The organism is Kitasatospora sp. NPDC008050, from assembly GCF_042957465.1.
In the GTDB taxonomy this organism is placed as follows: Bacteria; Actinomycetota; Actinomycetes; order Streptomycetales; family Streptomycetaceae; genus Kitasatospora.
Window position 1 is genome coordinate 146860 of sequence record NZ_JBIBIJ010000003.1, and the last position, 56376, is coordinate 203235.

Below are 56376 nucleotides of genomic sequence, written 5' to 3' on the forward strand. Positions count from 1 at the left end.
CGGCCCCCGGCCTACCCCGGTCGGCGCGCCGCGCGCCTCCCGGCCCCGCCCCCCCCCCCCCCCCCCCCCCGCTGCTCATCTGCGCCAGGGAGCAACTCGCTTACGGGACACGGTCAAAGACATCCGGTTGCCACCCTTGTGCGGCGGTGGTCCAGTCCTTACCCTTTCGAAGCGCACCGAGGAACACGAACCGTCGCTGATCAGCGCCACCGGTCCCGTCATCACCGCAAGAAGCGGCCAGCGGCCGCCAGTTCAGGTGCAACCCGCCCTCGCCGTGCCACCCGTGCCGCCAGTCGCACCACTGCCCCTGTGATGTCCCCTGTGGTGTTCCCTGTGGCGACTTCGCCACGCCCGGATGGCAACGCGAACCCACATCCGTCGGAGGTACCCGCGTGACGATCCACCGACTCCGCGCGCTCGCCGCTGTGGCCGCGCTCACCCCCGCACTGCTCACGGCCGCAGCATCCACCGGCACCCCGGCCGCAGCCGCAGCAGCGGGCGCGGGCGCGGGCGCCACAAGAGCCTTCCCGCACCACAGCCACTACCTGCACGACGACCAGACATGGGGCGGTTACGCCGTCACGGGCGGCACCTACACCTCGGCCAGCAGCAGTTGGACCGTCCCGGCACTCGACTGCGCGGCCACCCCGGACAGCTCGGTATCACCATGGATCGGGATCGACGGCTTCAACTCCCAGACCGTCGAGCAGATCGGCTTCGACCAGGACTGCACCAATGGCGTCGCCGGCTACTACCCGTGGGTCGAGATGTACCCGGCGGACTCGATCTACTTCACCAAGACCGTCAAGGCCGGGGACCAGATCACCGCCGCCGTCTCGGTGAGCGGCACCTCGTTCACACTCACCGAGTCCGACGCGACGCAGCACTGGACCAAGACCTACCACGAGTCCGGCTCGTACCAGCTCTCCTCCGCCGAGGCGATAGTCGAGGACCTCGGCGACGGCATCGGCCCCGTCGCCGACTTCGGATCCATCTCGTTCACCGACGTGGCCTTCAACGGCTCCCCGCTGGAGAGCGCCGGTACCCTCAACTCCACCGACCTGTCCCGGGGAAACACCCAGTTGACCGACAACTCCCGGCCCAGTGGCGGTGGTTACACCATCAACTGGCTGCAGTCCTGACCGCGGGCCGCCCCGGCCGAGCGCGTGCCGAAGCCGCGGGCGGACCGTCTGCCGACTGATCCGAGTCGAGCCACCCACCTGCCACACCACGGGAATCAGACTGGTCCAGCGGACTCCAGGAGTGGGAGAATCTCCCCATGACTGAGCGAAAGCCCACAGGGCTTGATTTCGAGTCTTGGATCGACCGGCAGATCCGCGAGGCGGAGACGCGCGGCGAGTTCGCCGAGCTGCCCGGCCTGGGCAGGCCGCTGGCCGGCCTGAACGTGCCCTACGACGAGGCGTGGTGGATCAAGCAGAAGGTGGTCCACGAGGGCCACGGGGCGATCCTCGATCCAACGCTCGCACTTCGCAAGGAGATCGAGGACACCCTGGCCGAGGCGGCCAACGCCCCGGATGAGTGGCGCGTGCGCGAACTCCTGGAGCCGCTGAACGAGAGGATCGCCGCCAATCTGCGCATGCCACCACCGGGCCCGCCGCTCGGTCGCTCGCTGATCGACATCGACGAGGTCGTGTCCCAGTGGCGGCAGGCCCACGGCAGGGACGGCAACCGGTCGCCGGGCACCGCAGGGGCGGGCTCCCGGACCGGAGACGGTGAGGACGCTGCCACGCCCCGTACCACCGCGCCCCCGTCGGGTGGCAGCCGGTGGCGCCTGCGGATCCCCCGTCTGCGGCGCCACGACTGACGCGCCAAGGACCGGGATCGGCTCCCCGCGACCCTCCCCCGCCCACGGCAGCGCTGGTGGGTGCGGGCCTCAGGACGCGGCGCTCTCCCGGAACCGGTGGAGGAGCTCGCGCGCCGGAGCACTCGCGGGATCGAACGTCTGGCGGGCCAGGTTCGCAGTGACGGCCTGGCCGTAGAACCACGCCGCGTGGCACTGGAAGCAGAAAGCGATCTCGAACAGTATCTGCCCGGAGAAGACCTGGCCCGGCCCGGTGTGGGCGCGGATCGCGAAGCCCGGCGAGAAGCACCGCATCTTGCTGCTCACGGGAAGGCCCGTGACGAGCGCGAGAACCTCCTGCGCATCATCCCAGAGCCCGACCGTCTCGCCGGGGACGGTGTCCGTCCACTGGTACCAGCCGTGTGGATCGGTGATGCGGACGGCTTCGACGAGCTCGACCAGGTCGGCGGTGGTGGGAAGCAGCATCCCACCAGTCTTTCGCAACCGGCCGCGTGACGACCAACCGGCCACGGAATCCGCAGGGCCCGTCGCCGGACAGCGATCAGCTCGCCTGGTGACGCGCTACGCCGCTTCACGCCGTGCGTCAGGCCTCGTCCACCCCGGACAGCGCCTCGGTGATCAAACGGGTGGCGAAGTCGTGGTCGCCGCCGGTGATCCGGTTGATGTGCTCCGCGAGCAGGACGGTCGTGGCCTCCAGCGGATTCATCTCGGCCTCGGTCCAGCGTCCGTACTGCGCGCGCCACAGATTGGGGCTCAGGCCGGTACCGGCGGCGACGAGCAGGCCGACCATGGTGGGGATGACCTCGGGACGGAAGGTTTTGGGCATCATGCGCATCGTGGCCACCAGGGTGGGCACCACGTGGTCGATGACGTCCTCTTCATGGTCCTCGCAGGCCCTGCGCAGCCAGCTCATGAACATGAAGATGAGCGTGCACGCACCGTCCAGCAGATCATCGAACCCCGCAGGGCCCATGGACGCGGCGAACTGATCGATCATCCGCCGGTGTTCCGGGTCCGTCTCGGCCTTGCCGTTGTAGAGGGCCTTGAGGCGGGAGTCGATCACCAGGAGCGCCGCGTCCACGTCACCGACGGGAGCGAATTCGGGGTCACAAGGCGATGGCGATGACACAGGGCTCCTCCTCACACGGCCACAGCGGGTAGCGCGACCTGTTCGTAGCGTAGACCGCCAATCGGGCGAGATCCGGCGAATCATGAAGAAGCACCCCTGTGCACCGAGCACACCCGTCAAGCCCTCCCCCACGCCGCCGAATCGGCCCGCACGGGCGAAGCGACAGGCAGGAGGCCCTGCTCCTGAGAACGCCGACCACGGCTCCGCACGGCAGCGCACCGTCCAGAAACGCGAGCCGCCGCCCGGCGACCCGCCACCGGAGAGAAGCCAGGCAGCAGCCTCACAACCCGCATTGCGCCCCTACGCCCCCACGCGCGAACTGTCAGACACGGCCTGGCCCGCGGGATCAGTCCGCCGGATCCACCAGTCGGTACCCGTCCGTCAGCAGACCGGCCCGTTTGACGGTGCGGATGACCGGGGCGAGCTCGGCCTGCTGGATGGCGGGCAGCGAACCGAGCCGGCCGGTGAGGAACTCGTAGAGCTCCTCGGTGTCGCGGCAGAGCACCACGGCCACCAGGTTCGCCGAACCGGTCACCGCGGCGGCGAACGGGACTCCCGGATGGGCGGCGAGCGCGGCGCCTGCGGCGGCCAGGTCGGCGGGGGCCACGGTGGCCCACAGGGTGGCCTGGGTGGGGTAGCCGAGCAGCGCCGGGTCGATCTCGATGTCGAAGAAGAGCGCGCCGACGTCCTGCAGGTGCTCCGTGCGGCGACGGGCGGTGGACTCGGACAGGCCGGTGGCGCGGGCCAGCTCGGGGCAGCCCGTCCGGCCGTCGCGGGCCAGCTCGGCGAGGAGCACGAGGTCCGCCTCGTCCAGCTGGACCGGTTCGGTGCCCGGGTGCACCGGGCGTTCCAGCGCGGCCACCTGCTCGGCGGTCAGCCGGTTCACCCCCAGCCGGCGTGACGGGCCGCCGAAGACCTTCAGCACGGTGTGCGCGGTCACCCCGGTGACCCGCTGGGTGCCCGGCAGCTTGTGCAGCAGCAGCGAGTCGCGGTCCTCCCGGCTGCGCGCCCGGGTCACGCAGTTGACCTCGGTGCCATCGGAGTTGACGGTGACCCGGGAGATGTCGGGACAGCGGGCCAGCGCGTCGGCGACCGCCACGGCGGCGTCCGGTGTGCACTGCACCCGCAGCCAGGACTCCAGCAGCCCGAGCCGGCGGCCGTCCAGCAGCCCGACCACCCGCAGCAGCCCGGCGGTACGCAGCCTGCGGTAGCGGCGGATCGCCGTCTGGTCCGAGACGCCCAGGACGGCCGCGATCTTGCTGAAGGCGGCCCGCCCGTCGAGCAGCAGGGCCTGGATCACCTGGTGGTCGAGGTCGTCGAGCATCAGGCTCTGGGTGGTTTCCATCATCACCCTGTCAGTCTATGTTGGAATCCGGCACGAAGGTAGGCGTGGTTGGAAGTATCGCCCGCTGTGGTGCGACCGTCAGAGCGACACGAATGCGAAACCGAACGGAGAACTCCGATGCGCAAATGGCTGCCGCTGACCGCGGTGTGCCTGGGCACGTTCATGCTGCTGGTGGACGTCACCATCGTGACCGTCGCCCTGCCGGACATGGCCAGGAGCCTGCACACCTCCTTCGCCGACCTGCAGTGGGTGATGGACATCTACGCCCTGGCCCTGGCGGCCCTGCTGCTGAGCGCCGGTTCACTGGCCGACCTGGCCGGGCGGCGCAGGATCTACCTGGCGGGCCTGATGCTCTTCGCCGCGGCCTCGCTGGCCTGCGGCCTGGCGACCGGTCCGGCCGTGCTGATCGCCTTCCGCGGTCTGCAGGGCGTCGGCGGCGCCGCGATGTCCGCCACCACGATGGCGCTGCTGAGCAGCTCGTACCAGGGCAAGGACCGAGGCATCGCGTTCGGCGTCTGGGGCGCGGTGAGCGGCGCCGCGGCCGCGGCCGGCCCGGTGCTGGGCGGGCTGCTCACCCAGCACCTGGACTGGCACTGGATCTTCTACGTCAACCTGCCGGTCAGCGCGCTGGCGGTGCTGATGACCCGGCGCTTCGTCAGCGAGTCCCGCAACCCGCACGCCAAGGGCGTCGACCTGCCGGGCATGGCCACCTTCACGCTGGCGGCCGGCGCCGTCACCTACGCGCTGATCCGGGTGGGCGACAACGGCTGGACCTCCACCACCACACTGGGGCTCTTCGCGCTCGGCGCGCTCGCGCTGGCGGCGTTCGTGGCGGTCGAGCGGCGCAGCAGCCGTCCGATGCTGGACCTGGCGCTCTTTGGGCGCGCGTCCTTCGTCGGGATCATGCTCGGCGGCCTGCTGCTCTCCGGGGCGGCCTTCTCCTACGTGGTCTACGCCTCGCTCTGGCTGCAGTCGGTGCGCGGCATGGGCCCGGTGGCGGCCGGTCTCGCCTTCCTGCCGATGAGCATCGCGGCGTTCCTGGTCTCCGCCGCGGCCGGCCGATGGCTCTTCGGGGCCTCGCCCCGGTGGGCCATCGGGATCGGCATGCTGGTGACCAGTGCGGGTGCCATGCTGCAGGCCATGGTCGGCGCGGGCTCGACCTGGACGGCCCTGCTGCCCGGCCTGGCGCTGACCGGCGTCGGGGCGGGCCTGGCGGGGCCGTTGCTGGCGACCACCGCGATGGCCTCGGTGCCGGCGGAGCGCAGCGGGATGGCGGCCGGCGCCGCCAACACCTCGCGCCAGTTGGGCAACGCGCTGGGGATCGCGGTGCTGGGCGCCGTCTTCCAGGACAAGGTGCTGTCGGCGCTGCGGGCCTCGGCCGGCGCGGTGAGCGACCCCAGGGCCACCGCGGACGCGCTCATCGGCGGCCGGGCGGCCACGGTGATCGCCCGGACGGCTCCCGAGCACCGGGTGGCGGTGTCGCAGCTGGTGCACGAGGTGTTCGCCGCCGGGCTGCGGCAGACCTTCCTGGTGGCCGGGGCGATGGGTCTGGTGGGCGGCGCGATCGTGCTGCTGCTGGTCCGCCGGCCGCCGGCCCCGGCTCGGGCCGGCGGCGCGGGGAAGGGTGCACCCCAGGAGGCCCGCCCTTCGGTCGAGCCGGTGACTCAGGAGGCCACGAGCGGATAGTGCACCTCGTGGCGGAAGTCGGGGTTGCCCTGCAGGGCGGCCACACTCCACCTCACCGGGGCACCCGGTGCTCGACCGCGTCATCGCCGGTGTCGAGGAGGTCGGTGACGAGCCGGCGCGCGTAGGCCGCGTCGAGGCCGGTCGGGCGGAAGAGGATGCGGTACATCAGGGGGGCGACGACGCGGTCCATGGTCGTCTCGACGTCGGGGATGTACTCCTCGCGGTCGCGGGCTCGGGCTCGGGCTCGGGCTCGGGCGAGGACAAGGTCGATCTGTCCGGCCGCGTAGGCCGAGCACTGGCCGGCGTTGCCGCCGTCCGGGTCGCCGAGCAGGGCGTCGCGGATGTAGGCGCGGCCGGAGGGAGAGGCCATCTCGTCGAGGAACTGTTCGGCCCAGGCGGTCAGGTCGGACCGCAGATCGCCGTGGTCCTCCGGCTCCGTATCGGGCCGCAGACGCTCCACCGCGACGTCGGACAGCAGTTCCTGCAGGTCGCCCCAACGGCGGTAGATCGTCGAGGGGGTGACTCCGGCGCGCTGGGCGACCAACGGCACCGTCAGCGTGTCGCGTCCCACCTCGGCCAGGAGTTCACGGACAGCCGCCTGCACCGATGTCTGGACCCGGGCGCTGCGCCCGCCGGGGCGCACCATCTGCTTGCGACTCATACCAACCACCTTAAAGCACAATCCTTGCGTTTAAGGAGTGTCCGGAGCGTTCGTCCAGGAGTCGGACACGAGCCGAACAGCGCGTGGGCCGGACCGGCGGGCTGACCACCCCGGCCCACGCACCACGCTCACACCACCGGCGCGAGCACTCGGGCGGGCTGCGTCTGTTCGTAGGCGTGACCGACCCGCAGGAGCGCGCGCTCGCCGAGCGGTCGGCCGAGCAGCTGCAGGCCGATCGGCATGCCCGCCGTGTCGTGGCCGACCGGGACGGACAGGGCGGGCACCCCGACGATGTTGGCGGGGGCGCAGAGGCGCACGAGAGCGTCGGAGACGGTTTCGACCGTGCCGTCGGACCAGGTGACCGTCTCCTGGTCGGCCGCTGCCGCCGTCATCGGGACGGTCGGGGCGGCGATCACGTCGACCGTGTCCAGGACGCGCGCCCACTGCTCCCGCATCAGGGTCCGTGCGCGCTGGGCGCGCACGTGGTCCACGGCACTCATCAGCTCGCCGGCCTCCAGCAGGACGCGGACGTCCGCCTGGTACAGCTCGGGCACCGTGCGCAGGGTGCGCTCGTGGTAGGCGGTGGCCTCCGGGACCAGCAGTCCCCACAGGGTGGGCAGGACGTAGCGGGCCATCGGGATGTCGACCTCGACGAGCCGTGCGCCGAGGGCCTCCAGCTGCCCGATGGCGTGCCGGACGGCGGCCTCGACTTCCGCGTCGAGGTGGTCGACGTAGTAGTTCCGCGGCACGCCGATCCGCAGTCCCGTCAGGTCCGTGCCCGGGCCCGGCCGGTAGTCCACGGCGGGAGTCGTCAGCGAGGCGGGGTCGCGCGGGTCGTGTCCGGCGAGGGCGGTGAGCACCAGCGCCGCGTCCTCGACGGTCCGGGTGATCGGGCCGACATGGTCCAGCGCCCAGGACAGCGATGTGACGCCGTGGCGTGGGACGAGACCGTAGGTCGGCTTGAGGCCGACGACCCCGTTGAGCGCGGCGGGCACGCGGATCGATCCGCCGGTGTCGGTGCCCAGGGAGAAGGTCGCCGTGCCCGAGGCGACGGCGACGGCGGATCCGCCGCTCGAACCGCCGGCGACCCGGCCGCGGTCCCAGGCGTTCCTGGTCTGCGGGGTCGTCAGGCCGTAGGCGAACTCGTGGGTGTGGGTCTTGCCGAGCAGGATCGCGCCGGCGGCCGTCAGGCGCGCGGCGACCGTGCTGTCCTCCTGCGCGCGGTGGTCGGTACGCACGCGGGAGCTGGCCGTGGTGGCCCAGCCGGCGACGTCGATCAGGTCCTTGAGTCCCATCGGGATGCCGTGCAGGGGCCCCTGGTAACGACCGTGTGCCACGTCGTGCTCGGCTGCGAGCGCCGCCCGGCGTGCCTGCTCCGCGTCGATGGCGACGTAGGCATCGAGGCGCGGCTCCACCTGCTCGATGCGCGCGAGGACCGAGTCCACCAGCTCGACGGGCGACAGTTGCCGGCTCCGGATCGCGTCCGCGGCGGCGGCGAGGGAGAGCTCATACGGCTGCATCGCGCGTCTCCCCTCCGGCGCGGTAGGCGCTGGCAGGCGGGGTTTCGCCGAAGTCCAGCTCCCGCAGGATCGTGACGATCGCGTGGATGTGGTTGGCGGTGGCCGCGACCGCGGCATGCCGGTCGGCGGGCAGCGGCAGCCCGGCGCGGGCGGCCCAGCGGGCGGCCTCCGGTGGCGTGAGTTCGGCGTCGGAGATGGGCGCCGACACGGAGGTTGACACGGCTGTTGACACGGACGTTGACACGGCTGTTGACGGGGACGTTGACATGGACGCCCTTCCCGATCGCGGTGGGAGCAGCGGAGCACTCCCACACCAAAAGCTAACGGTTTGCTTTAGCCGACAGTAGGCCCTGCGGCACTTTTAAAGCAAACACATTGCGTTTACCGCGAAGGAACGACCTCGCCGCCCTCCTCAGCCGGGCCCGCGAATGACCGCAGAGACAGGTCTCAGCCGTCCAGCAGGGCGCAGACGAAGTCCTCCTCGACGGCGCGCAGGTGCTCCAGCAGGTTCGGGTTGACCTTCTGGTTCACCTGTGAGGTGACGGAGAGGGTGAGGCTGCGGCGGCCGTCCGGGGTGCCGGCGCCGAGCTGGGTGTAGCCCGCGGTGTTGCCCGTGTGCCCGTAGACCACGCCGCACCGGGTGGTGTACTCGAAGATCGCCAGCCCGGCGCGGTTGGCTCCCGGGCCGGCCGGCTCGGAGGCGCCCGCGACGAAGGCCCGCTGCTGCTGCCGGGTCGCCTCGCTGATCAGCGGGCCGCCCGCGTACCCGGCCGCGAACGTGCTGAAGTCCTTGGGCGTGGACACCAGCCCGCCCGATGCCCAGGCGCCCGACGCGCCGAACAGCGTGCTGACGTCCTGCGGCGGTTCGTTCGCTCGGACGGCGTAGCCGTGCAGGTAGGGGTCGGGCAGCTGGTAGCCGGAGGGGAGGCTGGTCCCGGTGAGCCCCAGCGGCTGGTAGACCTGAGTGGCCAGCAGGTCCTCGTAGCGCTGACCGGTCGCGGCCTCGGCCATCAGGGCGACGGCGATGTTGTCGGAGTTGGAGTAGTGGTACCGGGAGCCGGGGGTGAACTCCAGGCCCTCGTCGGCGACGTAGTCGAGCAGGTGCCGGGAGTCGAACAACCGGTGCGGGTCGGCGAGGATCTCCTCGACGAACTCGGGTGACGCGCTGTAGTCCGGCAGCCCACTGGTGTGGTTGAGCAGCTGGCGCAGCGTCACCGCGCCCCAAGCGGCCGGCAGCGAGGGCAGGCGGCCGGCGATGGTGTCGTCCAGCCCGAGCAGCCCGCAGTCGACCAGCCGGAGCGCAACCGCACCGCTGAACGCCTTGGCGGCGCTGGCGAGGCGCATGTGGTCGGTGGGCCGGGGCGGATCATCGGTGCCGACCTCGGCCACCCCGGCCCGGTACACCCGTACACGGTCGCCGTCACGGAGCACCGCGATGGCTCCGGGCGGGCCGTCCGGTCGGTCGACCAGCTCCTGCAGCCGCGCCCGCAGCGCCGCGTCGCCGTCCTCACCGTGCCCCGCCGCAGCGGGGGCCGCGGCCACCAGCACCAGCGAGGCGGTGAGCAGGGCGGTGACCGCCCGCCCGTGGCGGCGGGGCAGCGGGGAACGACGGGAGCGAACGGACACGGCGGGGCCTCCGAGGCGCGACTCGGCGACGGGGACGGCCGCCGCTCTGGCCGCAAGGAATCACCCGTCGGCGCCCCTGGGAAACATCCGGACACCCACCGTGACCCGGCTAGCGCAGCACGGTGCCCTCGTTTCACCTTCCCTGCCCGGGGCCGACTCGCCTCGGACCACCACTGGCATCAGCTGGGGCGAGGTGCGCCGGCCGTGCCACGTGGACCTTCGCGCCCTCGCGGCGGGCCGGTCGCTGTCTCCTTCCCAACTGCCTTGCGTGGCAAGTGATCACCGGGCGCGTCGGCTGCGTTCCACCGGGGCACGACAGGGCGGCTCCTTGGCCCAACAGCTCGATTAAGTTCAGCTAATATGCTGGCTGTCGCCCGGTCGGCACGCTGTGTCGGTCAACGTTCATCCCGAGGGCTGGGGAGGGGTTCTTCATGGTCAGGACACTCCAGGAGCGGCTGAACGCGCTGTTCGAAACAGTCCACCCGCCCGGCCGCGGCCCGTACAGCAACCACGAAGTGGCCGACATGCTGCGCGAACGCGGGGGCGTCTCCCCCTCCCACGTCTATCTGTGGCAGCTGCGCACCGGGCGGCGGGACAACCCCACCAGGCGGCACCTCGAAGCGCTCGCGGGGTTCTTCGGCGTCCCGGTGGCCTACTTCTTCGACGACAGCACGGCCGACAGGGTCACGGCCGAGCTGGCTTTCGTCAGCGAGTTGCGCACCAGCGGAGTGCAGCGTGTCGCCATGCGGGTGGCGGGGCTGTCGCCGCAGAGCATGGAGCAGGTACTCGCCACGGTCGAGCAACTGCGGGTACAGGAAGGGCTCCCGGTCGGCTCAGCCGACGAAGGAACGGACCGGAACCCGTGAGGGGCAGCCTCCAGAGCAACTGCCGACGCTTCGTGCGAGGCCTGGACCTGCCGCCGGTCAGCAGCGTGAGAGAGCTCTTCCCGGTCGTCGAAACCCTGTCCGGGTACCCGATCCAGGTCCTCCCCATTGCCGAGGACATCGCACAGGGCTTGTGCGGCCTCTGGATCCGGTCGAAGAGCAACGACTACATCTTCGTCCACCCGGACACCAGCCGCGCCCACCAGGACCACATCATCGCGCACGAGCTCGGGCATATTCTCCGCAATCACCAGGGCCTGCCCATCCTCCCCGCGGCCCAGCCGGTCGCCGACCGGCTGGTCCCCGACCTCGACCCGAGGGTGGTCAAGATGATGCTGGGCCGCACGAGTTACGAACACGACGACGAGGAGGAGGCGGAGTTGATCGGCACCTACCTGCAGCGCCACGCACACCGCCCGGGCCCGCGCCTTCAGGGCGACGACCCCGTGGCGGAAACGCTGCTGCGCGGAAGGCGGTGACACGGATCCCCATGCAGCAGCTCCTGCACCCGATCTGTCTGACCCTGGCCGTCGTCGGCTTCCTCATCCTGGTCTCGCCACCGCGACAGCTGGGCCAGGACAGGGCTCTGGCCGCCCTTGCCGGCGTGTACGGCCTCTCCGCCCTCTCCTTTCTCGTCTCCCTCGATCCGGTCTGGAGACTTCTGGGCGAGGCGACCGGCAACCCGGCCGTCGGAATCCTGGCCTCCTTCGGCATTGTCACGGCTCTGATGACCTTGCAGCTTGTCGTCCTGGCCAACTGGGTCCTGCCACAGGAAAGGGCCCGCAGGACGGTCCGGCTCTGCCTCACGGCCGGGGCAGCGGTCATCGCCGCGCTGGTGACGCTGTTCTTCCTGCTGCCCGTCACCGGCACGGTCGCCCCTCAGGCTTTCACGGCCAAGTACATCCACAGCGGCATCTACCAGGCGTTCCTGACCCTCTACATCGGTGCCTACGCCATCGCGGAGGGCGTCGTCGCGGTCGTCTGCCGGCGGAGAGCCGGCGGCACGGGCGAGCCATGGATCGCGCGTGGTCTGCGCGTCGTGGGAGCGGGGGCACTGCTGACCTTCGGCTACAGCGCGGTCCGGCTCGTGGACGTCTCGGCCGCGGTCTTCGGCCTCACCCACGCGTCGGCACAGGCGGAGAACCTCGCATGGCTCTGCGCCGACGGCGGCACCACGCTCCAACTCACGGGATTCTTCATTCCCACGCTGGCCGTGCATGCCGTCCCAAGGGCCCGAGCCTGGGTGAGCGCCTATCGCAACTACCAGCGCCTCGGGCCGTTGTGGCACGGAGTGCACGAGGCCCTGCCCACCATCGCGCTCCAGACCAACCGGAACGCCGCTGCGGGCCGCCCACCCCTCTGGGGTACCAGCTGGCACCTGTACCGACGCACCGTGGAGATCCGGGACGGCCAGTGGGCCCTGCGCCACCACCTGGACCAATCCGTGCGCAGCACGGCCGAGACGCGGTACACGACCGCCGGGCTCCAGGGCGCCGAGTTGGCCGCCGCGGTGACCGCCGACCAGCTCCGCGAGGCGCTGAGCGCCTACCACCGCGACGAATCACCACACGCCCCGACCGCCTACGCCGACGCGGGCACCCGCGACGATGTCCGCACGCCGGACGACGACGTCCGCGCGCTGCTGCGCATCGCCGCCCACTTCACGACCGTCTCTCCGCACGAGGATGCCGCACACGAGGATGCCGCTTCACGGACTTGATCCCGCCGCTCCACCTGCCGACAAGCCCGGCACCCTGGAGCAGGAGGGGTATCCAGCCGCGAACCGGCGACCACGCACCTGGACGGTCGAGGCGGCGGCCTGGGCGAACCACCAGAAGAACACCAGCGAAAAGAGCACTGACGCACCATGACCGCAGAACTCGACGTCACCACCGCGACCTACGGGCCCGACGCCAAGGCGATCGACATCTATCGCCCCACGCAGGCAGCCCCGGCACCCGTCGTGCTGCTCTGGCACGGCGTCGGTCCCGATGAGAGGGACGTGCTGGCCCCCCTGGCCGAGGCAGCGGCCCAGCGGGGTCTGCTCGTCTACGTTCCCGACTGGCGCCCCGACGCCGAGGACGGCGGCCGGGGCCAGCTCCTCGAATCCCTCCGGTTCGTCCGCGAGCACGCCGCTTCGCACGGCGGGGACACCGACCGGACGGTGCTGGCCGGCTGGTCGGCCGGGGCCTCGGCGGCGATCAGCCTCGCCCTGGCCTCCGAAGCCGTGGACGGTTGGCGCCCGAGCGCCGCTGTCGGCATCGCGGGCCGCTATGACCGGCCGTCCCGGATCACCGGCACCATCGCGACGTCCGCACTGTCCGGCCCCGCTCTCCCGCCCCGTCCCGTCTGGCTCGTGCACGGCATCTCGGACGCGATCGTGAGCAGCAGCTACTCAGTGGAATTCCACGACGCCCTGCGGGAGCACGGGTGGACGGCGCACCTCGAAACACCCGCCTCCGACCACGCGGGCGTGATCATGACCGAGTACGACCCGCAGCACAACCGCTGCCGCCCGGCCCAGGCAGAACACGCCCGCCGCGCGGGGCTGACCACCGCCGACATCCTCGCCACAGCCGCGTCGATCGCGATCCGCCAGTGACCACCGACAGGCATTGAGGCACCGCTGCCGCTACCTCCCGAGGCGCTGCCCACCGGCGTGCCGGTGGCCTGATGCCCGGGTCAGGAGTTACCTGACCCGGGCATCAGGCCGACCGCAGCCAGACGGCCGCGTCCGGGGGCAGGAGGTGATCCGTCAATTCGACGCTGCTGAGCAGTACTTGGCGATGCGCGGGCAGTGCCACGGGCTCCTTGCCCAGGTTCGCGACGCAGGCGAACCCGGGTGCCCGGGTGAAGGCGAGGACCTCGGGTCCGCTCGGCAGCCAGGCCATCGTGCCGTCGCCGAGGCCGGGTTCGCTGTGCCGCAGCCGCAGGGCTCTGCGGTAGAGGGTCAGCATCGAGGACGGGTCGGCGGCCTGCTGCTCGACGGTCAGCTCCGACCACGAGTTGGGCTGCGGCAGCCACGGCTCGGCGACGACGGTACCAGCCGTACCGCCCACCGCGCCCTGGCTGTTCGCGCTGAAGCCGAACGGCGGCGCCGCGCCCGTCCAGGGCAGTGGCACCCGGCATCCGTCGCGGCCCGGATCGGCGCCGCCGGTGCGGTGGAACATCGGGTCCTCGATCACGGCGGCGGGCAGGTCCTCGACCTCCGGCAGGCCCAACTCCTCGCCCTGGTAGAGGTAGACGGATCCGGGCAGCGCCAGGCTGAGCAGCGCCGCCGCCCGCGCGCGGCGTCGTCCCAGCTCCAGGTCGGTGGGAATGCCGCGCGCCTTGGCGGCGAAGTCGAAGCCGGTCTCCGCCCGTCCGTAGCGGGTCACGGTCCGGGTGACGTCGTGGTTGGCCAGGACCCAGGTGGCGGGCGCGCCGACGGGGGCGTGTGCGGCCAGCGTCGTGGCGATCGCCTCGCGCAGCCGCCCTGCGTCCCAGGGGCAGGTCAGGAAGCCGAAGTTGAAGGCGGTGTGCAGCTCGTCCGGGCGCAGGTAGCGGGCGAACCGCGCGGGGTCGGGCAGCCAGACCTCGCCGATCAGCGCGCGCGGCCGGGCGTACGACTCGGCGACCTTGCGCCAGTCCCGGTAGACGTCGTGGATCTCGTCCCGATCGAAGTAGGGGTGCGGCTGCCGGCCCTCCATCAGGTCGGGCAACGCGGGATCCTTCATCACCTCGGCGGCGGAGTCGACCCGCACCCCGGCCGCGCCGCGGTCGAACCAGAAGCGCAGGACGTCCTCGTGCTCCCGACGCACCTCGGGGTGCTGCCAGTTGAGGTCGGGCTGTCCCGCCGCGAAGCGGTGCAGGTACCACTGGCCGTCGGGGATCCTGGTCCAGGCCGCGCCGCCGAACTGGGACTTCCAGTTGTTGGGCGGCAGTTCGCCGGCCGGGCCCCGCCCCGGGCGGAACCAGAAGCGCTCCCGCTCCGGCGAGCCGGGGCCGGCGTCGAGCGCCTGGCGAAACCACGGGTGCTGGTCGGAGACGTGGTTGGGAACGATGTCGACGATGGTGCGGATGCCGTGGGCCAGGGCCTCCGCGATCAGCTGTTCGGCCTCCTGGAGCCGGCCGAAGGCCGGGTGGATCGCGCGGTAGTCGGCCACGTCGTAGCCGCCGTCAGCCATCGGGGAGGCATACCAGGGGCTGAACCAGATGGCGTCGATTCCGAGTTCGACCAGGTACGGCAGCCGGGAGCGGACCCCCGCCAGATCGCCCACGCCGTCGCCGTTCGCGTCGGCGAAGCTGCGCACGTAGACCTGGTAGATCGCGGCGCCTCGCCACCACTCGTCGGGTCGGTGCACGGTAGGAGTCTCCTTCGGGTCACGAGTTCAATTCACGGGTCCGGTTCACGAGTTCGGTTCACGAGTTCGGGCCGGGCGCCCCTAGGGCCGAGCGCCCCTAGCCCTTGAGGCTGCCCGCGGTCAGGCCGGACATGACGGAGCGCTGGAAGACCAGGAAGAACAGCACGGTGGGGACCGCCGAGATGGCCGCGGCCGCGATCAGCACGTTCTCCGGAACGCCCAACGAGAGCGAGTAGATCCCGGCGTTGAGCGTCTGCTTCGTGGGGTCGGGCTCGACCAGCAGCGGCCAGAGGAAGTCCTTCCACACGTTGACGAGCGCGAAGATGGACACCACGCCGATGATCGGCCGCGACATCGGCAGCACGATGGCGATCAGCGTGCGCAGCGGTCCGGCGCCGTCGATGGCAGCCGAGTCGAGCAGCTCCTTCGGGACCGAGTCGAAGAAGCGCTTGAGCAGGTAGATGTTGAAGGCATTGGCCACTGAGGGGAGCCAGATCGCCCAGGGCGAGTTCAGCAGGTTCTGGTGCAGCAGCGGGAGGTCCAGCACGGTGAGGTACTGCGGGACGACCAGCACCATGGCCGGGATCATCAGGGTGGCCAGCATCAGGCCGAGGATCGCGTTGCCCAGCACCGGTCGCAGTTTGGAGAGCGAGTAGGCGGCCGCGACGTCCAGCACGATCTGGAAGGCGAGCGCCCCGAAGGCGTACCAGACTGTGTTGAGCAGCAGTTGGGCGATGTTGAGCCGGTCCCAGGCGTCGCGGTAGTTGCCGGCCACCACCTGGTGCGGGTAGAAGGTGGGCGGCGTCCGGATCGCCTCGGTGGTGCCCTTCAGTCCATCGGTCACCAGCAGGTAGATCGGCCCGATGAAGACCACGGTGAAGAGCAGCACCACCAGCAGGAGCACCACCCGGTAGCGGGTGCGGTTCAGCTGGGCGGTGTTGACGAGCGTGCGGGCCTCGCTCATGGCTCCAGCCTCCGGTTGAGTCGCACGTACACCGCCGAGAAGCCGGCCAGCACCAGCAGCAGGAGCAGTCCGAGGGCGCACGCGGCGCCGTAGTTGGAGAAGTTGAAGGCGTACTGGTAGATGAGGTAGACCACGGTGGTGGTCGAACCGTCCACGCCCTGGCCGCCGTTGGTGAGCACGAACGGCTCGACGAAGACCTGCATGGTGGCGACGATCTGCAGCATCAGCATCAGCGAGAGGATCGACCTGGTCTGCGGGACCGTCACGTGCCACACCCGGCGCAGCAGTCCGGCTCCGTCCAGCTCGGCCGCCTCGTACAGCTCGCCCGGGATGCTCTGCAGGGCGGCCAGGTAGATCAGCGTGGCGCTGCCCATGTTCATCCAGGTGGAGGCGAGGACCACCGCGAGCATCGCCACGTCCGGGGACTGCAGCCAGCCGGAGGTGGGCAGTTGCAGCAGTTCCAGCACCCGGTTGAAGAGCCCGTACTCGGGGTTGTACAGGTACTTGAAGAGCAGCAGCGCGGAGACCGGTGGCAGCATCACCGGCAGGTACACCAGAACCCTCAAGTAGCCGCGGGCATGCCGTAGTTCGTTCATCACCACGGCGACGACGAACGGCAGCGCGAAGCCGAGCAGCAGGGCCAGCCCGGTGAACTCGGCGGTGTTGCGCCAGGCCGGCCAGAAGCTGGGGTCATTCATCACCTGCTTCAGGTTGTGCAGGCCGACCCAACTGGTCCTGCCCGCCTTCGCCTTCTGGAAGCTCATGATCACTTCCCGGACCATGGGGTACCAGGAGAAGCAGGCGAAGCAGAGCGCCGCTGGGATCAGGAAGCCGTGCGCGGTCAGATTGCGCCGCACCGATCTGGCGAAGGCACCGGCTCCCCGCGCCGCCCGGATGGGCGGCGTGTCGGTGCCGGAGGACGCGCTCAGGGCCGCCATCTGGGAACTCCTAGGGTTGCGTCTCGGCTCACTGGGCGTTCGCGAGGACCTCGTCGACCTGGGCGGCGGCCGTGTCGAGCAGCTTGCGCGGGTCGGCCTTCGGATCGGTCAGCACGGAGGCCATGGCCGTGTCGAGGATCTTGTAGATGGCCTGGGCGTTGGCCGGCTCGGTGACACCGGGGACGTCGGCATCGACGAAGCGCGCGAAGGCCTGCACCGGCATGGTGGCGTCGGCCGCCTTGAGTTGGGCGTCCTTGGCTGCCGTCGCCCCCTGGAAGAGCTGCGGCTCCGGCAGGCCGACCGCCTGACCCGATGCCTTGGCGCGGGCGTAGTCGTACTGCTGGCCCTGGCCCTCGGTCAGCCAGAGGTAGCTGAGCAGTTGGATGCCGGCGGTGATCTGCGCGGGGGTGTCCTTACTGTTGAACATGTAGTCGTCGCCGCCTGCCAGGCTGCCCGCGCCGGGGCCGTTCCGGCCGGGGATCGGGCCCATCCCGAAGTCCTCGTAGTGCGCGCCCAGACTCTGCACCATGTAGGTGATGTCGTCGGGGGCGGCGATGTACATCCCCAGCTTGCCCGCCGCCATCTGCTTCTGCAGGTCCCCCCACTTGTAGAGCTGGGTGGTCCCCATGACGTTGTCGTCGAACCGCAGTTTGTGCAGGTTCTGCAGCACCGCGAGGCCCTGGGCGTCGGCGAAGGCCGCCTTCGTGCCGTCGGCGCTCAGCATCGTGCCGCCCTGTGCGTCCATCTCGGCGGTGAAGTGCCAGCCGCCGTTGTTGCCCGCGCTGTAGTCGCCGTAGCCGGCGATGCCGTTGCCCAGGGCGGCGATCCGCTTCGCGTCCGCCTCGACGTCGGCCCAGCTCTGCGGCGGCTGGTCGGGGTCGAGGCCGGCCTGCTGGAACAGCTTCCGGTTGATGATCATGCCCATGGTGTAGTTGGTGCGTGGCAGGGCGTACGTCTTCCCGTCGCTCTTCAGCGAGTCCCACACCGAGGGCAGGATGTCGTCCTTGACCGGCAGGTTCGCCGCGGTGACGTAGGAGGTGATGTCGGCTGCCCGGCCTGCGTCCAACACCTGCTGCTTGTCGGTGAAGTACGTGTAGAAGACGTTGGGTTCGGTGCCTCCCTTGAGCGCGGCGGTGAACAGCTCGGGCGTCTCGCAGGGGAAGGTGTCGATGCTCTTCACCGTGATGTTCGGGTGGAGCTTCTCGAAGGCGGCGATGTCGTCCGCCCACTGCTGACGTTGCGTCGGGCGGCTGGTCGGCGGCGCGCAGTCGATGGAGACGGTGACCTTCCCACCGACCGCGGCAGGGTTCGAGGACGAGGAGCTGGAGCACGCGGCCGCGGTCAGTGAGAGCGCGGTGGCGATCAGCAGCACTGCGGATCTACGCATGGGCAGCAGGCCCCCTTCGAGGCGGAGTCGGGTGGGCGGTGGCGGACCCACACTTAAGCACCGGCCGACAGGGCTGCACAAGATATCGATAGGAATCCGCAAGAACTCAACTGTGCATCGCCCCACCGCGACTGCGACATGACACGAGGGCCGGACCCGTCCTGGGTCCGACCCTCGTGTCAGGCGCCCGCGCGCCCCGCGGTGCGGCTACGCCCTGGGCGCCGACCCGGTCGAGCCGCGCACCACCAGCTCGGGCTCGAAGAGCAGTTCGTCGTGCGTGACCCCGGCCCCGGCCAGCTCGCCGACCAGCAGCCCCACCGCCGCGCGCCCCATCGCCTCGATGGGCTGACGGATCGTGGTCAGCGGCGGATCGGTGCAGGTCATGAAGGAGGAGTCGTCGTAGCCGACGATCGACACGTCCTGCGGCACTGCCATACCGCGGCGGCGGGCGGCCCGCACCGCACCGAGGGCCAGCGGGTCGGAGGCGCAGACGATGCCGGTGACGCCGCGCCCCAGCAACCGTGCCGCAGCCGCCTGGCCGCCCTCCAGCGAGAAGAGAGCGTGCTCGACGTGCTCCTCCCCCAGCTCCAGGCCGGCGCGGGCGAGCACCTGCTCGGCCGCCGCCAGCTTGCGCCGGGAGGGCATGTGGTCGGGCGGTCCGAGCACCAGCCCGATCCGCCGGTGGCCCAGCGAGACCAGGTGGCCCACCGCCTGCTCGACCGCCACCGCGTCGTCGCAACTGACCTGCGGGAAGCCGAGCTCCGGGATCGCGGCGTTCATCAGCACGGTCGGCACACCGCGCTGGAAGAGCAGTTCGTAGTGCTCGTGCGGCGACTCGGCCTGCGCATAGAGCCCGCCGAAGAAGACCACGCCCGAGACCTGCTGCTGGAGCAGCAGCTCGACGTAGTCCGCCTCGGAGACACCGCCCGCGGTCTGTGTGCAGAGCACCGGGGTGAAGCCTCGCTGCGCCAGTGCGCCGCTGACCACCTCGGCGAAGGCGGGGAAGATCGGGTTCTGCAGCTCCGGCAGCACCAGCCCGACCAACCGTGAACGCTCACCGCGCAGTTGGGTCGGGCGCTCGTAGCCGAGCACGTCCAGGGCGGTGAGCACCGCGCCACGGGTCTGCTCGGAGACTCCGGGTTTCCCGTTGAGCACCCGGCTGACCGTCGCCTCGCTCACCCCCACCTTCTTGGCCACCTCGGCAAGTCGTCGTGTCATGGCCAACAGGGTAGAGCATCCACTGCAACTGGCTTGCTTGGATTTGCAAAAATCCGGCAGCGCTTGCCGCAACTGCGGAACGGCCGCCGAGCCACAGCCCCCGCGTGCGGCGACGGCGGGTCACGCTTCAGATCTTGCATGATTACGTAAGAATCAAACAGAGATGCATTTAGATATTGCATCACCGTATCGGAGCCGTTACGGTTCCCCTCGCGTCGGCACCCCGTCCGCCCCGCCCGACCGAGCCCGCGGACCACCCCGCCGCTCCGCCGCGCACGGATCCTGCGAGGCACTCCCCCGGCTCGCCCGTCGGCTCTCCACCACCCCGCCATCCCGCACCCGCCATCCCCGCACTCCGCCCCGACGGCGGCGCCGACCGTATGAACTGGCATGCCCATGTTGAAGGGAGCAAGAGGTGTACCAACCTGTCCGAGCCCTCAGACGAGCGCTCGCCCTGCCGGTCGTCACCACGCTGCTGGCCGCCGGCATCCTCACGCTGGCGAACCAGCCGGCCACCGCCGCCAGTGCTACCGCCACCGCCGCTACCGCCACCGCCGGTGCCGCCACTGCCACCGCCGCTGCGACCGCCACCGGCGGCACCGGCGCCGGTCTGCCGTACGTCGAGGTGCAGGCGGAGAACTCCGCCACCAACGGGACGGTCATCGGCCCGAGTTACACCCAAGGACAGCTGGCCGACGAGGCGTCGGGGCGCAAAGCCGTGACACTGCAAGGCACCGGACAGTACGTCACGTTCACCACGCCGGTGGCAACCAACTCGATCGACTTCCGGTACAGCATCCCGGACACCGCGAACGGGTCGGTCTACACCGCGCCGCTCTCGCTCTACGTCAACGGCACCAAGCAGAGCGACTTCACCCTGACCAACGCGTACAGCTGGTACTACGGCAGCTACCCGTTCACCAACACCCCCGGCAGCAACCCGCACCACTTCTTCGACGAGGCGCACCGCCTGCTGCCGACCAGCTATCCGGCCGGCACCACCTTCACGCTCCAGGTCGACTCCGAGGACACCTCCTCCTCGTACACGGTCGACTTCGCCGACTTCGAGCAGGTCGGCCCGGCCGCGTCGCAGCCGGCCGGCTCGGTCTCGGTGACCAGCGAGGGCGCGGACGCGACCGGCGTCAACGACGCGACCGGCGCGTTCAACGCCGCGATCAGCGCGGCCGGCCCCGGCGGCACGGTGTGGATCCCGCCGGGCACCTTCAACGTCCCCGGCCACATCGGCGTCAACAACGTGACCATCGCCGGCGCCGGCATGTGGTACTCGACCGTCACCGGCGCGGCCCCCGGCTTCTACGGCAACTCCGCGCCCTCGCCGAGCAGCAACGTGCACCTGCAGAACTTCGCCATCGTCGGCAACGTCCAGGAGCGCGACGACAGCGCCCAGGTCAACGGCATCGGCGGCGCGCTGAGCAACTCGACCGTGTCGGACATCTGGATCGAGCACGAGAAGGTCGGCGCCTGGATGGACGGCCCGATGGACAAGCTGACCTTCAGCGGCATGCGCATCCGCGACACCACCGCGGACGGCATCAACTTCCACGGCGGCGTCACCAACTCGACCGTCACCAACAGCGACATCCGCAACACCGGTGACGACGGCATCGCCACCTGGGCGGACTCCAGCCTCGGTGCCGACGCCAACGACACGATCTCCGACAACACGGTGCAGTTGCAGATGCTCGCCAACGGCATCGCGATCTACGGCGGCCACGACAACACCGTCACCGGCAACCTGGTCCAGGACACGGGCATCACCCAGGGCGGCGGGATCCAGGTCGGGCAGCGCTTCACCTCCACCCCGGTCGGCACCACCACCATCTCCGGCAACACCCTGATCCGGGACGGCAGCCTCGACCCGAACTGGCAGTTCGGCGTCGGCGCACTCTGGTTCGACGGCAGCCAAGGCGCGATCACCGGCCCGATCAACGTGAGCAACACGCTGATCGAGCAGAGCCCCTACGAGGCGGTGCAGTGGGTCGAGGGCACCGTCAGCGGCGTCTCGCTCAACAACGTGACCATCGCCGGCACCGGCACCTTCGCACTGCAGGAGCAGACCGGCGGCACGGCGAGCTTCAGCAATGTCACCGCGACCGGTGTCGGGGCGCCCACCCCCGTGTACAACTGCGAGGGCGGCAACTTCACGGTCACCGACGGCGGCGGCAACTCCGGGATCAGCGGCACCCCGCTCTGCGGGCCGTGGCCTGCCCCGGTCTACCCGCCCTACCCGCCCACCGGTGTGACGGCCACCCCGAGCGCGCTCAACTTCGGCTCGGCGGTGACCGGTTCGACCAGTGCCGCGCAAACCGTGACGGTCAGCAACCCGACCGGCTCAGCCGCCTCCGTCTCCTCGGTCTCCACCAGTGGCGACTTCGCCCAGAGCAACACCTGCGGCTCCAGCATCGCGGCCAACGGCTCCTGCACGGTGAGCGTGAGCTTCACACCGACCGCAACGGGAACCCGCAGCGGCAGCCTGACCGTTGACGCGGGCGGCGTCACCAACACGGTCAGCCTCTCCGGCACCGGCACCGCTCCCGGTCCGGTACTGAACGCGGCTCCGGCGAGCCTGTCCTTCGCCGGCACGGTGGTCGGCTCCGCGGCCGCCGCACAGACGGTGACGGTGACCAACTCGGGCACCGCCACGGCGACCGTCTCCAACATCTCGGTGGCCGGCGACTTCAGCCAGACCAACACCTGCGCAACCCTCGCGGTCGGCGCCTCCTGCACGGTGAGCGTCACCTTCGCGCCCACCGCGGGCGGCTCCCGCACCGGTAGCCTGACCATCGCCGGCAACGCCAACAACAGCCCGACCACCGTCGCGCTGAGCGGCACCGGCATCGACAGCACCACCGACATCGCGGCCGGTCGGCCGGCCTCCGCCAGCTCGGCCAACAGCCCCTACGTCGCCGCGAACCTCACCGACCCGGACCCGTCGACCTACTGGGAGAGCCAGAACGGATCGTTCCCGCAGTGGGCCCAGGTCGACCTCGGCCAGAACTACGGCATCGGCAAGGTCGTCCTGAAGCTGCCGCCGTCCACGGCCTGGGGGGCGCGCACCCAGAGCCTGTCGCTGCTGGGCTCGACGGACGGCTCGACCTTCTCGACCATCGTGGGCCCGGCCGGGTACACCTTCGACCCGAACGCGAACAACAACACGGTGACCCTCACCTTCAACGCCACCACCGCCCGGTACGTGCGGGTGAACATCACCGCGAACACCGGTTGGGCCGCCGGCCAGCTGTCGGACTTCGAGGTCTTCCCCAGCGGTGGCGGTGGGTCCGGCTCGGCGACCCTGACGGCCAACCCGAGCACGCTGACCTTCGGCGGCCAGACGCTCGGCACCACCAGCGGCGCCCAGACCGTCACCGTCACCAACACCGGTGGCGCGACCGCGGCCGTCTCCGGCGTCGCCACCACGGGCGACTTCACGCAGACCGACACCTGCGGGACCTCGATCGCGCCGGGCGCCTCCTGCACGGTCGGCGTGACCTTCGCCCCGACCGCCACCGGCACCCGCACGGGCAGCCTGACGGTCAGTGGCAGCGCCGGGAACAGCCCGCTCACCGTTGCCCTCACCGGCACCGGGAACCCGTCCTCGACCACCAACCTGGCGCTGGGTGCCACCATGACCGCCAGCGGATACACCCAGACCTACGTACCGTCCAACGCCAACGACGGGAACAGCAACAGCTACTGGGAGAGCACCGACAACGCCTTCCCGCAGTGGCTGCAGGCCGACCTGGGCACCGCCCAGCCCCTCGGCTCGATCACCCTGCAACTCCCGCCGTCCACCGCCTGGGCCACCCGCACCCAGACCCTGAGCGTGCAGGGCTCCACGGACGGCAGCACCTGGACCACCCTGGTCGGCTCCGCGGACCACACCTTCGACCCGGCCACCGGAAACACCGTCAGCATCCCCCTCCCCTCCGGAACCAACGACCGCTACCTGCGGCTGAACTTCACCGCGAACACCGGCTGGCCGGCCGGGCAGGTCTCCGAGTTCCAGATCTTCGACTGAGAGCCTGCGCCACCCGGACGCCGCACAGCTGACGGGCGGCGGGGCCCGGACGGCTGACGGGCCGGACGGCTGGTTGGCCGTCCAGCCGGCGGGGGCCGCCGCACCACGCGGCGGCCCCCGTCCGGTGTTCTCGTGTCCGCCGGTGGATGGTGATCACCTCCGCCGGCGGGGCGGTCAGCCGGCCTGACCGTTGACACCTGTGCCGGCGAACGCCTGCTGCAGGCGCGGGATCAGGTCGGCCAGATCCTGGTCCCAACACGTGGTGTCATGGCCGCCGTCACACCCTCCCCAGCCGGCGCCACCGCCGTAGTCCACGAAGTGCGGGGTCTGACCCGCGCTCGTCAGGGCGGCGGCGAAGTGCTGGGACGAGCTCTCCAGCCACCACTCCCTGACATCCCCTGACGGTCCGTTGCCGTTGCCGGTGTAGATGGAGACGCCCATACCCGCGAACGCCGAAGCATGCTCGGTGGGGTCAGCGGCGTTCCACAGGGAGTCGTTGAACGGCGGGGTGATCGACAAGGGGTACGGCGAGCCGAACAGCGCGTCGCTGCTGACCGCGGGCTGGTAGGGGTCGTTCGTCGGGTGGCAGGCGCTCCAGGCGGAGACACCGGGAAGGATGCCGCTCGACAGGACGGGAAGGGCCCCTTTCGCGTCGATGAGTGAGGCGACGACGACCTCGCGCAGAACCATCTCGTTCTCCGACAGGTCGTTGTCGCCCGACAGGCTCGCCACCTGACCGAACAGGTCAGGGTGGAGCTGCGCGAGGTGCAGGGCACCGAAACCGCCCATGGAGATGCCGGCGATGGCGCGGTGCTGCCGGTCCGCGACGGTGCGCAGGTTCGCGTCGACGAACGGGATCACCTGATCGATTTCGAAGTTCTCCCAGTTCTGGGCACCGGCCGCGGTGCTCTGGTCGCGCCAGTTGGAGTACCAGCCGCGGGCGCCCCCGTCAGGTATGACGGTGATCATCCCTGAGGTGTTCTTCAGCGCGTTGAACTGGGGAAAGGAGGAACTGTTGAAGTAGTCGCAGGGGTCACCCGGGGAGCCGTGCAGCAGATACAGCACCGGGTAGCGCTTGCCCGGGTTGCTGTAGTAGTCGGCGGGCAGGACGATCCGGACGTGGTGCCCGACGCTGCCGGGGTCGTTGGCCGCCTGGGGTGTGGTCACAGTGATCGTGAAGTCGGTAGCGGTGGCGGCGGGAATGTACGGGCTGTTCAGCGATGGATCGCTCGGGGTGACTTGGGTCAGCCCGAAGCCGTCCGAAAGCACGGGCGGAGTGCTGGGGTCGGCTGAGGCGGCACTGCCGGCGAAGGCCGCGAGCAGCAGGCTCGCCAGGGCGGGCAGCAGCAGGCGGCGGATCGAATGACGTGGCGTCACAGGCGCGTTCCCTCTCTCGATGAAGCCCGACTGAACCTGCGGATCTCGCCGGGCGGGGCGGGCTCGGTGAGCCCCGCAGCAGAGCAGAATATCGGTGCCGGGCCACCGGGTCGGTAGCGAGGAGATTAGCCGCGTACAGACAACTTGGCTAGGAGAATTCTGGACTCTTCGCTCTCCCCTGTGGACCTGGAGGGTGTTGTCAACTTTCCTGGCGGTGCGCTTGTCTGATGGCATGTCATGGAGTGCTGTTCGGGGCAGCGCCCGACGGCGGAGAGGTCGACCGGCGGTGCATCACGTGCTGGGGCTCGTCAGCGTCCTATGCTCGGGGGCATGACCGTTCAGCGGATGGACAACGTCGCCATCGTCGTCGAGGACCTGGATGCCGCCGTCGCGTTCTTCACCGAACTCGGCCTGGAGCTGGAGGGTACGGGCCAGGTCGAGGGCCTGTGGGTGGACCGCATCGTGGGGCTCGACGGTGTCCGGTCCGAACTCGCGATGATGCGGACCCCGGACGGCCACAGCAAGCTGGAGCTGACGAAGTACCACTCCCCCGCGGCGGTCGGCGCCGAGCCGCGGAACCCGCCGCCCAACACGCTGGGCCTGCACCGCGTCATGTTCGCGGTCGACGACATCGACGACACCTGCGCCCGCCTGCGCGCCCACGGCGGCGAACTCCTCGGCGAGGTGACGCAGTTCGAGAGCGCCTTCCGGCTCTGCTACCTGCGCGGCCCCGCAGGCGTCATCGTGGCGCTGGCCGAGCAGATCGGCTGACGCCGGCCTGCCGCAGGCGTCCCGGCGGGCGGGAGCGCTGCGCCGCCGACCGGCAACGCCTGCTCGCTACCGGCGGCTTCCGCCCGGACCGGATCCGCTCGGCCCCCGGCCCGATGTGCGTGCTCCAGGCGAGCTGGGAGCCGCGAGCGCGGCCCGAACCGACAGCCCGACCTGAGAGCCGGGCGGGGACGTTCGTCGTCCTCCGCAACCGAAGGGAGCCGACGGTGGGCAAGCCCGTCATCGTAGGCGTGGACTCGTCACAGGCCAGCAGGGACGCGCTCGACTGGGCGGCCCGGGAGGCTTCACTGCGCGGCGGACCGCTGAGCATCCGCCACATCTGGAGCGAGGAGACCGCGAGGTCGCTCGACGGCCGCGAATCACCGCCGAGCAGGGAAACGGGCGAGGAGCTGCTCAACGAGGTGCTCGCCCGGACCATGCGGCAGTACCCCGACATGGAGGTCGCGATCGAACTGTCGGACGGACGGCTGCGCGACGCGATGACCGAGGCGGCGCACAGCGCGGACCTGCTGGTGTTGGGGGCGCGCGGGTCGGGCGGGTTCCCCGGGCTGCTGGTGGGATCCACCAGTCTCTTCGTCACGGCACGCGCCACGTGTCCGGTGGTGGTGGTCCGGCCGGCCGGCACCGGGCCCGGCCGGGGCGGAGTGGTCGCGGGCATCCACGGCGACGACGGGGACGCGGACGTGCTGGCCTTCGCCTTCGACTTCGCCCAGCGGCACAACCTGCCACTGCTCGCCGTCCACGCCTGGTCCTACCCGCTGATCTCGATGCCCGGGCACGCCACCCCTCCGGTCTTCGAGGAGAGCCTCATCGCCGCGGAGCGGGACCGGCTGGTCACCGGGCTGCTGGCCGGCTGGCGCGAGCGGTTCCCGCAGGTCGATGTCACCGGGACAGCGGTGCGGGCCCACCCGGCCGGGGAGTTGGTCGCGCGCTCGCGCGAGCACCAGCTGGTCGTGGTGGGTCGCCACCACGAGCCGCACGGCCCGCTCGGCCGTCTGGGCTCGACAGGCCAGGCCACCATCCTCCACGCGACCTGCCCGGTCGCCGTCGTGCCCACCTGATCCGCGGCGTCCGGTGATCCGCGGCATCCGGTGATCCGCGGCGTCCGGCACCAGGCCGGTCCGTCTGTCGTCCCCCTGGCCGCAGGTGGTCCGCGGGGCGAGGGGCGGATCGTGCGCGAGCACGCCCGGCTGCGCTGACCGGACCGGCCGGCCGGCCGGTCGGCCCTCGTGTTCTCCAGGCCGGTCCGCACTGCTGTCCTCAGGGTGTCGTGGGGAGCAGGACGGTGACGGTCAGCCCGCCGCCGGAGCGGGCGGTCGCGGTGACGTGGCCGTGGTGGGCGTGGGTGACGGCGTCGACGATGGACAGGCCCAGGCCGGCTCCGTCAGGGGTGGGCGCCCTCGTGGCGAGACGGGTGTGGTCGCCACGGTGGAAGGGTTCCAAGAGCTGGTCCACGGTGGCGGGGTCGAGTGGTGCTCCGTCGTTGGTGACGGCCAGTTCGGCCCAGGTGCCGGGGTGCGGGGCGTGGGCGGGGTGGTGGACGGTGCGGGTGGTCACCTGGAGCAGACCGGCATCCTCGTTGTACTTGACCGCGTTCTCCAGCAGGTTGGTGACCGCGATGCCGAGCAGCGTGAGATTGCCGCGCAAGGGTGCGGGCTGCAGGTCGGTGACCAGGTGCAGGGCGCGGGCCCGGGCGGGCCCGGCGGTGTGGTCGAGGGCCTCGGCCGTGATGTCCGCGAGGTCGTCGTCCTCGGGGTCGGTGAGGCGCTGTTCGGAGCGGGCCAGGATGAGCAGGGCCTCGATGAGGTGCTGGGCGCGTTCGGTGGCCTGGGTGACGTCGCGCGCCATGGTGCGCCACTGCTCCTGGGTGGGGGCGGGTTTGGCGAGGGTGACCTCGGCGGCCGCACGGCTGACGCTCAGCGGGGTGCGCAGTTCGTGGCTGGCGTTGGCGACGAAGCGGCGCTGGGCCGCGAAGGCGGTGTCGAGGCGTTCCAGCATCGCGTCGAAGGTGTCGCCGAGTTCCTTGAGTTCGTCGCGCGGGCCGGCGAGGTTCAGCCGCTCGTGCAGGGTGGCCTGGCCGGCTCGGCGGGCCGCGGCGGTGATGGCGGCGATGGGGCGCAGCAGACGCCCGGCGACCCACCAGCCGAGGAAGGCGGAGACGGCGACCACGACGAGAAGCAGCAGGAACGCGTCGCGCAGCAGGTGGGAGGCGGCGGAGTCGCGGATCTGGTCGCTGAGGCCGATGAAGTGGTCGTGGTCGGGGTCGAGGCGCCCGGGGACCTGGTCGGCCGGCAGCGGGCGGAAGATCGCGTGGTAGAAGGCGAAGGTGAGGGCGAGCAGAAGTGCGGTGCCACCGACGGTGAACAGGGCGGCGTAGGTGAGGGTGAGGCGGGTACGGATGGTCAGCGGCGGCAGCCCGAGCCAGGCGGGGCGCGCGGGCAGGCGGCGGGTCACGGGGTGATCCGGTAGCCGGCGCCGACGACGGTCTCCACCAGCTCGGGCTGCCCGAGCTTGCGGCGCAGCCGGTTGACGGTGACGCGGACGGTGTTGGTGAACGGGTCGGCGTGCTCGTCCCAGGCCCGCTCCAGGAGTTGCTCCTGGCTGAGGACGGCTCCGTCGGCGGTGAGCAGCACCTGGAGGAGGGTGAACTCCTTGGTGGTCAGGGGGATGGGGTTCCCGGCGCGGTGGACGGTGCGGCGCAGGGTGTCCATGGTGAGGTCGCCGTGGGTGAGCAGGGCGGTGTGGGAGCGGCCGCGGCGGGCCAGGGCCCTGATGCGCAGGACGAGTTCGGCGAACGCGAAGGGCTTGCCGAGGTAGTCGTCGGCGCCCAGGCTGAGGCCGTCCACGCGGTCGCCGATGTCGGACAGGGCGGTGAGCATGAGGATCATCGGTGCGTCGGCGCGGCCGGACAGGCGCCGGCAGACCTCGTCGCCGTGGATGCCGGGCAGGTCACGGTCCAGGACGAGGACGTCGTAGGAGGCGTTGACGTCGATCTTGTACAGGGCGTCGTCGCCGTCGTGGCTGACGTCCACGGCCATGCCCTGGTCGCGCAGGCCTTCGGCGATGCGCGCGGCCAGGCGTTGTTCGTCCTCGACGATAAGGATCCGCATGGGGTCATCCTCTCGCGCAGGTGGGCGTGCGGGTGGCAGCCGCGGTGAGCAGGTCGGCCAGGCCGGGGGTGTGCCAGGTGGCGCCGCGCGGGTCGACGGTCAGTGCCTGGTACCCGGTGTCGTGGGCGAGGCCGGTCAGCCAGGCGTGGGCGGCGGCCGGGCCGCGCGGGCCGCTGGTCATGGCGAGGGCGGCGGTGGCGTAGCCGTCGGCGAGCGTGAGCTCGGGGCCGGTCACGGTGACCTGGGCGAGGCCGGTGGCGGGGCGTGCGGTGCGCGGGTCGAAGACGTGGGCGCCCCGTTCGGCGGTGCCGGAGGTGGCCACCGCGCCGTCGCGCAGGTGGAGCACGGTCAGGAGGGTGCCCGGGTGGTGCGGGTCGGTGATGCCGACCCGCCAGGGAGCGGGGTCGTGGCCACCGTGCAGGCGCACGTCGCCGCCGGCATTCAGGATGTGCCGTGGCAGGCCGTGTGCGAGGGCCAGCGCGGAGGCCCGCTCGGTGGCCCAGCCCTTCACCGCCCCGCACGGGTCGAAGTGCGGTGGGTCGCCGACCGCCCAGGCGTCGAACGCGCCGTCGCTCTCCAGCCTGAACCGCTCGCACAGGTCGAGCACTTCGCGGATCCGCTCGCCGTCGGGATGGCCGGCGAGGTCGGCCAGCGGCAGGTGTCCGTCGCGGATGCGGCTGATCGGGCTGTCCGGCCGGAACGGCGAGAAGACCTGGTCAACCTGGCGGAGATGGGCGAACACCGCCGTGGCCGCGGCCTGGAAGCGGGCGGGGTCGGTGGCGTCGGGGGCGGCGAGCGAGACGACGGTGCCCATGACGCGGTCGGTGGCGGAGCGCATCACGGTCACCCGTGGGCCGCGTCGAGGGCGGCTTGGAGCGACTGCGCGTATCCGTCGGAGGTGTAGGTCGCTCCCGAGACGACGTCGATGTCGGCGCTCTGCGCCGCCAGGGCTTCGGACTTCAGCTGGGGCAGGGCGTAGGAGTCGATCTGCGAGCTGTGTCCGCCGGTGGTCTGCTGCAGCACGGTGACGCCGGTGAGCCTGCCGGCGGTCAGGTCGGCCTGGACCTGGACGGGACCGTAGCGGGTGTCGACCACGCTGCCGGTGAAACGCCCGCTCGGCGAGGCCGCGGTGGAGCCCGGCGCCGGGCTGCTCGTGCCGCCGGACGACGGCGCGGCACCGGACGGCGCGGCACCGGTGGGCGCGCCGGGGTTCGCCGGGCCGGCCGCCGAGGACGGCACGCCCGGGTGGCGCGAGGTCGCGGCGAGCGCGCTGTGCGGGGCGCCGGCCGACTCGGCCTTGGCCCCGATGACCAGGGCGAGGCCGGCACAGGTGGCGAACAGCGCCGTCGTGGTCTTGGACATCGGTCCTCCGCTCCTGGGCACGGCCTAGAACTCGAACGCTTCGCTGTGGATCCGCCGCGCGGGAACTCCCAGGCGGCGCAGGTCCCGCCGGGCCGCCTGCGCCATCCCGGCCGGCCCGCACACGTAGACGTCCCGGTGGGAGACGTCGGGCACCGTCTCGCGCAGCCGTGCCGCGGACAGCGGGTCATCCTGGGGGCCGCCGCGCGGTCCGACCAGCGGGTGGAGCCCGAAGCCGCGCCGGCGGGCGATGTCCTCCAGCTCCCGGTAGAGGACGAGGTCCTGCGCGCGCGAGACGCGGTAGAGCAGGACGACGTCGGCGCCACTGCCGGGCAGGCTCTCGTAGAGTGCGCGGATCGGGGTGATTCCGGCGCCACCGGCGATCAGCAGCACCCTGCGGGCACGGTCGCGGCGCTGCTCGGTGAAGGCGCCGTAGGGGCCTTCGAACCAGACCCGGGTGCCGGGGCGCAGGCGGCCCAGGGCGGCGCTGGAGTCGCCGAGGTCCTTCACGGTGATCCGCCACCGGCCCCGCTCAGGGGCGGCGGACAGCGAGTAGGGGTGAGACTGCCACCACAAGCCTCGGGCCAGGAAGCGCCAGCGCAGGAACTGGCCGGCCTGGGCGCCCAGTTCGTCCAGGCCGCGTCCGGTGAGGTGGACCGACACGACGCCGGGCCCTTCGGTGACCACGTGGGCCACCCGCACCTGGTGGCGCAGGGAGCGGCGCAGCGGCAGCACGACCCGGAAGAGGAGCACGGCCGCGGCCACCGCGATGTGGGCGCCGGACCAGAGCAGCCGGTTGCGCGGGGAGGCGGAGAAGTCCGCGCCGACGGAGAACTCGTGGGCGAAGGCGAGTGCGATGGCCGCGTAGACGAGCAGGTGGACGTGGTACCAGGTCTCGTAGGGCAGTTTGCGGCGCACCGCGCGGGCCGAAACGACCCCCACCAGGACGAGGAGAGCCAGGGCGGCGGCGGCCAGCAGCACGTCCGGGTAGTCGAACACGACGGTGGCCGTCTCGGAGAGCGGGTTGGTGCCGGACTGCCAGGCGTAGCCGAGGACGATCAGCAGCGCGTGGGCGGACGCCAGGGCGACGCTGTACTCGCCCAGCGCCCGGTGGTAGCGCGACACCACGTCGGAGCCGACCCGGTTCTCCAGCCAGGGGATGCGCGCCATCAGCGCGACCAGGACCAGCAGCAGGTAGGCGGCCAGCAGGCCGGACAGCCGCCCGGCAGCGGTCACGTAGTCGGCGGGGCCGTGCAGCGAGCCGGGAATGGTGTTCTGCCACCAGAGCGCCAGGACGGCCGGCACACCGGCCCAGATGACCAGCAGCAGCGCCCGGGACCAGAAGTGGCCGGCGGGCGGCAGCAGTGCGGGCTGTTGCGGGGGCGGTCCGGCCCGGTGGCGGGCCTGCCGTGCGGAGTGCGCGCTCACGGTGGACACCGGCGGCTCCCATCGGTCTGCGGGATCTTGCAGCACCACTGTCGCGGGCACCGCATAACACGCCGGTAACAGCCGTGGGCACGCACGTGCCCACGGGCCGCGGCAGGCGGAGAGCCGACGGGACCGAGCGGGTGTCGATTCCGGCCGCGCGCCGGCCGCGCCCTGCGGGTGCACGCGCACAGTGATGGCCGGTCCCTCCGAGGGCTCCCCCTGCGCTCGGGTGGTGGGGAGCCCCCTTGGGGTCAGGACCCGTGAATCATGGTGCGGTGTCGGTCACGAGGCGTTGAGCGCGGTGTCGTCGATGACGAAGCCGGTCTGCAGGGACGCGTTCTCGGTGCCGGTGAACTTCAGGGTGACGGTCTGCCCGGCGTAGTCCGTGCAGGAGGCGTTCGGGTAGTAGTAGTACGTCACCACCGTCGGTGGAGTGGCTGAGTTCCACGTCGACCTCGCTGCCGGAGGTGACGCCCAGCCAGGAGACCACGTGGTGGTGGATGAGCAGGGTGGGGTTGCCGAAAGAGGCGGCGGTGCGGGGTGGTTGTCCCCGCACCGCCGGGCGGCTACTGCTGTTCCCCGCAGTCCCGCAGGGAGATGGACCACAGGCCGCGGCCGTGGGTGGCCGCGTAGAGGCGCCCGTCCGGGCCGAGTTCGAGCTGGTCCACCGCGACGGCCGGCAGTTCGCCGACGCGCTGCCAGGTGGTGCGGCCGGGGCCGCGGTAGAGCACGCCGAGGTCGGTGGCCAGGGCCAGGCCGCCGGCCTTGGTGACGACCAGGGAGTCAGCGGGGGCGTCCGGCAGGTTGGCGGAGATGTCGCTCCAGTGGGCTCCGGCGTCCTTGGACTCGAAGACGTGCCCGACACCCGCTCCTGGTCCTGACGTCCACTGGCGGGAGAAGCCGTTGACGGTGAGGTAGACGTGGTCGGCATCGGCCGGGTCGATGGCCAGGCCGGAGAGGTAGCGGTTGGGTACGGTCGCGTCGACCGGCAGGTTCAGCTGCTGCCAGCCGGTGCCGTCCGCGTTGCCGACGGCGATGCCGCGAGCGAAGCCCTGGCTGTCGCACGGTCCGCACCAGGCCGCGTAGACCTTGCCGCCGGAAGCGGCGACCGCGGTGGCGACGTGCCCGGCGCCGAGGTCGAAGGCGCTGGTCCAGGCGGTGGAGCTGCGGATGGCGTAGCCCTGGTTCTGGACCCAGACGTGTCGGCCGCCGGCGATCCAGAGACTACCGTTGTGCTGGTCGGCGGCGAGTGGGGCGACGAAGCGTGCGCCGGCGCCGGCGAGGGCGTTGTCGGGCGGGGCGACCGGGAAGGTGGTCGCCTTGCCCGGGTCGGTGAGGTAACTGCCGTCGTTGACCGCGCAGTTCTGGGTGACGTTGATCGCCAGGTAGACGTACTCCTGGGCGATGTCGCAGCCGTTGGCCGGGTCGGTCAGCGTGTCGCCGCCGTCACCGCCGAAGTTGGATCCCATGACCGTGTCGCGGCCGCGCAGCATCGACTGGCCGTTGTCCTGCAGGCCGCCGGTGACCGATACACCACCGTAGCCGAGGTCCTTTCCGACGCCGACCGAGTAGTACTGCAGGGTGTCGATGGTGCCGTCGTTGAGCGAAGCCCAGTCGGTGCCGTGGCCCGAGGCGTCCACCGAGCCGTTCAGCGGGCGGCGGTAGACGCCGCCGTCGTTGCCGGCGAAGAGGTAGGGCTTGCCGCGGTAGCTGCCGACCGCCAGCGCGTGCTGGTCGGGGTGCGTGGTCTGCGGGCAGCTGCCGCTCTGCTTGGTCGGATCGATGCTCCAGCAGGGGAAGTTGAAGTTCCAGTACGGTCCGACGGTGTTCCAGTTCGACCCGCCGTCGCTGGTCTCGAACACCTCCTCCAGGCCCGCGTAGACGTGCTCGGGGTTGGTCGGGTCGACCTGGAGCGACTGGTCGTACCAGGACTGCAGGCCCGGCAGGTCCCCGGGCGTGGTGAGCGCGGAGCCGGCCGCGGCGAGCTTCTTGTCGTCCGCGATCCTGGTCCAGGGCCCCGTCGGGGAACCGGACTTGGAGACGAAGATGCCGTCCAGCGAGCTGTCCGGGTTGTTCGCCTGGAGGGCGGGCGACTGGTCGATGGCGTAGTAGCGCGATCCGTCGGCCGAGCGGGCGAACGTCACCTCGCCGACGTCCGCGGCATCCGCGGGGAGGTCACCGAGAGAGTCGAGCCGCTGCCAACTGCCGTCCGCTGTCTTGCTGTAGAAGCCGTTGTAGGTGTCGCCGCTGCGCCAGCCCACGGCCAGGACCACCTTGGTGGGGTCCTGGGGGTCGATCGCGACGTCGTTGGTGATGTTCTTGTAAGGGGCGCTCGGGTCGTTGGCGAGCGCCCCGCCCGGCAGGTAGGCGGGGTTGGGGGCGTACTCCAGGGTCCACGGACCGTGCAGGTCCGTCGTGGAGTGGCTCCACACGCCCTTGCTGGTGGCGGCCCAGACCTTGTCACCACCGAAGCGCAGTTCGTGGATGGTGGTGCTGTCCAGTTCGCCGCCGCCGACCCGGCTGCGCGCACTGAAGCTGCCCTGTGCGGGGTGGTCGAGTACGTAGACACCGCTGCCGAGGTAGGCGTCCGAGCTGGTGGTCGCCTCACCGGTGCCGAGCCAGAGCCGGCCCCGGGCGTCCAGCGCCAGGGCGCCGGTGGCCTGGGTGGGCAGCTGGTCGCTGATCGGCTGCCACTGGCCACCGCCGACCGAGGAACGCCAGACTCCGCCGCCGGCACTGCCGGCGTAGACGTGGCCGGAGTCATCGGCTGTCACAGCCGCCATCCGGCCGGTGACATTGCCCATCCCCGCACTGGAGTTGGAGGAGACGTCACGGTAGCGGGGGTCGTCGGAGTTGTAGGGCAGGCCAGTGAGGTGCCTCCAGTCGCCACCGGTGTCCGGCAGTGCCTGCAGCGCGTTCCAGGCGGCCCCGAAGGCGCCGGGTGCGACGGTGCCGGGAGATGTGCGGGCCTCGGCACGCTGGTCCGCCCCCTCCTGGATCTCGTCGGCCTCACCGTCGTCGCCGCCCTTGCCACTGTCCAGTGGCCTGATGGTGGAGCCTGGTTGCGGATGCACCAGTGGGGGATGTAGCGGGGTGGCGCCGGCCGGTGAGCCGACCAGTCCCAGCGTGGCGGCGACGGCGCAGATCGTGAGCCATCGCCTGGTGCGCAGTGGTGCCGACAACAGAACCTCCCAGTCGTCATTGACCGTTCCCGGCACCGCGGCACAGGGGAGTTCCTGCCCGGCGGCACCGGCGAGGGCGACTCGATCACGGCGAGGGCGGGGTCGGCGACCGGTCGGCGAAACTTTGACCGATTCGTTGTTCAGGACCTGCCACAGCGGTCGGGCCGGGCCCGGGTGGTGGCGGTCATGGGTCCAGGGGGGTGGGGGTGCCGGCCTCGGACTGTTCGCGGGCGTAGAGGTGGACCAGCAGCGGGACCTCGTAGAGCGCGGTGTGGGCGCAGACCTCGCCGAGGGGGCAGCCGAGCACGCCCAGTTCGATCAGGGATTCCAGGACCCGCAGGGAGGCCTGTTCGCCGCAGCCGAGCGCGGACATCGCCTCGGCCAGGGTGAACAGCGGTACGGGCAGGCGTCCGAGGCGGCGCAGGGCGGCCCGGGCCGCTTCGGGCAGGCCGCTCCACCAGCCGGCCAGCCGGGCCCGGACGGCGAGGTCGCCGGCGGCCAGCTCGTCGAGCAGGGCGGGGCTGCCGTCGAGGCGGGCGGCGTACTCGGTCAGCGAGAGCTGGCGCAGCACGGCGAGCTTGCTGCCGCTGACCCGGATCGCGAGCGGGAGCAGGCCGAGCGAGGTGGCGATCCGTTCGGCGACGCCCCGGTCGGCTGCGACCCGGGCCGGGCCGGCGATCCGGCCGAGCAGTTCGACGGCCTCGCCGAGGGCGTACGGGCCCAGTTCGAGGCGGTGCACCGGGCCCAGGCCGACCAGCCGGGAGCGGCTGGTGACCAGGACCGCGCTCGCGCCGGCACCGGGCAGCAGGTGACGGATGCTGCCCTCGTCGGGAGCGTCGTCCAGCAGCAGGAGCAGTCGCCGGGAGGCCAGCCAGGAGCGCCAGAGCGCGGCGGCCTCCTCCTCGTCCTCGGGCACCGCGCCGGACAGGCCGGTGATCCGGCACAGTTCGGCCAGCACCGAGCACGGGTGGCGCGGTGCGCCGTCCTCGCGGGTCATCTTGACGATCAGTCGTCCGTCGGGGAACTCGTGCGGCAGGCGGTGCGCGACGTGGACGGCCAGGGTGGTCTTGCCGGCGCCGACCGTGCCGCTCAGCACGGCCGTGCGGGCCGGGCCGGTGAGCGCCGCGACCAGCTCCTGGGTCAGGTCACGGCGGCCGGTGAAGTCCGGCAGGTCGGCCGGCAGCACCGTGCGCGGGACGGCCGGGCGCGGGGCGGCGCCCTCGGGGGCGGGACGGCGCGGACCCGGGTCGGCGCGGCCGTCCAGCATCGAGCGGTACAGCGTCTCCAGCGCGGGGCCGACCTGGAGGCCCAACTGCCGGGCGAGCAGCTGTCGCAGGTCGTCGTAGACGCCGAGTGCCTCGCTCTGTCGCCCGGAGCGGTACAGCGCCGTCATCTGGGCCGCGCAGAGCCGCTCGCGCATCGGGTGGGCGGCGAGGACCTCGCTCAGGCCCTCGGCCACCGCCGGCGCCCGGCCGAGCTCCAACTCGGCCTCGGCCCAGTCCTCGTAGACGGCCAGTCGGCGGGCGGCCCGGCGGTGCGCCTCGGACCGGACCAGCTCGCAGTGGCCGAGGTCGGCCAGCAGCGGGCCGGTCCACAGGTCCAGCGCCTCGCGCAACAGCCGTGCGGCGTGGGCGCCGGCGCCGAGCCGGGCGGCCCGGCGGCCGGCCCGGGCCAACTCGTCGAAGCGCAGCAGGTCGGACTCGTGGGCGGTCGTCCGCAGCACGTACCCGGTGCCGTGGTGCACCAGCCGGTCGGGGCCCGCCGCCGCGCCGAGCAGCTTGCGCAGCGCGCTGACGTACGCCTGGAGGTTCTTGCGGGCCGAGCGCGGCGGCTCGTCGCCCCACACCGCCTCGGTCAACAGGTCGGTGGAGACGGTGGTGTTGGGGTGGCAGAGCAGCACGCCGAGCACCAGGCGCTGCTTGATCGGGCCGAGCGGGAGCGGCCGGCCTGCGACCTCCACCGACAGCTCGCCCAGGACGCGGAACCGGACGGCGGCGGGGTCCATCGCATGGCTGTGGGAAGGCAGCGTGTGCATCATCTCGGCGTGGTCCAGCATCACATCTCCCTTCGGGGGTCGGGTACGGCGGCGCGGCCGGCCCTGGGTCGGGGCCGGCGCGCGGGAGGAGAGGGAGTGCGGGAGGAGAGGGAGCGGAGGAGAGGGAGCAGGCGGGCGGGCCCGGATCAGGGCCAGCGCGGCTCGGGGTCGGGCCGGCCCGGGACGGGGGTCGCCGGGCGGTGGGGCGAGGGCGTCGGGGCGATGGGAGGGGCTTCGGCCAGCACCTGGCGGGCGCGGCGCAGGTGGACCCGGTGGCGCTGGTCCCGCAGCAGGCTGCCGGCGAGCGCGCCCAGGGCCAGGCCGGCGGTGGCGGTGGTCGCGAGCAGCAGCAGGTCGGACCGGGCGGGCTCCGGGCGGGACGGCCGCGGGCTCAGTGTCCCCATGCGGTGTCCAGTGGCTTGGGCGTGTGAGGAACGCCGCCGGTGCTGTCCGCGCCGGTGACGGCCCCGGTGGTGACGACTCTGCCGGCAGCGGCTCTGGTGGCGGTGGCCCCGCTGGCGGCCCCGGTGGCGGCCTCGGCCGCGGCGGGCAGGGCGAGGGTCAGGACACACGCGGTGATCACCACGGACAGGACGCGGGCTCGCTGCATTTGATTCTCCTTGGTTCCACAGCGCGGAATCGACCAGGTGAACCCTGGGATTTCCTCGGCTCTGGAAGCCTGCCGCCGGGCCCGGGGGCAGGCCAAGGGGCGGTGGCGTGCAGCAAGTTGCATGCAGCAAGGCACCCGCTGCTCAAACCGGACGAATCGTGGATATGTGCGGGCAGAGCCGCCACGGCCGCGGCCCACCGAGCCTCGGCAGCGGGCGGCGGGCGGCGGGCGGCGGGCGGCTGGCCCAGCGGGCGGCGGGGCTCACCGGGCGGAGGAGTCAGCGGGCCGCCGCCTCCACCGCGTCGGCGGCCACCGCCTCGCTCTTCGCCTGCCGCAGCCGCTCGCCGAGCACGCCGACCGACCGGTGCACCGCCGGTCCGTCGACCGCCGCCCGCAGCGCGTCCCAACCATCGTGCGGGTCAAGCTCGTTGGGTCCGCCGGCGGCCGGCAGCCGGACGGCCACCCCGGCCCGCAGGCAGGCTTCGGCGAGCACGTGCTGTTCGCCGCCGGCCGGCGCCACCACCAGCGGCCGGTCGCCGAGCAGGGCCGCCAGCACACCGGCTGAGGAAGCATTGCTCAGTACGCTCAAGGATCGCTGGACCAGCGGGGCCATCCAGGGCTTGCGGACCACCACGATGTCCGTGCCGGGCTCCTGCTGGGCCGCACCGGACCGGCCGAGTTCCACCACCGCCTGGTACGGACCCTGCCGGAAGATCGAGTTGAGTCGCGGCCAGAGGCTCCGGCCGCCGAAGCTGCGGCCCAGGTGGACGTAGACCACCGGCTTGCCGACCCGGTCGGTATGCGCGTCGAGCTGCGCCAACTCCTGCTCCGGAGGCGGTGGTTCCCACCAGCACGGGCCGATCTGCCGGATTCCCGAGGGCAGTTCGGCCCCCTCCTCCTCCAACAGCGGGTCACCGCGCAGGAGCAGCGCGGAGCCGGCCAGGGCCCGGTGGGCCGAGCGGTCGTCGAGCGGGGCCAGGCCGCAGGCCGCGCGGGCCTGTTGGTACTGCGCCACGGTCTCGCGCAGCCGCCACTCGCGCTGGACCACCGGCGCCTCCTCCTGCCGTCCCTCGCGCCGGTACGGCCAGAGGTGGGCGGCCAGGCCCAGCACGACCACCGGCAGGTCCAGCAACTCGGCAGCCAGCAGTGCGCCGTGGCAGAGCATCGAGGTGACCAGGACGTCCGGCCGGCTCTCCCGGGCGGCGTGGAGTACCGCCTGGCACTGCGGGTGGCTGTGCAGGAACCAGCGCCGCACCCGGAAGCTGCGCGGGTCGGCCAGGTCGGCCACGGCGAGCGGGTCGAGCTCGGCAGGGGTCGGGGTCTCCAGGTCGGGAGCCGCGTCGAGCATCCGCACGGTGTGGCCGCGGCGGCGCAGCTCCAGGCCGACGGCGATCGCGGGGTAGCGGAAGCCGGGGTCGGCGAGGGGACAGAGCAGGACGTTCACCTGCCCTCCCGTGGATCGGCGCCGTGGGCGGGCGGGAGGTCCCCGACGGCCTGCCGCGACGGCAGCGGCAGGCCGAGCTGCTCGCCGAGGAAGGCCAGCACGTCCGCGTAGAGCGCCGCCGCGCCGCCCACCCCCCGGGTGCCGTGGCCGACGCCGCGTTCGACCCGCAGCAGCACCGGCCGCGCCGCGCTGCTCGCGTGCTGGAGCGCGGCGCACATCTTGCGCGCGTGCAGCGGGTCGACCCGGGTGTCCCCGTCGGCGACGCCGAGCAGCACCGCCGGGTAGCGCACGCCCTCGCGGACGTGGTGGTAGGGCGAGTAACCGAGCAGCCATTCGAGTTCCTCGGGCTGCTCCGCGCTGCCGTACTCCTCGCGCCAGCTCGGGCCCATGCCGGAGCGCTCGTAGCGGACCATGTCGAGCAGCGGCGAGACGCAGGCCACCGCCGCGTACTTCTCGGGGCTGCGGGTGAGTGCCGCGCCGACCGTCAGCCCGCCGTTGGAGCTGCCGAGCAGGCCGAGCAGGGCGGGTTCGGTCCAGCCGTCGGCGAGCAGCCGGTCGGCGGCGGCTTCGAGGTCGTCGAAGGTGGTGGGCTTGTGCTCACGCCGGCCGGCCCGGTGCCACTCCTCGCCCTCCTCGCCACCGCCGCGCAGGCAGCTGAAGACGTAGACGCCACCGGCCTCGGCCCAGGCCAGCGCCTGTGGGGCGAAGCCGGGGACGATGGAGGCACCGAAGCCGCCGTAGCCGCTGAGGATGGTGGGGCGCGGCCGGTCGGGGCGGCCGGTGGGCGAGATGACGAACATCCGCACCGGCGTGCCGTCCTTGCCCTGGTAGACGACCTGGGTGGTCTTCACGCCGGAGTCGGGCAGCGCGGCGCGGCGGTCCCACGGCTCGGTGCGGCCGGTGCGCCCGTCGTAGTGCAGGATCCGCGACGGGGTGACGAAGTCGCCGTAGCGGAACCAGGCTTCGTGCCCGGGCCCGGGACGGACCTTGAGCGGTCCGACCGTGCCGGCGCCGGGCAGCGCGAGCTCGCCGAGCGGCTCGCCGGTGGCCAGGTCGTGCACGGTGATCTCGCTCAGCGCGTGCCGGGTGCGGGTCACCAGGGCGAGCGGGCGGGGCAGTTCGGGGCCGGTCAGGGCGGCGAAGTCCTCGACCACGGCCTGCGGGTCCTCGGCGATGAGCGGCACGCGCTCGGCGGGGCGGCCGGCCGTGGCCCGGTCGATCCGGCCGCGCGGCGCGCCGAGCCGGGTACGCAGGTGGAGCGCGTCGTGCGGGCCGGGGCCGGCCGGCAGGTGCGGCTCGGTGCGGGCGTCGGCCCCGACCTGCACGGGGCGCAGCAGCGGGCGCTCGGGCGGGCTCTCGGTGAGGTCGGCGAGCCAGACGTCGGTGTTGGTCGAGGTGCCGGGGCTGGCGCTGACGGTCAGCCAGCGGCCGTCGGGCGAGGTGGCCAGTGCGTAGTACTGGGTCGGCTCCCGGCCCTCGCCGAAGACCAGGACGTCCTCGGCCGGGTCGGTGCCGAGCCGGTGCAGGTAGACGCGCCGGTGGTAGCGCTCCTCGCCGGGCACCTGCTCGGGGGGCAGCCGGCGGACGTAGTAGAAGGCGTGCCCGCCGGGCAGCCAGGCGATCGACGAGCGGCGCAGCCGGTCCACCGGGCCGTCCAGCAGCGCGCCGGTGGCGACGTCCAGGACCCGCAGCTCGCTGTCCTCGGTGCCGCCGCTGGAGGTCTGCACGGCGACCGCCCCGCCCTCCCAGGAGGGGGTCCAGTCCTCCAGGACGGTGCTGCCGGTGGGGTCCAGCGCCAGCGGGTCGAACACGGTGAGCTCGGCGCCGTCCTGGTCCACCGTGAGCAGCACCGGAAGGTCGCGGCCCGGTGCGCGGCGGGTGCGCAGCTGTCGGCGGCCGTGCATCGCGGGGGCGGAGAGCGCGCCGGTGTCGAGCAGGTCCTCGATCCGGCGGCGCAGCGCGGGCAGGTCCGTCCAGCCGGCCCGGTGGCGGGCGAACAGGGCGTCCTGCGCGGCGGACCAGGCGGCACTGCGCGGGTCCTGCTCGTCCTCCAGCCAGCGGTAGGGGTCGGCGATCAGGTGGCCGTGCAGTTCCTCGACCAGGTCCGCGCGTGGGGCGGCGGGGTACTCGTTCGGTCCGGTCATGGCTTCGCCCTGTCGTGGCTCGGGGATGCGGCAGCGGTGGGTCGGTTCGCCGGACGCCCACGGTGCACGCCCACGGTGCACGGCCGGGGCGCCGGGCGAGGGCGGGGGCGCGGTGGTGGGGGCGCGGTGGTGGGAGCTTCAGGCCGTCGCGGGCGTGGCGTTGCTCTGCGGGGCGGCGGCGACGTCGGGCCGGGCATCGGGGTGGGCATCGGGCCGGGCGGTGGCGGCCGGCCCCGCGGCAGCCTCGGGCCCGGCATCCCCCGTGGTCCGGGGGGCCGGTGCGGCGGACGCGCCGGACGCACCGGACGGGCTGGGGGCGCTGGGGGCGTCGATCAGCCCGGTGTCCCGCAGCATCGGCAGCGCCGCCAGCAGCGTCGAGGCGGCGATCAGCACCGCGAGCAGCAGCCAGGTGCGCGAGACCCCGATGCCCTCCAGTGCGGCGCCGGTCAGGATCGGGCCGAGCGCGGCCAGCCCGGCGATCAGCAGGTTGGCGGCGGTGGTCACCCGGCCGAGCAGCTCGCGCGGCGAGCGGCTGAGCAGGGCCTGCCCGACCACGATGCCGGCGGGCGGGGTGAGCAGGATCAGCACCACCAGCACCGGCCCGAGCACGAAGGGCTGCCGGGTGGCGGCGAAGACGGCCAGGCCGCAGGACCAGACCGTGCCGATGGCCAGGAAGAGCTGGCCGGGCCGGAGCAGCTTGAGCACCTTGGGGGCGGCCAGCGAGCCGATCACCGCGCCGACGCCGGCGCAGGCCATCACCAGGCCGATCGAGGTTCCGCCGCTCCCGCCGCCGCGCAGGGTGACCACCATCGCCACCTCGGCGGCCGAGCCGACCAGGTTGAGCAGCGCGCCGAAGGCCAGCGCCCGCAGCAGCATCGGTTGCCGGGCCAGCCAGCGCATCCCGGCCGTCAGGCTGTTGTCGGCCGGCTTGCCGGTGCCGGGCTCCACCGGGCGGGTGGCCATCCGCAGCAGCAACGCGGCCGAGACCGCGTAGGAGAGCGCGTCGGCGCTGAACGGCAGGATCCGGTCGACGGTGAAGAGCCAGCCGCCGAGGAACGGGCCGACCAGCGAGGCGGCGGCCAGCGCGGCCTGGTCCTTGGCCAGCGCGTCGGAGAGCTGGTCCTCGGAGACCACGTCACGTACCGCGATGGTGCTGGCGGGGGTGAAGATCGAGGTGGCGAGGCCCTCGACCACCGCGACCACCAGCAGTTGGGGGTAGGCCAGGTGTCCCAGACCGGCGGTCAGCGGGATGCTGCCGACGGCGACCAGCCGGACCAGGTCGGCGCCGAGCATCAGCCGGCGCCGGTCCATCCGGTCGGCCAACTGCCCGGCGGGCAGCCGGAAGAGCATCCGGGTCACCAGCGAGCAGGAGGCGACCAGCCCGGCCTGGGCCGCGCCGCCGCCCAGCGAGAGGACCAGCAGCGGGAAGGCGATCAGCGACATCTGGGACCCCAGCGTCGAGAGCGCCGAGCCCACCCAGAACCGCCGGAAGTCCCGATTGCCGCGCAGTACTCCGGGATCAGCCATGGGCGCACACCTTCCGAGATGGGCCGGGCGTCAGAGGCGGCCGGCTGCGTTCAACTGGTCGAGCAGGACGGAGTCGACCTCGTCCTGGAAGGCGGCCAACGCCTGGGCGTTGGCGCCGTGCTGGTACTGGTCACTGCAGGCGATCCAGCGGTCCTCGGTCTGCTCGGCCGGCAGGTAGCCGTCGGCGACCGTGCCGACCACCCACTCCGGGCGGCCCGCGGTCTCCCAGCAACTGGACAGCACACCGTCGGCGTTGACCACCGCGCCGTACCTGCCGTCCTTGAAGTTGCAGGCCTGGCACCCGTTGTGGGCCCTCGGGCGGGAGACCGCGAAGCCCAGTTCCAGCGCGCGGGTGTTCCAGCGGATGAAGTCCGCGGCCAGCGTGCCGCCGTAGTCGAGATCGTTGCCGTAGCCGACGCCCACGTCGCCGACCAGCTCGAAGCCCAGGCCGCAGCGGGTCGGGTCGAGGTGTTCGGCGAGGCGTTCGACCAGGTCGTCCATGCCGTGCCGGTTGACGTGCGAGACGTTGACCCGCAGGTGCCAGCGCAGCGAGGTGGCCGCCATCGCCTTCGCCACATTGTTGATGATCACGTCGAAGGTGCCGCCGCCGGAGCGGCGCACCCGGATCGCGTCGTGGGTGTCCCGGTCGCCGTCGAAGGTGACCTGCACCGAGCGCAGACCGGCCGCGTTCAGCTCCTTGGCGATCAGCGGGGTGAGCAGCGTGCCGTTGGACACCATGCTCGCGTTCAGCTCGCCCAACTCGGCGGCGCGGTGCAGGAGTTCGCGGGCGCCGCGGGGGTTGAGCAGCGGCTCTCCGCCGAACAGCATCAACGCCAGCTTGTCCAGCCGGACTTCGGCCATCCGCCGGCGGGTGAAGTCGAGCACCGAGGTGATCGTCTCGGAGGTGAGCCGGGCATGCGAGATCCGCGGCGGCCGGCTGCCGCCCTTCGGGTCCTGCGCGGTGTTCTGGAAGCAGTAGCCACAGCCGAGGTTGCAGTCCGTGCTGGTCAGCACGGTCAGCGAGTACGAGCTGTACGGCTTGGCCGCGTACAGGCCGGCGTCGCGCAGGTAGCGCTCGGTGCCGGGCAGCAGCTCGCCCTGCGCGGAGACCTGGCCGGGGCGCAGCCGGGCGTACCCGCCGTCGCCGAGGAACCACCAGCCGTTCGCCGCCCTGAGCAGCCGGCTGTGCCCGGTGGCCGCGGCCGCGGCCGGAACATGCGTCGTTTCCACGGGAGGACCTCCTGGAGGGCGGGTGCGGGACGGACGGGCGACGGGCGACGCGGACGGACGCGCGACGTGCACGGGCCGGCGGGGCGCGGCCCGCAGACGGGGGCGCGGCCTGCCGGAACCCGGCAGGCCGCGCGGCAGAGCCCTTACGCCTCGTTGTGGATGTTGACGCCGCACCACGGGGTGTCCTCGCCGCTGTGGGCGACGACCTCGGGAGCGTCCTCCTCGACGACGTCCTCGGCCTCGTTGCGGGTGGGCTCGATGTTCTCAGCCATGGTGATCTCCAATCGGGGGTCGGGACTCGGAGGGAGGGGCTCCCTTGCCGACACCGAGAACGTTAGGAACCGCCGGCCCGGGAGCGGTTCGCCGTCGGTACAGGGATCGCCGGGGCGCAGGTCAGCGGGCCTTCGCACGGGCGGGGCGGGCGCGAGCGGGGCCCTCGGTGGGCCCGGCGGGCTGCGGGCGGGGGCTCCGACCTGCGGTTGTACCGGACTCGGGGCGGCTCTGAACCGGGCACCGACCCGGCCGGGCCAGGCTCTTCGCAGGCGATCGTCCGCGCGGCCGCCCCTCCGCACCGCTGTCGCGCGCCCCGCACCCCGCACCCCGCACCGCGTAGGAAGAGGAGGCCGAGTCGATGGAGCTGGCCGAGCTGGTCGCACTGCGCCCGGTCACGGGCGCCGGTCTGCTGGTCGCGCTCACCGAGCGCTGCCCGCTCAGCTGCGCGCACTGCTCGACCTCCGCGACACTGCGCGGCAGCGACCAGAACCACGCCGAACTGCTGCGCTTCGTCCGCTCGTTCCGTCCCGACGACCGCCCCGAGCTGATGCTGCTGACCGGCGGTGAGCCACTGCTGCTGCCCGAGGCGGTGCGCGCGCTGGCCGAGGCCGCCCGCGCCGCCGGCACCCGCACCGCGCTGCTGAGCGGCATGTTCTTCGCCCGCGAGGGCCGCATCCCCGACCGGATCCGCCGCGCGATCGGTGCCGTCGACCACTTCTCCGCCAGCATCGACGCCTTCCACGAGCGCGAGGTGGCCCGCGCCGACGTGCTGCGGGTGCTGCGCACGGTGCTGGACAGCGGCATCCCGGTCAGCCTGCACGTGACCGGCGCCGGACCGGACGACCCGTACCTGGCCGAGCTGACCCGCGAGGTCCGGCTGGCCTTCGACGACGCGGTGCCGATGCTGGTCAACGAGGTGCGCGCGGTCGGCCGGGCCGCCGCCTGGGCCGGCGCCCGCAACGCCTCCCCCGCCCGGCGCACCGAAGCCGACACCGACGCCGACGGCCGTGACGACGACGGCAGAGACAGCGGCAGAGACAGCGGCAGCGGCAGCGGCAGCGGCAGCAACGACGGCGGCCGGGCCGGCACCGACGGCCGCCCGCTGCCCTGTGCGATGGCCGCCTGGCCGGTGGTGGCGGCCGACGGCACGGTGCTCGCCTGCTGCAATCAGGAGACCGTGGACCGTCGGCCCGCCCCCGCCCACCTGCGCCTGGGCCACCTGGGCGCCGACGACTGGCCGACCGTGCACCGGCGCGCGCTGGAGTCGCCCGCGCTGCGGATGGTACGCGCGGTCGGGCCCGCCCACCTGTACGCCAGGTTCGGTGACCTGGCCGCCTGCACCGGCTACTGCGAGGGCTGCCGCGCGCTCGGCGACCACCCCGCCGTGCTGGCCGGCGCGCGGCGCACCGGCGCCGGACCGGTCGGCGAACTGCTGGACCTGCAGGCCGCCCGCAGCCAACGCGCGGCCGGCCCGGCCGCGCTGGTGCGCCGCTTCGGCAGCGCGCCCTACGCCGACCTGGTGGAACTGACACCACCAGCGGCCACCGGCCAGGCCGAGAGGGGACCACGATGACCGCCGGGACCGCCCGCAGTACCGCCCTGCGGCTCAAACTCGACCTGGCGGCGGGACCGTTGCGAGCCGCGATGGCCGACCTGTGGCGCCCCGAGGGCCTCACCACACGCTACGCCGGCTACCTGCGCACGATGCACGAGGTGATCCGGGCCTCCGTCCCGCTGATGGAACTGGCGGTCCGCCGCTGCGCCCGGCTCGCCCCGGCGGACCCGGTGGCCGGGCCGCTCGGCGCGTACCTGGCCGAGCACATCGAGGAGGAACGCGGCCACGACGACTGGCTGTTGGCCGACCTGGCGGCCGCCGGCCTGGACCCGCTCCCGCCGCGCGCCCAGCCGCCGGTCGCGGTGGCCCGGCTGGTCGGACCGCAGTACTACTGGATCGAGCACTACCACCCGGTCTCGCTGCTCGGCTACATCACCGTGCTGGAGAGCAACGCCCCGGCACCCTGGCTCGCCGAACGTCTGGCCGCCGACACCGGTCTGCCCGGTGCGGCCTTCCAGACCGTCAGCCACCACGCCGCGCTGGACACCGGACACTGCGCCGACCTGGAGCGGATCCTCGACCGGTTGCCGCTCGACGCGGCCCAGGAGAGCGCGGTGGCGGTCAGCGCGCTGCACACCGTCGACGCGGCGGCCGAGCTGTTCACCCGACTGGCCCGCCCGCCGCGCCAGGCGGGGCCCTGAGCCGCACGGCCCAAGGCCCCGCCGTGCCAGCCACATCCACATCCGCATCCGCATCCGCATCCGCGCACGACCTGCCAGGAGGATCCCGATGTCCACCTTCGACCCGCGCACCATCGAGGCGCTGGCCGCCGCCGGCTTCCCCGTCGACACCTTCACCGAGGAGCAGTTGGGCGTCTTCGGCGCCCTGAGCGAGGAGGAGCTGGCCCTGCTGGTCGACCTCAAGGCCCGGCTGGACGAGGTCGAGCCCGAGGTCCAGGCGCACGCCAACATCGCCGGCGGCGCGCTCTTCTAGCACCGGGCCGAGCCGAGCCCGCCAGGCCCGCACCGACCCGCCACTCGCCACGGGCCGCTCCCCCGGGAAAGGACACCACCACCCATGACCTGCTCCTCGTGCGCGGGAACGCTGCCACCGGCGGCCCGGTTCTGCCCGCAGTGCGGCACGCCCTGCGCACCGCCGGCCGATCCGCCCGCCGGGCCCGCGCCCTCCCGCGCCGAGGAGCGCAAGGTGGTCAGCGTGGTCTTCTGCGACCTGGTCGGCTCCACCGCGCTCTCCGGGCGACTCGACCCGGAGGCACTGCGGGCAGTGACGCTGCGCTACTTCGAAGTGATGAGCCGTCAGATCGAGCTTCACGGCGGGACGGTGGAGAAGTTCATCGGCGACGCCGTGATGGCGGTGTTCGGGATCCCGGTGATGCACGAGGACGACGCCCGCCGCGCGCTGGCCGCCACACTGGACATGCTGGCCGCCCTGGAGGAGCTCAACGCCGACCTGCTGGCCTCCCTCGGGGTGCGCCTCGATGTCCGGATCGGCGTCAACACCGGTGAGGCGGTGGCCAATACCGAGGCCGGCGCCCGACAGGCGCTGGTCTCCGGCGAGGTGGTCAACGTGGCCGCCCGGCTGGAGCAGAACGCTGCCGCCGGCCAGATCCTGATCGGCCCGGACACCCTGCGGGCGGCCGGCGCCGGAGCGGTGGTCGAGGAGGCCGGCCCGCTCGTGCTCAAGGGCAAGACCGAACCGGTGCCCGGCTACCGTCTGCTGGCGCTGCGTGCCGACGAACCCGAACTGCTGCGCCGCTTCGACACTCCCTTCGTCGGCCGCGAGCGCGAACTCGCCGCGCTGGAGGACTGCTTCACCCAGCTGACGAGCAAGTCCGGGGTCCGGCTGGCGACTCTGTACGGCGAGGCCGGGATGGGCAAGACCCGGCTGGTGCGGCGCTGGCTGGCCGCTCCGCGCACCGCCCTGGTCGGCAGCGCGCGCTGCCGACCGTACGGCGAGAGCGGCAGCCTGGCGCCGCTGGCGGACGCGCTGCGCCGGCTGCTGGCCGACCTGCGGCCGCACGACCTCACCCCACTGGCCGCACCGGCCGACGTCGGCGAGTCCCTCACGCTGCTGCGCGGCGGCCTGCTGCTGGACGGCACGCCCACCCCCTCGCTGGAGGACACCTGCGCCGCCGTGGTCCGGCTGCTGACCGCGCTGGCCGGCCGGGCGCCGGTGGTGCTGGTGCTGGACGACTTCCACTGGTCGGGCGACGTGCTGCGCGAGGTGCTGGAGCGGCTGGTCGTCGAACTCGCCGGCGTGGCAGTGCTGGTGGTCTGCGTGGCCCGGCTGGAGCTGCTGGAGAGCTGCCCGCGCTGGGGCACCGGCGGGCGCACCCGCACCCTGGTCCTGCCCGCCCTGACCACCCGGGAGTGCGCCCGCCTTGCCGCCGGGCTGGTCGAGGTGGCCGGCCATCTGGACACCGTGCCGGGCCAGTTGCTGGACCGGGCCGAGGGAAACCCGCTGCACCTGGAGCAGTTGCTGGCGATGGTGGCCGAGAACGGCAACCCGGACCAGCTGCCGGCGACCGTCCAGGCGCTGCTCGGCGCGCGGATCGATGCCCTGGTGGCCCCCGAGCGCACCGCGCTGTCGCTGGCCTCGGTGGTCGGGCGGGAGTTCGACACCGACGAGCTGGCCGGCCTGGCCGCCACCGGCCCCGAGGGCGCGCCGGGCGGCGAACTCCAGCCCGCCGCCGACGGGGTGGGCGCCGTCCCCGCCACTCTGCGCGGGCTCACCCGGCGCCGGCTGGTGGAGCCGGCCGAGCCCCCGCGCGGGGGCGCCGCGCAGTACCGGTTCAGCAGCGGGCTGGTGCAGGAGGTCTCGTACCAGAGCATGGCCAAGCGGATCCGCGCCGAGCGGCACGAGCGGGTGGCCGACCTGCTGGCCGGGCGCGGCGCGCCCGACAGCGTGGTCGGCGGGCACCTGGCCAAGGCCCACCGCTACCGCAGCGAGCTGGGCCTGATCGGCCCGCAGACCGAGCTGCTGCGCCTGCGGGCCGGCGAGCTGCTGGCGGCCGGCGGGGTGCACGCGCTCTCCCGGGCGGACCTGGCCTGGGCGGAGGACCTGCTGGGCGCGGCCGTGGAGCTCTGCCGGCCGGGCGAGCCGCCGTGGCCGGGAGCCGCCTGGCGGCTGGCCGAGGTCCACCTGGCCACCGGCCGCACCCAGCAGGGCCGAGCCCTGCTGGAGCAGGTGCTGGCCGCGACGGCGGAGCCACCCGAAGGCACCGCCGACGCGGCAGAGCCGGCCGGCTCTGAGGCCGACGCGGCGGAGGAGCTCACCAGCGCCGCTGCCCAGGTCGCCGCGCACGTCCGGCTCGGCCTGGCCGTACTCGACCCCGGCCCGGACCTGCGGCACGCCGCCGACACCGCGCGCGCCGTCCTGCCGCTCTTCGAGGCGGCCGGCGACCCGCTCGGCATCGCCCGCTGCTGCCTGCGGATCGCCCAGGAGCAGCAGCTGCTGGGCCGCCACGGTGCCGCCCAGCACCTGCTCGACCGGGCTCTGGAGCACGCCGTGCGGGCCGGGGCGGAACCCGAACGGGCCGCCGCCCTGGGGGCGATCGGCGTCTCGCTCTGGCTCGGCCCGACCCCGGTGCCGCGGGCCGTCGAGCGCTGCCGTGCCCTGCTGGCCGAGCACGGCCCGGGCCGGCGCGCGGTCGGCGTCACGCTCAACTGCCCGCTGGCGGTGGTGCACGCGCTCGGCGAGCAGTGGTCGCAGGCGCGCGCCTGCCTGGCCGAGGCGGGCCGGCTGGCGGACGAGCTCGGGTACGCCGAGGCGTCCGTCTTCCTGCCGGTCTTCGAGGCCGCGGTCGAGCAGCTGGCCGGGCGCCCCGCCCGGGCCGTCGAACTGCTGCGCCGGGCCGACCTGGCCTGTCGCGAGCTGGGCGCCACCGGCCTGCTCGGCGCGGTCGGCCGCGACCTGGCCCGCGCCCTGCTGGACGCCGGCGATGCCGCGCAGTGCGCCACCGTACTGGAGGCGACGATCGGCGCCGACGACCAGCACCCGCCGTGTTCGGACGCGGCGGACCTGCACGGCACCATGGCCCGGCTGGAGGCGACCCGCGGCGCCACCGACACCGCCGCGGCACTGGCCGAGCGGGCGCTGGCCGAGGCGGCCCGGACCGACTCGCCGGTGGTCCGGGCGAGCGCCGCGCTGGACGCGGCCCGCACCGAACTCGCCCTCGGCCGCCCGGATCGCGCGGCCGCCGCCGCCTCGCTGGCAGCCCGCCGGTTCGCCGCCAAGGGCCACCTGGTCGGCGTGCGACTGGCCGCAGCACTGGCGTCCGGCCGACCGGCGCCGCTCGTCCCCCCGACCACCGAAGAGGAACGGCCGCCACGATGAGTACCCCCGCCGCCCCCGCGCTCACCTGGAGCCTGCGCGGCCGCTCCCCCGACGACATCCCGGTCACCGCCGCCGGCCTGGAGGGCACCCCGCAGTGGGCCTGGGGCGGCTCGACCGGCCGGGGCGTGCGGGTCTGCGTGGTCGACAGCGGTGTCGAACGCGACCACCCGCTGGTCGGCCCGCTGGCCGGCTCGTACGTGGTGCTCAGGGACGCGGACGGCACGACCCGGGTCGAGCCGACCGAGTCCGGCGACACCTGCGGCCACGGCACGGCCTGCGCCGGCATCATCCGCCGCACCGCGCCGGACTGCGAGCTGTCCAGCGTGCGGGTACTCGGAGAGCGCTTCTCCGGCACCGGCGACGTGCTGCTGGCCGGCCTGCGCTGGGCGGTCGAGCAGCGCTTCGACGTGATCAACCTGAGCCTGTCCACCACCCGGCCGAAGTTCGCCGAGGCGCTGCGCTCGCTCGCTGACGACGCCGCCTTCGCCGGCAGCGCGATCGTCGCCTCCGCCCACAACACGCCGGTGGAGAGCTTCCCCTGGCGCTTCTCCTCGGTCATCTCGGTGGGCAGCCACCAGGAGGAGGACGCCGAGCTCTACCTCTACAACCCGAACCCGCCGGTGGAGTTCTTCGCCCCGGGCCAGAACGTCACCGTCCCCTGGCTCGGTGGCGCCACCATCCGCACCACCGGCAACAGCTTCGCGACCCCCTACATCGCCGGCCTCTGCGCCCGGGCACTCGCCAAGCACCCGTCGCTGACCACGTTCGGCCTCAAGACCGCGCTCTACCTGGCCGCCGCCAACGTCCATGTCACCAACCGAGGTGGAGAATGACCGAGAACAGCACCATCACGCAGGTCGACCCGGTGGCCCGGGAGTTGCTGCAGTCCGTGGTGGACACCGCGCGAGCGATCTTCGGGGCGCAGGCCAGCTCGATCTTCCTGTTGGACGAGGCCGCCGACGAGCTGGTGTTCCAGGCGGTCTCCGGGCAGGGTGAGGAGTCGCTGGTCGGGATGCGGTTCCCGGCCGGGCGGGGGATCGCCGGGTGGGTGGCCGGCTCGGGCGAGCCGATGGTGGTGGACGACCTGACCCGCAACGGGAGCTTCGCGCGGGACCTGGCGGAGTCCACCGAGTACGTGCCGGACTCGCTGATGGCGGCGCCGCTGCTGCACGCCTCCGGGGTGCTCGGGGTGTTGGAGGTGCTGGACCCGGCGCCGCAGGCCAGGTCCGACCTGGGCGAGCTGGACCTGCTGGCGCTCTTCGCCCGGCAGGCGGCCACCGCGCTGCGGGTGGTGCTGGACCGGGCCGAGCGGCCACGCCCGGCGGACCCGGCGGTGCTCGCCCTCACCGGGCTGGACGAGGCCGGTCGCGCGGCCGGGTTGCTGGTGGTCGACGCGGTGCGCGAGGCACTGCTCGCGGCCGGGCCCCGCTGATGACGGACCAGCCGGTCTCGCCGCTCGCCGGTGACTTCGTGGCGCGCCCCACCGAGGTGCTGGCCGGCTACCGGGAGAGCTGCCCGGTGGCGAAGGTGGTCGCGCCGAACGGCCGGGCGCGCTGGCTGATCACCCGTGAGGAGGACGTCCGGGCCGCCTTCCTGGACCCGCGGCTGTCCCTGCGCAGCGAGCCGCGCGACCCCGGACGTCCGCACCGGGCGCTGGACATGTCGCTGGTCAACTACGACCCGCCGGACCACACCCGGATCCGCCGGCTGGCCGCGCCGGCCTTCGCGCCGGGCCGGATCGCCGGCTACCGGGAGCGGGTGGCCGCGGCCGCCGGCGACCTGCTGGAGGCCCTGGGCGAGCCCGAACGGTTCGAGCTGATGGCCGAGTTCGCCGAGCCGTTCTCGTTCCACGTGCTCTGCGAGGTGCTGGCCGTGCCGGGCGGCGACCGCGCGGCGCTGCACGCGGCGGTGCGGGTCCTGGTGAACCAGCGCCGGCACGACGCGGCCGCCCTGGAGTCCGCGGTGGACCACCTGGACGCGTTCGTGCGCACCGAGATCGCGGCCCGGCTCGGTGGCGCCGGGCAGGACGTCTTCTCCACCGTGGTGCGGGCCTGGGAGGCGGCCGAGGGGAGCGTGACCGAGGCCGAACTGGTCGACCTGCTGGCGATGCTGCTGCTGGCCGGCTTCGACAGCACCGTGCAGATGCTCGGCATGTGCGTGCTGGCGCTGCTCGGCGAGGACGGGCCGACCGCCCGGCTTGCCGCCGAACCCGGGCTGCTGGCCCGGGCGTTGGACGAGCTGCTGCGCTGGGACACCCCGGGGCCGTTCAGCACCACCAGGGTCGCGCTGGAGGAGGTGCGGATCGGCGGGAGTGTCATCCCGGCAGGCGGGCGGGTGCTGCTGGCGGTGGCCGCGGCCAACCGGGACCCGCGCTGCCACCCGGACCCGGACCGGCTCGACCTGGAGCGACCGGACGCCGCGCGGCACCTGACCTTCGGTCTCGGACCGCACTACTGCCTGGGCGCGGCGCTGGCCAGACTGGAGCTGACCGAGGCGCTGGGCGCGCTGCTGACGCGCTGGCCCGGGCTGCAACTCGACGGCCCTGCGGACGGGTTGAGCTGGAGCGGCGGACACCAGCACCGCCGGCTGGATGCGCTGCCGCTGCGGCCAGGGCCACCGGGGGCCGGGCGGACGCGGAACGGGCGGACGGGCAACGGGCGGACGGTCGGGGTCAGCCGGTGAGCCGGGCCCGGGCCAGGTAGCCCGCCTGGAAGCGGCTGGTGGCACCGAGCGACTCCATGCTCTCGGCGATGTGCTTGCGGCAGGTCCGCAGCGACATGCCCAGCCGCCGGGCGATCATCTCGTCCTTCATCCCCTCGGCGAGCAGCCGGATGATGGCCTGTTTGATCTCGTCCAGCGCGGAATCGCCCTGGGCACTGGGCGCGTACGGGTCGGCCAGCGTCCAGGACTGGTCGAACACCGAGCACAGGTAGGCCACCGTGGACGGGTCACGGATCACCACCGCGCCGTCGTACTCCTCGTGGTGCGGGATGATCACGGTGCTCCGGTCGAACGCGATCATGCGCCCGAAGAGCGCGGTGAGGGTACGGACCTGGGCCCCCTCACCGGTGATCCGCTGCACGTACTCCTGAGTGGGCTGGTGGCGGCGCGAGGTGTGCTGGTAGAGCGTGCGCATCCGCACACCCCGGCGGATCATCGCCACGTCCCGCGCGAACGCCTGCTCCAGCAGGTGCGGCGCGCGCGGGCCGCCGGGCTGGCAGGTCAGCACCTCGGTCCGGCAGCTCTCGGTCAGCTTGCCGATCACGTCGATGACCGAGGCCAGTTCGCGCACCTCGTCCAGCGGCTGCCGCTCGCGCCGCCGGTCCCCGCTGTCGAAGAGCGGGGCGAGCCGGGCGAGTTCGGCGCGGACCCGTTCGGCCTGCGCCAGCTGCTTGCGCAGCTCGGCCTCGGCCGGTGCGACCACGCTCGCCGCCGCGTGCTCCGGCGAGACGGCGGCCAGTCGCAGCTGGCCGCTCTCCCCGAACGGCAGCGCGCGCAGCAGGTGCAGCCGGCTGAGCACCGCGACCGCGCGGTCGAGTCGGTCGGGCGTGATGCCCAGTTCCGCGGCGGCCTCCTCCGGGACCAGGTGGCCTCGCCGTGCGACCCACTGGAAGACGCGGGTGTCGACCTCCCCGGGTATCGGGAGGTCGCCCGCCGAGGTGTCTGCGAGCTGCTCGCCCACGAATGGCCCTCCCCCGGTGCATGACTGAACGACTGTCGAGTCCGATCGGCTCTGCTGGGGAGCCGATCGGTGTCGATCACGTGGAAGGAGATCCTAGGGCCGCTCTGTTCCCGATGAAAACATTCACATCCGGATGGACGCGATCCGGCCGTTCTCGCCCAACCGTTCGAGTCGCGCCAGCCACTCGCGCCCCCGGAGTTACCACTCTCGGGTGCAGTCGTCCCCCTGCGGGTCCGCCGGTGGGGACCAGGGCCCGTCCGGCAGGATCCGCCGGCCCTGCCCTGGAACGGTCCACCGATACCGGGGCCGGATGTCAGCCGGCGTCACGCATGCCGGCGAGCAGGACGTCCTGGGCCCTGCGGCGCTGTTCGAGGTCGGCGGCGGAATCGGCCATGCGCATGAAGGCGGCGATGTCCTCGACGCTCACGTCCGGTCGCAGTCGCCCGGCATCGCGGGCCCGGTCGGCGGCCGGGGCGATGAGATCGGCGGTGGCGCGGTGGCCGTGCCGGGCGGCTTGGGGGCTGGTGCGGCAGAGGATGTCGAACAGGCGCAGCTCGGTCTCCTCCAGGACGCAGCCGTGGGTGAAGACGGTGCGGAACGCTTCCCAGGGGTCGGGGATCCCGGCGGCCCGGGCGGCGACCTGGCGCGCGCCGTCGGTGAGTTCGTCCAGCAGCTGGTCGACCAGGGCGTCCTTGGTGGGGAAGTGCCGGTAGAAGGTGCTGGGGCTCACGCCCGCACGGCGGGCGATGGCATCGATCGCGAGGTCGGGCCCCTCCTCGGCGAACGCGGCGCGTGCGGCGTCGAGCAGGAGGCGGCGGTTGCGGAGCTGGTCCTTGCGCATCGGCCGCGGCGGGGTGGTCATGGATTTTCCCTCCGAGGAAGAAACGGTAGCGACACTACCGTTTCGCCTGCTAGCTTGAAACGAAAGCAACACTACCGTTTCAAGGAGTGACTTTCCCGTGCGCGCACTCATCCCCACCGGCCGGACCGGCCACCTCGTGGACATCGGCGAGGTCGAGTCCCCCCAGACCGCCCCCGACGAGGCCCTGGTCCGGATCACCCACTTCTCCCTCAACCGTCCCGACTTCCTGTACCTGAGCAATCCCGGGACGAGCTACCGTCCCGGCATCGATGCCGTGGGCGTGGTCGAGCGGGCCGCCACCGCCGGCGGCCCCACGCCGGGCAGCCGAGTCGCCCTCCACCTGCCCGCCGGCGGCGCGGCCGCCCAGTACGCCGCAGTCCCCGCCCGGCGCCTGGTCCCCGTCCCGGACACCGTGTCCTGCGAGCTCGCCGCCGCCCTGCCGCTGGCCGGACTGGTGGCCCGCCGACTGCTCGCCAGGGCCGGAGCGCTGGACGGCCGCACCATCCTGGCCACCGGCATGAGCGGCGGCGTCGGCCAGTTCGTCGTCCAACTCGCCGCCGCCGAAGGCGCCCGGATCACCGCCGTCGCCGCCACGAGCGAGCCGTGGCACCACCTGCCCGACCTGGGCGCCGCCGTCACCCACGACATCGAGACCCTGGCCGATGGGAGCTTCGACATCGTGCTGGACTCCGTGGCAGGCCCCCTCGGCTCCACCGCCGCGCGAAAGCTGGCCCCCGGCGGCCTGTTCCTGTGGTTCGGACAAGCCTCCAGCCGACCCCTGACCCTCGACTTCTTCACTCTGTTCGAAGGCGGCCAGGGTCTGACCCTGCACCACTTCGTCTACCTGGCGGCCGACGACCACCAGGATGCCGACGACCTCGCCGCCCTGCTCGAACTCGCCGCACAGGGCCGACTGCGCGCGGAGATCGGACACCGGGCGCACTGGAGCCACACCGCCGCCCTGCTGGAGGAGATGGCCCACGGCCGACTGCGCGGCAAGGCCGTCCTGACGGTCGACTGATCCCCCACCCACCCCTTGAGGAGAGACCACATGAAGGAAGACATCACCACTCTGACCCGGGGAGCAGACCTGCTGCTCGACAGGACCGAGAACCCGCTCCACCGACGGATCCTGGAGAACTACCGCCGCCATGCCCTGCTCGAAGTCACCGGCCGCTGGCGCGAGGTGGTCCACGACCCCGCCATGATCGTGGATCACCCCGTCTACCACTACATCGAAATCCCCTCCCACGACTTCATCAGCTACGAGGACGCCGTCGCCGCCCTGAGCCCGCTCATCCGCCCGCTGCCGGCCCGCCCCCGGCCCTGACCCTCTGACCCCTGACCACTGCCCCCTGGCCCGAACGCCTGCCGCACTGGCCAAGCCGGCCCACCGCGTGTTTATATTGAACAATGGTTCACTCAAAAATCCGGTGTCCCCGTGCCCCGCACTCCTGAGGCCTCGGCGGCGGTCCGCGAGGCGACCCGCGCCAGGATCCGGCGCGCCGCCGTCCTGCTGATGGCCGAGCAGGGCTACCGCGCCACCACACTGCGCCAGGTCGCCGCCCGGGCCGGCGTCGCCGACGGACTGCCCTCGCGCTACTTCGGCAGCAAGGACGGCCTGCTGATCGACATCGCCGACGGCTGGCGCGAGCGCACCCGCGCGGCGCTGGCCGCCCAGCCGGCCGACAACCCCACCGCCACCCTGCGGCTCCTGGTCCGCTCCGCCCTGCTGGGCCTGGACACCGCGCCCGAGGAGGTCGAGGAGAGCCGGGCGGTCTCCGCCCTGCTCGCCGATCCCGAGGCCCGCTCCGTCCTGGTGGCCGCGGGTGCCGACCTCGCCTCCGCCGA

50 protein-coding genes (1 of these 50 only partly in view) are annotated in these 56376 nt (G+C 72.7%); 20 read left to right on the forward strand and 30 right to left on the reverse strand.

Features of this window, described 5'->3' with window-relative positions; genetic code table 11:
- The first annotated feature begins 392 nt into the window (after positions 1 to 392).
- Positions 393 to 1142: a G1 family glutamic endopeptidase gene (locus ACFZB9_RS07555; protein WP_391444568.1), complete on the forward strand. Its 750-nt coding sequence runs from the start codon at positions 393 to 395 to the stop codon at positions 1140 to 1142.
- A 137-nt stretch (positions 1143 to 1279) separates the two neighbouring features.
- Positions 1280 to 1825, forward strand: a complete 546-nt coding sequence (locus ACFZB9_RS07560; protein WP_391444570.1) for a DUF1992 domain-containing protein — start codon at positions 1280 to 1282, stop codon at positions 1823 to 1825.
- A 69-nt stretch (positions 1826 to 1894) separates the two neighbouring features.
- On the opposite strand, the gene ACFZB9_RS07565 is transcribed toward ACFZB9_RS07560, so the two are convergent.
- The 3 genes from ACFZB9_RS07565 to ACFZB9_RS07575 all read right to left on the reverse strand — a co-directional run bounded on the left by ACFZB9_RS07565 (position 1895) and on the right by ACFZB9_RS07575 (position 4299).
- Complete coding sequence (locus ACFZB9_RS07565) at positions 1895 to 2287, reverse strand: hypothetical protein (RefSeq protein WP_391444572.1); 393 nt, start codon at positions 2285 to 2287, stop codon at positions 1895 to 1897.
- A 118-nt stretch (positions 2288 to 2405) separates the two neighbouring features.
- The gene (locus ACFZB9_RS07570) at positions 2406 to 2903 is read right to left on the reverse strand and encodes a hypothetical protein (protein ID WP_391444574.1); all 498 of its coding nucleotides are present in this window, start codon (positions 2901 to 2903) and stop codon (positions 2406 to 2408) included.
- 394 nt (positions 2904 to 3297) lie between these two features.
- On the reverse strand, positions 3298 to 4299 hold the full coding sequence (locus tag ACFZB9_RS07575; protein ID WP_391445174.1) for an Lrp/AsnC family transcriptional regulator: 1002 nt from the start codon (positions 4297 to 4299) through the stop codon (positions 3298 to 3300).
- A 114-nt stretch (positions 4300 to 4413) separates the two neighbouring features.
- Between ACFZB9_RS07575 and ACFZB9_RS07580 the strand changes: the two genes are divergently transcribed.
- On the forward strand, positions 4414 to 5982 hold the full coding sequence (locus ACFZB9_RS07580) for an MFS transporter (protein ID WP_391444576.1): 1569 nt from the start codon (positions 4414 to 4416) through the stop codon (positions 5980 to 5982).
- A gap of 52 nt (positions 5983 to 6034) precedes the next feature.
- On the opposite strand, the gene ACFZB9_RS07585 is transcribed toward ACFZB9_RS07580, so the two are convergent.
- From ACFZB9_RS07585 to ACFZB9_RS07600, 4 genes are all read right to left on the reverse strand, one after another.
- Complete coding sequence (locus ACFZB9_RS07585; RefSeq protein ID WP_391444577.1) at positions 6035 to 6643, reverse strand: TetR/AcrR family transcriptional regulator; 609 nt, start codon at positions 6641 to 6643, stop codon at positions 6035 to 6037.
- A gap of 128 nt (positions 6644 to 6771) precedes the next feature.
- Entirely contained in the window at positions 6772 to 8163 is a 1392-nt protein-coding gene (locus tag ACFZB9_RS07590) for an amidase (RefSeq protein WP_391444579.1), read from the reverse strand.
- Positions 8150 to 8359 (reverse strand): hypothetical protein, encoded by a 210-nt coding sequence (locus ACFZB9_RS07595; RefSeq protein WP_391445175.1) that lies wholly within the window; start codon positions 8357 to 8359, stop codon positions 8150 to 8152. Before ACFZB9_RS07595 ends, ACFZB9_RS07590 begins: the two co-directional genes overlap by 14 nt.
- 251 nt (positions 8360 to 8610) lie before the next feature.
- Entirely contained in the window at positions 8611 to 9789 is a 1179-nt protein-coding gene (locus tag ACFZB9_RS07600) for a serine hydrolase domain-containing protein (RefSeq protein WP_391444580.1), read from the reverse strand.
- 431 nt (positions 9790 to 10220) lie between these two features.
- Here ACFZB9_RS07600 and ACFZB9_RS07605 point away from each other — a divergent pair, with 431 nt between their 5' ends.
- The 4 genes from ACFZB9_RS07605 (at position 10221) to ACFZB9_RS07620 (ending at position 13275) form a co-directional block, all read left to right on the forward strand.
- Entirely contained in the window at positions 10221 to 10655 is a 435-nt protein-coding gene (locus ACFZB9_RS07605; RefSeq protein ID WP_391444582.1) for a helix-turn-helix domain-containing protein, read from the forward strand.
- Positions 10652 to 11152, forward strand: coding sequence for a hypothetical protein (locus ACFZB9_RS07610; RefSeq protein ID WP_391444584.1), 501 nt, complete (start codon positions 10652 to 10654; stop codon positions 11150 to 11152). Before ACFZB9_RS07605 ends, ACFZB9_RS07610 begins: the two co-directional genes overlap by 4 nt.
- A gap of 11 nt (positions 11153 to 11163) precedes the next feature.
- A complete protein-coding gene (locus tag ACFZB9_RS07615; RefSeq protein WP_391444586.1) occupies positions 11164 to 12393 on the forward strand; it encodes an MAB_1171c family putative transporter in 1230 nt (409 codons plus the stop codon).
- A gap of 147 nt (positions 12394 to 12540) precedes the next feature.
- Positions 12541 to 13275, forward strand: a complete 735-nt coding sequence (locus ACFZB9_RS07620; RefSeq protein WP_391444588.1) for an alpha/beta hydrolase — start codon at positions 12541 to 12543, stop codon at positions 13273 to 13275.
- Between the two features lie 103 nt (positions 13276 to 13378).
- Here ACFZB9_RS07620 and ACFZB9_RS07625 read toward each other — a convergent pair whose 3' ends face one another.
- From ACFZB9_RS07625 to ACFZB9_RS07645, 5 genes are all read right to left on the reverse strand, one after another.
- Positions 13379 to 15016, reverse strand: coding sequence for a glycoside hydrolase family 13 protein (locus ACFZB9_RS07625; protein ID WP_391444590.1), 1638 nt, complete (start codon positions 15014 to 15016; stop codon positions 13379 to 13381).
- Positions 15017 to 15113: 97 nt separating this feature from the next.
- A complete protein-coding gene (locus tag ACFZB9_RS07630; RefSeq protein WP_391444592.1) occupies positions 15114 to 15980 on the reverse strand; it encodes a carbohydrate ABC transporter permease in 867 nt (288 codons plus the stop codon).
- Entirely contained in the window at positions 15977 to 16918 is a 942-nt protein-coding gene (locus tag ACFZB9_RS07635; protein WP_391444594.1) for a carbohydrate ABC transporter permease, read from the reverse strand. Before ACFZB9_RS07635 ends, ACFZB9_RS07630 begins: the two co-directional genes overlap by 4 nt.
- A 28-nt stretch (positions 16919 to 16946) precedes the next feature.
- Positions 16947 to 18305, reverse strand: coding sequence for an extracellular solute-binding protein (locus tag ACFZB9_RS07640; RefSeq protein ID WP_391444595.1), 1359 nt, complete (start codon positions 18303 to 18305; stop codon positions 16947 to 16949).
- A gap of 207 nt (positions 18306 to 18512) precedes the next feature.
- Complete coding sequence (locus tag ACFZB9_RS07645) at positions 18513 to 19523, reverse strand: LacI family DNA-binding transcriptional regulator (protein ID WP_391444597.1); 1011 nt, start codon at positions 19521 to 19523, stop codon at positions 18513 to 18515.
- Between the two features lie 415 nt (positions 19524 to 19938).
- On the opposite strand from ACFZB9_RS07645, the gene ACFZB9_RS07650 reads away from it, so the two are divergent.
- Entirely contained in the window at positions 19939 to 23562 is a 3624-nt protein-coding gene (locus tag ACFZB9_RS07650; RefSeq protein WP_391444599.1) for a choice-of-anchor D domain-containing protein, read from the forward strand.
- Positions 23563 to 23736: 174 nt separating this feature from the next.
- On the opposite strand, the gene ACFZB9_RS07655 is transcribed toward ACFZB9_RS07650, so the two are convergent.
- Positions 23737 to 24939, reverse strand: a complete 1203-nt coding sequence (locus ACFZB9_RS07655) for an alpha/beta hydrolase (RefSeq protein WP_391444601.1) — start codon at positions 24937 to 24939, stop codon at positions 23737 to 23739.
- Between the two features lie 330 nt (positions 24940 to 25269).
- Here ACFZB9_RS07655 and ACFZB9_RS07660 point away from each other — a divergent pair, with 330 nt between their 5' ends.
- Together ACFZB9_RS07660 and ACFZB9_RS07665 are read left to right on the forward strand one after the other, a co-directional pair.
- A complete protein-coding gene (locus ACFZB9_RS07660; protein WP_391444603.1) occupies positions 25270 to 25710 on the forward strand; it encodes a VOC family protein in 441 nt (146 codons plus the stop codon).
- A 224-nt stretch (positions 25711 to 25934) separates the two neighbouring features.
- Positions 25935 to 26789, forward strand: a complete 855-nt coding sequence (locus ACFZB9_RS07665) for a universal stress protein (protein WP_391444604.1) — start codon at positions 25935 to 25937, stop codon at positions 26787 to 26789.
- A 199-nt stretch (positions 26790 to 26988) separates the two neighbouring features.
- Here the strand turns inward: ACFZB9_RS07665 and ACFZB9_RS07670 are convergent, their stop codons facing one another.
- From ACFZB9_RS07670 to ACFZB9_RS07740, 15 genes are all read right to left on the reverse strand, one after another.
- Complete coding sequence (locus tag ACFZB9_RS07670; RefSeq protein WP_391444606.1) at positions 26989 to 28182, reverse strand: sensor histidine kinase; 1194 nt, start codon at positions 28180 to 28182, stop codon at positions 26989 to 26991.
- Positions 28179 to 28838: a response regulator transcription factor gene (locus tag ACFZB9_RS07675; protein WP_391444608.1), complete on the reverse strand. Its 660-nt coding sequence runs from the start codon at positions 28836 to 28838 to the stop codon at positions 28179 to 28181. Before ACFZB9_RS07675 ends, ACFZB9_RS07670 begins: the two co-directional genes overlap by 4 nt.
- Positions 28839 to 28842: 4 nt before the next feature.
- Complete coding sequence (locus ACFZB9_RS07680; protein ID WP_391444610.1) at positions 28843 to 29676, reverse strand: FAD:protein FMN transferase; 834 nt, start codon at positions 29674 to 29676, stop codon at positions 28843 to 28845.
- 5 nt (positions 29677 to 29681) lie between these two features.
- On the reverse strand, positions 29682 to 30200 hold the full coding sequence (locus ACFZB9_RS07685; RefSeq protein WP_391444612.1) for an FMN-binding protein: 519 nt from the start codon (positions 30198 to 30200) through the stop codon (positions 29682 to 29684).
- Between the two features lie 24 nt (positions 30201 to 30224).
- A complete protein-coding gene (locus ACFZB9_RS07690; protein WP_391444614.1) occupies positions 30225 to 31634 on the reverse strand; it encodes a ferric reductase-like transmembrane domain-containing protein in 1410 nt (469 codons plus the stop codon).
- A 273-nt stretch (positions 31635 to 31907) separates the two neighbouring features.
- Complete coding sequence (locus tag ACFZB9_RS07695) at positions 31908 to 32045, reverse strand: hypothetical protein (RefSeq protein WP_391444615.1); 138 nt, start codon at positions 32043 to 32045, stop codon at positions 31908 to 31910.
- Positions 32046 to 32191: 146 nt separating this feature from the next.
- Positions 32192 to 34807: a glycosyl hydrolase gene (locus tag ACFZB9_RS07700; protein ID WP_391445177.1), complete on the reverse strand. Its 2616-nt coding sequence runs from the start codon at positions 34805 to 34807 to the stop codon at positions 32192 to 32194.
- Positions 34808 to 34991: 184 nt separating this feature from the next.
- Positions 34992 to 36863: a BTAD domain-containing putative transcriptional regulator gene (locus ACFZB9_RS07705; RefSeq protein WP_391444617.1), complete on the reverse strand. Its 1872-nt coding sequence runs from the start codon at positions 36861 to 36863 to the stop codon at positions 34992 to 34994.
- Between the two features lie 125 nt (positions 36864 to 36988).
- On the reverse strand, positions 36989 to 37246 hold the full coding sequence (locus tag ACFZB9_RS07710) for a hypothetical protein (protein ID WP_391444619.1): 258 nt from the start codon (positions 37244 to 37246) through the stop codon (positions 36989 to 36991).
- Positions 37234 to 37452: a hypothetical protein gene (locus ACFZB9_RS07715; RefSeq protein WP_391444620.1), complete on the reverse strand. Its 219-nt coding sequence runs from the start codon at positions 37450 to 37452 to the stop codon at positions 37234 to 37236. Before ACFZB9_RS07715 ends, ACFZB9_RS07710 begins: the two co-directional genes overlap by 13 nt.
- 277 nt (positions 37453 to 37729) lie before the next feature.
- On the reverse strand, positions 37730 to 38896 hold the full coding sequence (locus ACFZB9_RS07720) for a glycosyltransferase (RefSeq protein WP_391444622.1): 1167 nt from the start codon (positions 38894 to 38896) through the stop codon (positions 37730 to 37732).
- Entirely contained in the window at positions 38893 to 41040 is a 2148-nt protein-coding gene (locus ACFZB9_RS07725; protein WP_391444624.1) for a prolyl oligopeptidase family protein, read from the reverse strand. The genes ACFZB9_RS07720 and ACFZB9_RS07725 overlap by 4 nt, the downstream gene beginning before the upstream one ends.
- A gap of 138 nt (positions 41041 to 41178) precedes the next feature.
- Positions 41179 to 42567 carry an MFS transporter gene (locus tag ACFZB9_RS07730; RefSeq protein ID WP_391444626.1) on the reverse strand — a complete coding sequence of 463 codons (1389 nt, stop codon included), beginning with the start codon at positions 42565 to 42567 and terminating at the stop codon, positions 41179 to 41181.
- Between the two features lie 30 nt (positions 42568 to 42597).
- Complete coding sequence (locus ACFZB9_RS07735; RefSeq protein ID WP_391444628.1) at positions 42598 to 43797, reverse strand: radical SAM protein; 1200 nt, start codon at positions 43795 to 43797, stop codon at positions 42598 to 42600.
- Between the two features lie 143 nt (positions 43798 to 43940).
- Positions 43941 to 44069: a hypothetical protein gene (locus ACFZB9_RS07740; protein WP_391444630.1), complete on the reverse strand. Its 129-nt coding sequence runs from the start codon at positions 44067 to 44069 to the stop codon at positions 43941 to 43943.
- A gap of 359 nt (positions 44070 to 44428) precedes the next feature.
- Here ACFZB9_RS07740 and ACFZB9_RS07745 point away from each other — a divergent pair, with 359 nt between their 5' ends.
- The 7 genes from ACFZB9_RS07745 (at position 44429) to ACFZB9_RS07775 (ending at position 52663) form a co-directional block, all read left to right on the forward strand.
- A complete protein-coding gene (locus tag ACFZB9_RS07745) occupies positions 44429 to 45643 on the forward strand; it encodes a radical SAM protein (RefSeq protein ID WP_391444632.1) in 1215 nt (404 codons plus the stop codon).
- Positions 45640 to 46326: an iron-containing redox enzyme family protein gene (locus ACFZB9_RS07750; protein WP_391444634.1), complete on the forward strand. Its 687-nt coding sequence runs from the start codon at positions 45640 to 45642 to the stop codon at positions 46324 to 46326. Before ACFZB9_RS07745 ends, ACFZB9_RS07750 begins: the two co-directional genes overlap by 4 nt.
- Before the next feature lie 88 nt (positions 46327 to 46414).
- Positions 46415 to 46618, forward strand: a complete 204-nt coding sequence (locus ACFZB9_RS07755; protein WP_391444636.1) for an aroma-sacti cluster domain-containing protein — start codon at positions 46415 to 46417, stop codon at positions 46616 to 46618.
- Between the two features lie 84 nt (positions 46619 to 46702).
- Positions 46703 to 49981, forward strand: a complete 3279-nt coding sequence (locus ACFZB9_RS07760; protein ID WP_391444637.1) for an AAA family ATPase — start codon at positions 46703 to 46705, stop codon at positions 49979 to 49981.
- Positions 49978 to 50814 (forward strand): S8 family serine peptidase, encoded by an 837-nt coding sequence (locus ACFZB9_RS07765; protein ID WP_391444639.1) that lies wholly within the window; start codon positions 49978 to 49980, stop codon positions 50812 to 50814. Before ACFZB9_RS07760 ends, ACFZB9_RS07765 begins: the two co-directional genes overlap by 4 nt.
- Positions 50811 to 51413, forward strand: a complete 603-nt coding sequence (locus ACFZB9_RS07770) for a GAF domain-containing protein (protein WP_391444641.1) — start codon at positions 50811 to 50813, stop codon at positions 51411 to 51413. The genes ACFZB9_RS07765 and ACFZB9_RS07770 overlap by 4 nt, the downstream gene beginning before the upstream one ends.
- Positions 51413 to 52663 carry a cytochrome P450 gene (locus ACFZB9_RS07775; RefSeq protein WP_391444643.1) on the forward strand — a complete coding sequence of 417 codons (1251 nt, stop codon included), beginning with the start codon at positions 51413 to 51415 and terminating at the stop codon, positions 52661 to 52663. Before ACFZB9_RS07770 ends, ACFZB9_RS07775 begins: the two co-directional genes overlap by 1 nt.
- Here the strand turns inward: ACFZB9_RS07775 and ACFZB9_RS07780 are convergent.
- Positions 52653 to 53663, reverse strand: a complete 1011-nt coding sequence (locus ACFZB9_RS07780; protein WP_391444645.1) for a LuxR C-terminal-related transcriptional regulator — start codon at positions 53661 to 53663, stop codon at positions 52653 to 52655. The genes ACFZB9_RS07775 and ACFZB9_RS07780 overlap by 11 nt on opposite strands.
- Before the next feature lie 313 nt (positions 53664 to 53976).
- Positions 53977 to 54525, reverse strand: a complete 549-nt coding sequence (locus tag ACFZB9_RS07785) for a TetR/AcrR family transcriptional regulator (protein WP_391444647.1) — start codon at positions 54523 to 54525, stop codon at positions 53977 to 53979.
- 97 nt (positions 54526 to 54622) lie between these two features.
- Here ACFZB9_RS07785 and ACFZB9_RS07790 point away from each other — a divergent pair, with 97 nt between their 5' ends.
- The 3 genes from ACFZB9_RS07790 to ACFZB9_RS07800 all read left to right on the forward strand — a co-directional run.
- Entirely contained in the window at positions 54623 to 55546 is a 924-nt protein-coding gene (locus ACFZB9_RS07790; protein ID WP_391444649.1) for a zinc-binding dehydrogenase, read from the forward strand.
- A gap of 30 nt (positions 55547 to 55576) precedes the next feature.
- Positions 55577 to 55855, forward strand: coding sequence for a hypothetical protein (locus ACFZB9_RS07795; protein WP_391444651.1), 279 nt, complete (start codon positions 55577 to 55579; stop codon positions 55853 to 55855).
- 111 nt (positions 55856 to 55966) lie between these two features.
- Positions 55967 to 56376, forward strand: partial view of a TetR/AcrR family transcriptional regulator gene (locus ACFZB9_RS07800; protein WP_391444653.1) — the 5' portion only. Its footprint extends 175 nt past the window's final position; the window shows 410 of its 585 coding nt (coding positions 1-410); the start codon lies at positions 55967 to 55969; the stop codon falls past the right edge of the window.

Excerpts from the sequence above, each read along its gene's own strand:
- ACFZB9_RS07560 (WP_391444570.1), top strand. The coding sequence starts at position 1,280 with ATGACTGAGCGAAAGCCCACAGGGCTTGATTTCGAGTCTTGGATCGAC.
- ACFZB9_RS07565 (WP_391444572.1), bottom strand. The coding sequence starts at position 2,287 with ATGCTGCTTCCCACCACCGCCGACCTGGTCGAGCTCGTCGAAGCCGTC.
- ACFZB9_RS07575 (WP_391445174.1), bottom strand. The coding sequence starts at position 4,299 with ATGATGGAAACCACCCAGAGCCTGATGCTCGACGACCTCGACCACCAG.
- ACFZB9_RS07580 (WP_391444576.1), top strand. The coding sequence starts at position 4,414 with ATGCGCAAATGGCTGCCGCTGACCGCGGTGTGCCTGGGCACGTTCATG.
- ACFZB9_RS07585 (WP_391444577.1), bottom strand. The coding sequence starts at position 6,643 with ATGAGTCGCAAGCAGATGGTGCGCCCCGGCGGGCGCAGCGCCCGGGTC.
- ACFZB9_RS07590 (WP_391444579.1), bottom strand. The coding sequence starts at position 8,163 with ATGCAGCCGTATGAGCTCTCCCTCGCCGCCGCCGCGGACGCGATCCGG.
- ACFZB9_RS07605 (WP_391444582.1), top strand. The coding sequence starts at position 10,221 with ATGGTCAGGACACTCCAGGAGCGGCTGAACGCGCTGTTCGAAACAGTC.
- ACFZB9_RS07615 (WP_391444586.1), top strand. The coding sequence starts at position 11,164 with ATGCAGCAGCTCCTGCACCCGATCTGTCTGACCCTGGCCGTCGTCGGC.
- ACFZB9_RS07620 (WP_391444588.1), top strand. The coding sequence starts at position 12,541 with ATGACCGCAGAACTCGACGTCACCACCGCGACCTACGGGCCCGACGCC.
- ACFZB9_RS07630 (WP_391444592.1), bottom strand. The coding sequence starts at position 15,980 with ATGAGCGAGGCCCGCACGCTCGTCAACACCGCCCAGCTGAACCGCACC.
- ACFZB9_RS07635 (WP_391444594.1), bottom strand. The coding sequence starts at position 16,918 with ATGGCGGCCCTGAGCGCGTCCTCCGGCACCGACACGCCGCCCATCCGG.
- ACFZB9_RS07640 (WP_391444595.1), bottom strand. The coding sequence starts at position 18,305 with ATGCGTAGATCCGCAGTGCTGCTGATCGCCACCGCGCTCTCACTGACC.
- ACFZB9_RS07645 (WP_391444597.1), bottom strand. The coding sequence starts at position 19,523 with ATGACACGACGACTTGCCGAGGTGGCCAAGAAGGTGGGGGTGAGCGAG.
- ACFZB9_RS07660 (WP_391444603.1), top strand. The coding sequence starts at position 25,270 with ATGACCGTTCAGCGGATGGACAACGTCGCCATCGTCGTCGAGGACCTG.
- ACFZB9_RS07675 (WP_391444608.1), bottom strand. The coding sequence starts at position 28,838 with ATGCGGATCCTTATCGTCGAGGACGAACAACGCCTGGCCGCGCGCATC.
- ACFZB9_RS07680 (WP_391444610.1), bottom strand. The coding sequence starts at position 29,676 with ATGCGCTCCGCCACCGACCGCGTCATGGGCACCGTCGTCTCGCTCGCC.
- ACFZB9_RS07685 (WP_391444612.1), bottom strand. The coding sequence starts at position 30,200 with ATGTCCAAGACCACGACGGCGCTGTTCGCCACCTGTGCCGGCCTCGCC.
- ACFZB9_RS07705 (WP_391444617.1), bottom strand. The coding sequence starts at position 36,863 with ATGCTGGACCACGCCGAGATGATGCACACGCTGCCTTCCCACAGCCAT.
- ACFZB9_RS07710 (WP_391444619.1), bottom strand. The coding sequence starts at position 37,246 with ATGGGGACACTGAGCCCGCGGCCGTCCCGCCCGGAGCCCGCCCGGTCC.
- ACFZB9_RS07715 (WP_391444620.1), bottom strand. The coding sequence starts at position 37,452 with ATGCAGCGAGCCCGCGTCCTGTCCGTGGTGATCACCGCGTGTGTCCTG.
- ACFZB9_RS07725 (WP_391444624.1), bottom strand. The coding sequence starts at position 41,040 with ATGACCGGACCGAACGAGTACCCCGCCGCCCCACGCGCGGACCTGGTC.
- ACFZB9_RS07730 (WP_391444626.1), bottom strand. The coding sequence starts at position 42,567 with ATGGCTGATCCCGGAGTACTGCGCGGCAATCGGGACTTCCGGCGGTTC.
- ACFZB9_RS07740 (WP_391444630.1), bottom strand. The coding sequence starts at position 44,069 with ATGGCTGAGAACATCGAGCCCACCCGCAACGAGGCCGAGGACGTCGTC.
- ACFZB9_RS07745 (WP_391444632.1), top strand. The coding sequence starts at position 44,429 with ATGGAGCTGGCCGAGCTGGTCGCACTGCGCCCGGTCACGGGCGCCGGT.
- ACFZB9_RS07750 (WP_391444634.1), top strand. The coding sequence starts at position 45,640 with ATGACCGCCGGGACCGCCCGCAGTACCGCCCTGCGGCTCAAACTCGAC.
- ACFZB9_RS07755 (WP_391444636.1), top strand. The coding sequence starts at position 46,415 with ATGTCCACCTTCGACCCGCGCACCATCGAGGCGCTGGCCGCCGCCGGC.
- ACFZB9_RS07760 (WP_391444637.1), top strand. The coding sequence starts at position 46,703 with ATGACCTGCTCCTCGTGCGCGGGAACGCTGCCACCGGCGGCCCGGTTC.
- ACFZB9_RS07765 (WP_391444639.1), top strand. The coding sequence starts at position 49,978 with ATGAGTACCCCCGCCGCCCCCGCGCTCACCTGGAGCCTGCGCGGCCGC.
- ACFZB9_RS07770 (WP_391444641.1), top strand. The coding sequence starts at position 50,811 with ATGACCGAGAACAGCACCATCACGCAGGTCGACCCGGTGGCCCGGGAG.
- ACFZB9_RS07775 (WP_391444643.1), top strand. The coding sequence starts at position 51,413 with ATGACGGACCAGCCGGTCTCGCCGCTCGCCGGTGACTTCGTGGCGCGC.
- ACFZB9_RS07785 (WP_391444647.1), bottom strand. The coding sequence starts at position 54,525 with ATGACCACCCCGCCGCGGCCGATGCGCAAGGACCAGCTCCGCAACCGC.
- ACFZB9_RS07795 (WP_391444651.1), top strand. The coding sequence starts at position 55,577 with ATGAAGGAAGACATCACCACTCTGACCCGGGGAGCAGACCTGCTGCTC.